The 57,509-nt window shown below is 44.2% G+C and carries 53 protein-coding genes, 10 tRNA genes and 1 pseudogene (1 of these 64 running past the window's edge); 60 read left to right on the top strand and 4 right to left on the bottom strand.

Features of this window, described 5'->3' with window-relative positions:
* The first annotated feature begins 51 nt into the window (after positions 1-51).
* From MK370_RS09150 to purH, 27 genes are all read left to right on the top strand, one after another.
* A tRNA-Arg gene (locus MK370_RS09150) sits at positions 52-125 on the top strand.
* A gap of 19 nt (positions 126-144) precedes the next feature.
* A tRNA-Pro gene (locus tag MK370_RS09155) sits at positions 145-218 on the top strand.
* 5 nt (positions 219-223) lie between these two features.
* Positions 224-297, top strand: a tRNA-Met gene (locus MK370_RS09160).
* 13 nt (positions 298-310) lie between these two features.
* Positions 311-384 (top strand) — tRNA-Ile (locus MK370_RS09165).
* A gap of 12 nt (positions 385-396) precedes the next feature.
* Positions 397-486 (top strand) — tRNA-Ser (locus MK370_RS09170).
* 19 nt (positions 487-505) lie between these two features.
* Positions 506-579: transfer RNA gene (locus MK370_RS09175), tRNA-Met, on the top strand.
* Between the two features lie 5 nt (positions 580-584).
* Positions 585-657: transfer RNA gene (locus tag MK370_RS09180), tRNA-Phe, on the top strand.
* Positions 658-677: 20 nt separating this feature from the next.
* Positions 678-748: transfer RNA gene (locus MK370_RS09185), tRNA-Gly, on the top strand.
* A gap of 33 nt (positions 749-781) precedes the next feature.
* Positions 782-855 (top strand) — tRNA-Ile (locus MK370_RS09190).
* A 9-nt stretch (positions 856-864) separates the two neighbouring features.
* Positions 865-952: transfer RNA gene (locus MK370_RS09195), tRNA-Ser, on the top strand.
* A 73-nt stretch (positions 953-1,025) separates the two neighbouring features.
* The gene (gene mreC / locus MK370_RS09200; RefSeq protein WP_268685022.1) at positions 1,026-1,841 is read left to right on the top strand and encodes a rod shape-determining protein MreC; all 816 of its coding nucleotides are present in this window, start codon (positions 1,026-1,028) and stop codon (positions 1,839-1,841) included.
* Between the two features lies 1 nt (position 1,842).
* Positions 1,843-2,343 (top strand): rod shape-determining protein MreD, encoded by a 501-nt coding sequence (mreD, locus tag MK370_RS09205; protein ID WP_268685023.1) that lies wholly within the window; start codon positions 1,843-1,845, stop codon positions 2,341-2,343.
* 96 nt (positions 2,344-2,439) lie between these two features.
* Positions 2,440-3,654: a peptidoglycan hydrolase PcsB gene (pcsB, locus tag MK370_RS09210; RefSeq protein WP_268685024.1), complete on the top strand. Its 1,215-nt coding sequence runs from the start codon at positions 2,440-2,442 to the stop codon at positions 3,652-3,654.
* Positions 3,655-3,778: 124 nt separating this feature from the next.
* Positions 3,779-4,744: a ribose-phosphate diphosphokinase gene (locus MK370_RS09215; RefSeq protein WP_002928639.1), complete on the top strand. Its 966-nt coding sequence runs from the start codon at positions 3,779-3,781 to the stop codon at positions 4,742-4,744.
* Positions 4,745-5,064: 320 nt separating this feature from the next.
* The gene (locus tag MK370_RS09220; protein ID WP_268685025.1) at positions 5,065-5,622 is read left to right on the top strand and encodes an LPKTxAVK-anchored surface protein; all 558 of its coding nucleotides are present in this window, start codon (positions 5,065-5,067) and stop codon (positions 5,620-5,622) included.
* Between the two features lie 94 nt (positions 5,623-5,716).
* The gene (gene srtB / locus MK370_RS09225) at positions 5,717-6,559 is read left to right on the top strand and encodes a class B sortase, LPKTxAVK-specific (protein ID WP_268685026.1); all 843 of its coding nucleotides are present in this window, start codon (positions 5,717-5,719) and stop codon (positions 6,557-6,559) included.
* Positions 6,560-6,737: 178 nt separating this feature from the next.
* Positions 6,738-7,910 carry a pyridoxal phosphate-dependent aminotransferase gene (locus MK370_RS09230; RefSeq protein ID WP_268685027.1) on the top strand — a complete coding sequence of 391 codons (1,173 nt, stop codon included), beginning with the start codon at positions 6,738-6,740 and terminating at the stop codon, positions 7,908-7,910.
* A complete protein-coding gene (gene recO, locus MK370_RS09235) occupies positions 7,903-8,676 on the top strand; it encodes a DNA repair protein RecO (protein ID WP_268685028.1) in 774 nt (257 codons plus the stop codon). The genes MK370_RS09230 and recO overlap by 8 nt, the downstream gene beginning before the upstream one ends.
* A 5-nt stretch (positions 8,677-8,681) precedes the next feature.
* Positions 8,682-9,680, top strand: coding sequence for a phosphate acyltransferase PlsX (plsX, locus tag MK370_RS09240; protein WP_268685029.1), 999 nt, complete (start codon positions 8,682-8,684; stop codon positions 9,678-9,680).
* A 2-nt stretch (positions 9,681-9,682) separates the two neighbouring features.
* On the top strand, positions 9,683-9,931 hold the full coding sequence (locus tag MK370_RS09245; RefSeq protein WP_002926485.1) for an acyl carrier protein: 249 nt from the start codon (positions 9,683-9,685) through the stop codon (positions 9,929-9,931).
* A gap of 154 nt (positions 9,932-10,085) precedes the next feature.
* Positions 10,086-10,793, top strand: a complete 708-nt coding sequence (purC, locus tag MK370_RS09250; protein WP_268685030.1) for a phosphoribosylaminoimidazolesuccinocarboxamide synthase — start codon at positions 10,086-10,088, stop codon at positions 10,791-10,793.
* A gap of 19 nt (positions 10,794-10,812) precedes the next feature.
* Positions 10,813-14,547 carry a phosphoribosylformylglycinamidine synthase gene (locus MK370_RS09255; RefSeq protein ID WP_268685031.1) on the top strand — a complete coding sequence of 1,245 codons (3,735 nt, stop codon included), beginning with the start codon at positions 10,813-10,815 and terminating at the stop codon, positions 14,545-14,547.
* Positions 14,548-14,645: 98 nt separating this feature from the next.
* A complete protein-coding gene (purF, locus tag MK370_RS09260; protein ID WP_268685032.1) occupies positions 14,646-16,085 on the top strand; it encodes an amidophosphoribosyltransferase in 1,440 nt (479 codons plus the stop codon).
* 59 nt (positions 16,086-16,144) lie between these two features.
* Positions 16,145-17,167 carry a phosphoribosylformylglycinamidine cyclo-ligase gene (gene purM, locus MK370_RS09265; RefSeq protein ID WP_268685033.1) on the top strand — a complete coding sequence of 341 codons (1,023 nt, stop codon included), beginning with the start codon at positions 16,145-16,147 and terminating at the stop codon, positions 17,165-17,167.
* Positions 17,164-17,730 carry a phosphoribosylglycinamide formyltransferase gene (gene purN, locus MK370_RS09270; protein WP_268685034.1) on the top strand — a complete coding sequence of 189 codons (567 nt, stop codon included), beginning with the start codon at positions 17,164-17,166 and terminating at the stop codon, positions 17,728-17,730. The genes purM and purN overlap by 4 nt, the downstream gene beginning before the upstream one ends.
* Positions 17,714-18,133: a hypothetical protein gene (locus MK370_RS09275; protein WP_268685035.1), complete on the top strand. Its 420-nt coding sequence runs from the start codon at positions 17,714-17,716 to the stop codon at positions 18,131-18,133. Before purN ends, MK370_RS09275 begins: the two co-directional genes overlap by 17 nt.
* Positions 18,134-18,153: 20 nt before the next feature.
* Positions 18,154-19,701: a bifunctional phosphoribosylaminoimidazolecarboxamide formyltransferase/IMP cyclohydrolase gene (gene purH, locus MK370_RS09280; RefSeq protein WP_268685036.1), complete on the top strand. Its 1,548-nt coding sequence runs from the start codon at positions 18,154-18,156 to the stop codon at positions 19,699-19,701.
* A gap of 122 nt (positions 19,702-19,823) precedes the next feature.
* On the opposite strand, the gene lytF is transcribed toward purH, so the two are convergent.
* A complete protein-coding gene (gene lytF, locus MK370_RS09285; RefSeq protein ID WP_268685037.1) occupies positions 19,824-21,773 on the bottom strand; it encodes a murein hydrolase LytF in 1,950 nt (649 codons plus the stop codon).
* A gap of 321 nt (positions 21,774-22,094) precedes the next feature.
* On the opposite strand from lytF, the gene purD reads away from it, so the two are divergent.
* The 8 genes from purD (at position 22,095) to purB (ending at position 29,539) form a co-directional block, all read left to right on the top strand.
* A complete protein-coding gene (purD, locus tag MK370_RS09290; RefSeq protein WP_268685038.1) occupies positions 22,095-23,360 on the top strand; it encodes a phosphoribosylamine--glycine ligase in 1,266 nt (421 codons plus the stop codon).
* Positions 23,361-23,588: 228 nt separating this feature from the next.
* Positions 23,589-24,077, top strand: coding sequence for a 5-(carboxyamino)imidazole ribonucleotide mutase (purE, locus tag MK370_RS09295; RefSeq protein WP_326845089.1), 489 nt, complete (start codon positions 23,589-23,591; stop codon positions 24,075-24,077).
* The gene (gene purK / locus MK370_RS09300) at positions 24,064-25,155 is read left to right on the top strand and encodes a 5-(carboxyamino)imidazole ribonucleotide synthase (protein ID WP_268685040.1); all 1,092 of its coding nucleotides are present in this window, start codon (positions 24,064-24,066) and stop codon (positions 25,153-25,155) included. Before purE ends, purK begins: the two co-directional genes overlap by 14 nt.
* A gap of 27 nt (positions 25,156-25,182) precedes the next feature.
* On the top strand, positions 25,183-25,818 hold the full coding sequence (locus tag MK370_RS09305) for a YdcF family protein (RefSeq protein ID WP_268685041.1): 636 nt from the start codon (positions 25,183-25,185) through the stop codon (positions 25,816-25,818).
* Between the two features lie 14 nt (positions 25,819-25,832).
* A complete protein-coding gene (locus tag MK370_RS09310; protein ID WP_268685042.1) occupies positions 25,833-26,060 on the top strand; it encodes a phosphoribosylaminoimidazole carboxylase in 228 nt (75 codons plus the stop codon).
* Between the two features lie 4 nt (positions 26,061-26,064).
* Positions 26,065-26,829 carry a hypothetical protein gene (locus tag MK370_RS09315; RefSeq protein ID WP_268685043.1) on the top strand — a complete coding sequence of 255 codons (765 nt, stop codon included), beginning with the start codon at positions 26,065-26,067 and terminating at the stop codon, positions 26,827-26,829.
* Between the two features lie 91 nt (positions 26,830-26,920).
* Positions 26,921-28,174 carry a DUF4041 domain-containing protein gene (locus MK370_RS09320; protein WP_268685044.1) on the top strand — a complete coding sequence of 418 codons (1,254 nt, stop codon included), beginning with the start codon at positions 26,921-26,923 and terminating at the stop codon, positions 28,172-28,174.
* Positions 28,175-28,243: 69 nt separating this feature from the next.
* Entirely contained in the window at positions 28,244-29,539 is a 1,296-nt protein-coding gene (gene purB / locus MK370_RS09325; RefSeq protein ID WP_268685045.1) for an adenylosuccinate lyase, read from the top strand.
* Positions 29,540-29,729: 190 nt separating this feature from the next.
* Here purB and MK370_RS09330 read toward each other — a convergent pair whose 3' ends face one another.
* Both MK370_RS09330 and MK370_RS09335 read right to left on the bottom strand, forming a co-directional pair.
* Positions 29,730-30,296 (bottom strand): NAD(P)H-dependent oxidoreductase, encoded by a 567-nt coding sequence (locus tag MK370_RS09330; protein ID WP_268685046.1) that lies wholly within the window; start codon positions 30,294-30,296, stop codon positions 29,730-29,732.
* Complete coding sequence (locus MK370_RS09335) at positions 30,293-30,889, bottom strand: TetR/AcrR family transcriptional regulator (RefSeq protein ID WP_268685047.1); 597 nt, start codon at positions 30,887-30,889, stop codon at positions 30,293-30,295. The genes MK370_RS09330 and MK370_RS09335 overlap by 4 nt, the downstream gene beginning before the upstream one ends.
* 216 nt (positions 30,890-31,105) lie before the next feature.
* Between MK370_RS09335 and dhaK the strand changes: the two genes are divergently transcribed.
* The 3 genes from dhaK to dhaM are packed head-to-tail and all read left to right on the top strand — an operon-like array spanning position 31,106 to position 33,058.
* A complete protein-coding gene (gene dhaK, locus MK370_RS09340) occupies positions 31,106-32,095 on the top strand; it encodes a dihydroxyacetone kinase subunit DhaK (protein ID WP_268685048.1) in 990 nt (329 codons plus the stop codon).
* 10 nt (positions 32,096-32,105) lie between these two features.
* Positions 32,106-32,684, top strand: coding sequence for a dihydroxyacetone kinase subunit DhaL (dhaL, locus tag MK370_RS09345; protein WP_268685049.1), 579 nt, complete (start codon positions 32,106-32,108; stop codon positions 32,682-32,684).
* On the top strand, positions 32,684-33,058 hold the full coding sequence (gene dhaM, locus MK370_RS09350) for a dihydroxyacetone kinase phosphoryl donor subunit DhaM (RefSeq protein ID WP_268685050.1): 375 nt from the start codon (positions 32,684-32,686) through the stop codon (positions 33,056-33,058). The genes dhaL and dhaM overlap by 1 nt, the downstream gene beginning before the upstream one ends.
* A gap of 329 nt (positions 33,059-33,387) precedes the next feature.
* Here the strand turns inward: dhaM and MK370_RS09355 are convergent, their stop codons facing one another.
* Positions 33,388-34,104 carry a GntR family transcriptional regulator gene (locus tag MK370_RS09355; protein WP_002907683.1) on the bottom strand — a complete coding sequence of 239 codons (717 nt, stop codon included), beginning with the start codon at positions 34,102-34,104 and terminating at the stop codon, positions 33,388-33,390.
* 105 nt (positions 34,105-34,209) lie between these two features.
* Between MK370_RS09355 and MK370_RS09360 the strand changes: the two genes are divergently transcribed.
* From MK370_RS09360 to MK370_RS09465, 22 genes and pseudogenes are all read left to right on the top strand, one after another.
* The gene (locus tag MK370_RS09360) at positions 34,210-36,030 is read left to right on the top strand and encodes a glycoside hydrolase family 35 protein (RefSeq protein WP_268685051.1); all 1,821 of its coding nucleotides are present in this window, start codon (positions 34,210-34,212) and stop codon (positions 36,028-36,030) included.
* Positions 36,027-36,503, top strand: a complete 477-nt coding sequence (locus MK370_RS09365) for a PTS system mannose/fructose/N-acetylgalactosamine-transporter subunit IIB (RefSeq protein ID WP_002898809.1) — start codon at positions 36,027-36,029, stop codon at positions 36,501-36,503. The genes MK370_RS09360 and MK370_RS09365 overlap by 4 nt, the downstream gene beginning before the upstream one ends.
* A gap of 25 nt (positions 36,504-36,528) precedes the next feature.
* Positions 36,529-37,434, top strand: coding sequence for a PTS mannose/fructose/sorbose/N-acetylgalactosamine transporter subunit IIC (locus MK370_RS09370; RefSeq protein WP_268685052.1), 906 nt, complete (start codon positions 36,529-36,531; stop codon positions 37,432-37,434).
* The gene (locus MK370_RS09375; RefSeq protein ID WP_011836304.1) at positions 37,421-38,245 is read left to right on the top strand and encodes a PTS system mannose/fructose/sorbose family transporter subunit IID; all 825 of its coding nucleotides are present in this window, start codon (positions 37,421-37,423) and stop codon (positions 38,243-38,245) included. Before MK370_RS09370 ends, MK370_RS09375 begins: the two co-directional genes overlap by 14 nt.
* 11 nt (positions 38,246-38,256) lie before the next feature.
* Positions 38,257-38,661: a PTS sugar transporter subunit IIA gene (locus tag MK370_RS09380; RefSeq protein ID WP_002894390.1), complete on the top strand. Its 405-nt coding sequence runs from the start codon at positions 38,257-38,259 to the stop codon at positions 38,659-38,661.
* Between the two features lie 310 nt (positions 38,662-38,971).
* Positions 38,972-40,150 carry an SIS domain-containing protein gene (locus MK370_RS09385; protein ID WP_268685053.1) on the top strand — a complete coding sequence of 393 codons (1,179 nt, stop codon included), beginning with the start codon at positions 38,972-38,974 and terminating at the stop codon, positions 40,148-40,150.
* Between the two features lie 14 nt (positions 40,151-40,164).
* The gene (gene lacD / locus MK370_RS09390; RefSeq protein WP_268685054.1) at positions 40,165-41,202 is read left to right on the top strand and encodes a tagatose-bisphosphate aldolase; all 1,038 of its coding nucleotides are present in this window, start codon (positions 40,165-40,167) and stop codon (positions 41,200-41,202) included.
* A gap of 24 nt (positions 41,203-41,226) precedes the next feature.
* A complete protein-coding gene (locus tag MK370_RS09395) occupies positions 41,227-42,273 on the top strand; it encodes an aldose epimerase family protein (RefSeq protein ID WP_268685055.1) in 1,047 nt (348 codons plus the stop codon).
* 560 nt (positions 42,274-42,833) lie between these two features.
* Positions 42,834-43,832, top strand: coding sequence for a Holliday junction branch migration DNA helicase RuvB (gene ruvB, locus MK370_RS09400; RefSeq protein ID WP_126434950.1), 999 nt, complete (start codon positions 42,834-42,836; stop codon positions 43,830-43,832).
* Positions 43,829-44,404 carry a nucleotidyltransferase family protein gene (locus MK370_RS09405; RefSeq protein WP_268685056.1) on the top strand — a complete coding sequence of 192 codons (576 nt, stop codon included), beginning with the start codon at positions 43,829-43,831 and terminating at the stop codon, positions 44,402-44,404. Before ruvB ends, MK370_RS09405 begins: the two co-directional genes overlap by 4 nt.
* Positions 44,405-44,675: 271 nt before the next feature.
* Entirely contained in the window at positions 44,676-45,098 is a 423-nt protein-coding gene (locus tag MK370_RS09410; RefSeq protein WP_268685057.1) for a low molecular weight protein-tyrosine-phosphatase, read from the top strand.
* A complete protein-coding gene (locus MK370_RS09415; RefSeq protein WP_268685058.1) occupies positions 45,091-45,516 on the top strand; it encodes an MORN repeat-containing protein in 426 nt (141 codons plus the stop codon). Before MK370_RS09410 ends, MK370_RS09415 begins: the two co-directional genes overlap by 8 nt.
* Positions 45,506-47,311, top strand: coding sequence for an acyltransferase family protein (locus MK370_RS09420; protein ID WP_326845091.1), 1,806 nt, complete (start codon positions 45,506-45,508; stop codon positions 47,309-47,311). Before MK370_RS09415 ends, MK370_RS09420 begins: the two co-directional genes overlap by 11 nt.
* 303 nt (positions 47,312-47,614) lie before the next feature.
* Positions 47,615-50,269 (top strand): bifunctional acetaldehyde-CoA/alcohol dehydrogenase, encoded by a 2,655-nt coding sequence (gene adhE / locus MK370_RS09425; protein WP_268685060.1) that lies wholly within the window; start codon positions 47,615-47,617, stop codon positions 50,267-50,269.
* Between the two features lie 208 nt (positions 50,270-50,477).
* Entirely contained in the window at positions 50,478-50,636 is a 159-nt protein-coding gene (locus MK370_RS09430; protein WP_268685123.1) for a shikimate dehydrogenase, read from the top strand.
* An 82-nt stretch (positions 50,637-50,718) separates the two neighbouring features.
* The gene (locus MK370_RS09435; RefSeq protein WP_268685061.1) at positions 50,719-51,399 is read left to right on the top strand and encodes a DUF6796 family protein; all 681 of its coding nucleotides are present in this window, start codon (positions 50,719-50,721) and stop codon (positions 51,397-51,399) included.
* Between the two features lie 117 nt (positions 51,400-51,516).
* Positions 51,517-52,518, top strand: a pseudogene (locus tag MK370_RS09440) (acetylxylan esterase).
* A 378-nt stretch (positions 52,519-52,896) separates the two neighbouring features.
* A complete protein-coding gene (locus MK370_RS09445) occupies positions 52,897-53,595 on the top strand; it encodes an N-acetylmannosamine-6-phosphate 2-epimerase (RefSeq protein WP_048773683.1) in 699 nt (232 codons plus the stop codon).
* A 13-nt stretch (positions 53,596-53,608) separates the two neighbouring features.
* Complete coding sequence (locus MK370_RS09450; RefSeq protein WP_268685062.1) at positions 53,609-54,742, top strand: ABC transporter ATP-binding protein; 1,134 nt, start codon at positions 53,609-53,611, stop codon at positions 54,740-54,742.
* A 23-nt stretch (positions 54,743-54,765) separates the two neighbouring features.
* Positions 54,766-55,218, top strand: coding sequence for a YhcH/YjgK/YiaL family protein (locus MK370_RS09455; protein ID WP_268685063.1), 453 nt, complete (start codon positions 54,766-54,768; stop codon positions 55,216-55,218).
* A 17-nt stretch (positions 55,219-55,235) separates the two neighbouring features.
* A complete protein-coding gene (locus MK370_RS09460; RefSeq protein ID WP_161543995.1) occupies positions 55,236-56,582 on the top strand; it encodes an ABC transporter substrate-binding protein in 1,347 nt (448 codons plus the stop codon).
* Positions 56,583-56,649: 67 nt separating this feature from the next.
* Positions 56,650-57,509: the 5' portion of a carbohydrate ABC transporter permease gene (locus tag MK370_RS09465; protein WP_002898777.1), read on the top strand. It continues 25 nt past the right edge of the window; 860 of the gene's 885 nt are visible here — the first part of the coding sequence; its start codon is at positions 56,650-56,652; its stop codon lies beyond the right edge, outside the window.

The raw sequence follows: 57,509 nt of genomic DNA on the forward strand, positions 1-57,509 counted from the left end.
TTCGATTCCGGTCCTCGGCATAGACTTGTGAGAGGCAGTAGAAGAAGATGAGCACCCTTAGCTCAACTGGATAGAGTACCTGACTACGAATCAGGCGGTTAGAGGTTCGACTCCTCTAGGGTGCATTAAGTAATAACTTAAGTTCGGGAAGTAGCTCAGCTTGGTAGAGTACTTGGTTTGGGACCAAGGTGTCGCAGGTTCGAATCCTGTCTTCCCGATAGATGGCGGTGTAGCTCAGCTGGCTAGAGCGTCCGGTTCATACCCGGGAGGTCGGGGGTTCGATCCCCTTCGCCGCTATAATGATCTTGTCGGACCTTTAGCTCAGCTGGTTAGAGCTCTCGGCTCATAACCGAGTGGTCGTAGGTTCAAGTCCTACAAGGTCCATAATGTTATCTTGGAGGATTACCCAAGTCCGGCTGAAGGGAACGGTCTTGAAAACCGTCAGGCGTGTAAAAGCGTGCGTGGGTTCGAATCCCACATCCTCCTTAGGGACGAATAGTAATAACGCGGGATGGAGCAGCTAGGTAGCTCGTCGGGCTCATAACCCGAAGGTCGTAGGTTCAAATCCTGCTCCCGCAATAGTTGGCTCGGTAGCTCAGTTGGTAGAGCAATGGATTGAAGCTCCATGTGTCGGCGGTTCGATTCCGTCTCGCGCCATACATCATCGTATTGGAAATGCGGGTGTAGTTTAGTGGTAAAACTACAGCCTTCCAAGCTGTTGTCGCGAGTTCGATTCTCGTCACCCGCTTTGAACGAAAGTTCATACCAAGTTTTCGAACTTGGGCGCGTAGCTCAGGTGGTTAGAGCGCACGCCTGATAAGCGTGAGGTCGGTGGTTCGAGTCCACTCGTGCCCATAAAATATTGGAGAATTACTCAAGAGGCTGAAGAGGACGGTTTGCTAAATCGTTAGGTCGGGTAACCGGCGCGGGGGTTCGAATCCCCCATTCTCCGTATGAATAAGGAGTTTAGCATTTGCTATCTCCTTTTCTTATACTTTCTTGTCCTGTTTAGTGAGGTTTTTTTGATGAATCGATTTAAAAAGTCTAAGTTCCTGATTTCTTTTTTTGTATTAGTTGTTGCAATGACGATACTTGTCTTATCTACTTCTTCTAGTTTGTTTGTATCAACTACTTCAAATATTATTTCATTGGTAGATAGACTTGTTGGCTCTCCTTTTGCTTTTGTAGCTGATAAAAAAGAAGCAATGTCAGATTTGATGTCTACTTATAGAGAGAATCAGCAGCTCAAGAAAAATCTTTATAAGGTTGAGGAAAAGGCTGGGAAGGCAGATTCCTTAGAAGATGAAAATGAGCAGTTGCGAAAACTTCTGGAATTTAAAGAAGCTGATAAAAATCAAATACAAATTGCCAGCGAAGTGATTGCCCGTACGCCAGCATCCTGGAAAAACGAGCTGACCATTGACAAAGGGACATCTGATAATGTGACAGATGCTATGTTGGTAGTCGCTAATGGTGGTCTAGTAGGAAGTGTTTCTGAAACCAGTAGTCAGTCTAGCTTAGTTTCTCTATTGACTAACGAGGAAAACTCAACTAAAATTTCTGTTAGGATTCAAACGAAGTCTGGTCCAATTTATGGGATTATTACGGGTTATGATGCAAAAAATTCTGCTTATATCATTAGTCAGTTAAATAGTGCTGAAGATATAAAAGAGGGAGATGAGGTGGCAACCAGTGGCTTGGGTGCTTATAATGCAGAAAATATTCCTGTCGGTAAGGTGCTTTCTGTATCTGAGGCTAAGGATCAGTTAAACAAGGTTGTCCTGGTTAAGCCGACTGCTGATTTGTCGGATATTCGTGCTGTAATGTTGGTAGGAAACTGATATGAGAGATATTAAAGAACATCTTTTGACTCCTATTATTTTATTTTTTGTTTTATTGATTGACGGGCAGATTTCGACTTTTCTGGCTGATATTCTGCCTCTACAATGGCATTTAGTCAGTCATTTTATCTTTATTTTCATGCTATTTGTTTCCATCAACCTCTCTAAAAACTACAATATTCTCTTATTTTGTTGTTTGGGGCTGATTTATGATGTTTACTATTTTCATACCATCGGTATTGCTCTTATTCTTTTTCCTCTTTTAAGTCTCTTGGTTTGTCAGTCTAGTTCGACTATGCTTTTAAATAAATTTACTCGCTTTCTATCTGTTCTGATTCTTGTATTTTTATTTGAATTAACTAGTTTTGCTTTTGCAGTATTTTTGAATCTTTCTAGTCTGAATTTACAAGATTTTGTCCTTAGCAGTTTAGTACCGACTATACTCCTCAATAGCTTTATATTCCTCATTTTTCAGCCTATTTTCGAAAAAATATATTTATGATAAACAAGAAATAAAAATGTAACAAATGCGTAATATATGATACGGTATTTTCTGGTATACTAGATAATGTCTTATAAGAAGGAGTGTATTATTTTTATGAAGAAAAAACTACTCACATCAATTTTATTGAGTACAGTTATCCTTTCACAAGGAGCTGCACTTGTGAGCGTTAAAGCGGAGACAACTGATGAAAAGATTGCTGCACAAGACAGCAAAATCAGTAGTTTGACAACACAACAACAAACTGCACAAACACAAGTCGACGAAATTCAAGGTCAAGTGTCTGCTATTCAAAAGCAACAAGAAGATCTTAAAGCAGAAAATGAAAAACTGTCTGCTGAATCTGCAAAACTGTCTACTGAGATTGACGAACTGTCTAAAAATATCGTAGCTCGTAATGAGTCTCTTGCTAATCAAGCACGTAGTGCCCAAACAAACGGAACTGCTACTAGCTACATCAATACAGTTGTAAATTCTAGTTCTATCACAGAAGCTATCTCTCGTGTAGCAGCTATGAGCGAAATTGTTTCAGCAAATAATAAAATGCTGGAACAACAAAAGAAAGATAAAGAAGTAATTGCTGAAAAGCAAGTTGCGAATAATGAAGCTATCAATACTGTAATTGCTAACCAAGAGAAGTTAGCTGATGATGAACAAACTTTGGCAACAAAACAAGCTGAACTGAAAGCAGCTCAGGCAAGTCTTGCAGCTGAAAAAGCGACTGCTGAAAACGAAAAGAATTCTCTTCTTGAAGAAAAAGCAGCAGCTGAAAAAGCAGCAGCAGAAGCAGCGGCTCGTGAAGCAGCTTATAAAGCAGAGCAAGAATCAAAACGCCAAGCAATTGAAGCTTCAGGTAATACTACTCTGCAAGCTCAGGTCCAAGCAGTTGTTAATTCACCTTCATCTGCTGAAGCACCAGCTGCGGCAGCACCTGCAGTGACTCAATCTGTTGCCCGTGCAAATAGACCAGTTTATAGCTCATCTGCCTCTTCTTATCCAGTAGGTCAATGTACTTGGGGAGCTAAGACATTAGCTCCTTGGGCTGGCGATTACTGGGGTAATGGTGGACAATGGTCAGCAAGCGCAGCAGCAGCAGGCTTCCGTGTTGGTTCACAGCCAGAAGTTGGCGCAATTGCATGTTGGACTGACGGTGGATACGGACACGTTGCAGTAGTAACAGCTGTTCAATCTACTACAAGCATCCAAGTATCAGAAGCGAACTACCTTGGACAACAATCAATCGGTAACTACCGTGGATGGTTTAACCCAACAACTGCACAAGGTACAGTTTCATATATCTATCCGAACTAATCAGTAAAAAGCGCCTCTGGCGTTTTTTATTTTTAATTGAAAAATCAACTGAAAAAAGTTACAATGGTAGTTGGGAAAAGTTGTAATTGGACAATGAAAGACGATTTAGAATCTGGAGGGAATCATGTCTTTTTCTGATTTAAAACTCTTTGCTCTTTCTTCTAATCAAGAATTAGCGCAGCGTGTTGCTCAAGAGATTGGATTGCCACTTGGGAAATCAACTGTCCGTCAGTTCTCTGATGGTGAGATTCAAGTGAATATTGAAGAATCTATTCGCGGGAAACACGTCTTTATTTTGCAGTCTACCAGTTCGCCAGTCAATGATAATTTGATGGAAATCTTGATTATGGTAGATGCTTTGAAACGGGCTAGTGCTGAATCAATCAATGTTGTCATGCCTTACTATGGCTATGCTCGACAGGATCGCAAGGCTAGAGCTCGTGAGCCAATTACATCTAAATTAGTTGCTAATATGTTGGAAATTGCTGGTGTGGATCGGATGCTGACTATTGACTTGCATGCAGCGCAAATCCAGGGCTTCTTTGACATTCCAGTGGATCATTTGATGGGTGCACCTTTGATTGCTGATTACTTTGAGCGCCGTAATATGACAGGGGGCGACTATGTGGTAGTCAGTCCTGACCATGGTGGTGTGAGTCGGGCCCGTAAGTTAGCAGAGTTTCTGAAAACCCCGATTGCCATTATTGATAAGCGTCGCAGTGTAGACAAGATGAATAGCAGCGAAGTCATGAACATCATTGGTAAGGTGGAAGGAAAAACTTGTATCCTAATTGATGATATGATTGATACAGCGGGAACTATCTGCCATGCAGCTGACGCTCTCGCTGAAGCAGGGGCTGTAGAAGTCTATGCTAGCTGTACGCATCCAGTCTTGTCTGGTCCGGCTATGGATAATATCCAAAAGTCGGCGATTAAAAAATTGGTTGTGTTGGATACGATTTATCTACCTCAAGAGCGCTTGATTGATAAGATTGATCAGATTTCTATTGCGCATCTTCTAGGGGAAGCCATTGTTCGTATTCATGAGAAACGGCCGCTGTCACCCTTATTTGAAATAGGGAAAAAATAATCTGATATATATATATATATATATGGCTGGGAAGTTTGATTCCTAGCTTCTTTTTATTTCATTCCTACTTTTTTTAAAAAAACTAACATCAACTTTAGAAGATGACTCAAACTACTTGATGTTTCAAATATAAATAAATGACCATTTAAATAGTTGGTAAATTGACAATTTGTCTTATCCCTTGGTATTCTTTGATTTTAGAAATTTTTATGTAGTAAAATTCTTGACTTTTTTTAGAGTTCGAACTATACTTAGTAGTAGGTAATATTAGGTAACGGGGAGTTACAATTATTTTTGAAAAGTAAAGAGGAGATGAGATAATGAAAAAGGTTTTGCTTTCAAGTGCTGTGGCCCTTTCACTTTTCGCGGCTGCTGCACCAGTATTTGCTGAGGGTACAGCCAGTCTTTGGGTTAATGACATTGATAATAATGAAGTTCCCCAAGGCAGTACGGACTCAGAATCTAATAAAGTTATGGATGAACTGCAGGCCTATAGAGATGCACAATCAGCTCTGGATCAGCAAGTTGCTGAAGCTAAGAAAGCTCCGGTTGGCAAAAGTGCTGTGATGGAGGATCAAGCTGGTAACAAAGTTCTTGTTATTGGTGAGGGAGAGTCGGCCAATGCTGATCAACCTTCAGTGGCGCCATCTACTACAGATCCATCTACACCGGCTTATTCGGCAGCACCTTTCTCCACAGCCTCTTCATCAGTTCCGACTTTTCCAGCACCGTCTCAATCTTCGGCAGCAGCAGGTAAAAAGAAGGCTAAAAAATCAGAAAATAAAGCAAAAAAAGCTCCGGAAGCAAAAGAAGAGAACAAGGAAAATGAGGAAAATTCTGAAGAAAAGTCACTTCCTAAGACAAGTGCAGTCAAATAATTTTGTCTTTAATTTGTGCTAACGCCTAAATATCACTGAGCCTTCGTTCGGTGATATTTTTTGTAAAAAATGAAAAATAAAGGATTTTTAGATTATGCAAGAAAAAGATAGGAGTCAAGCTTCGAATAAGAAACAGCTCCTTGTTGTTGGCATCTGCCTCCTGTTGATTGTTCTGGTTATTTTTTCTGTTTTTTATGCTTTCCGTTCTTCAGGAACAGCCAGTAAGCCTCGAGTTTCGCATCCTAGCAGGATTGAAACGTCAAGCTCATCTGCATATTCAAGTCAGACAGAAAAGGAATATTTAGCAGAGCGTTTTGCTAAACTGAAGGCTGTGAATTCAGAAACGATAGGCTATGTCTATGCTCCTGGTACGCAGCTGGATGAGCCAGTGGTGCAAACGAAAGATAATGAGACTTATCTGCTGAAGACTTTTGAAGGAAAGCAAGAGCCCTATATGGGAGCGGTCTTCATGGATAAGGACAATCATAAAGATTTCAGTGATCGACTTACCTGGCTTTTCGGGCATGCTCGGGGCAGCAAGGCAGGAGATCATCGTATGTTTAATGACGTCAACTACTATGATCGTCAGGATTATTTTGACAAACATAGATATGTCGTGATTGAGACTCCTGAGCGTAAGTATTATTATCAAGCTATGGGACTGGTCATTGTGCCGGAAGAGACTGCTTTTTATCGGACGGAGTTTAAGGATGACGAGGACTTTACAACCCAGCTCAGAAATATCTATGAAGCTGCTCGTACTAAGGATCCTAAGATAAAGATTAAGGCGAGCGACCGGTATTTGGTTCTTTCAACCTGCCGTGAGGAAGACGATACGATTCGTTCTAACCTTTATTTACGGCAGATTCCTGATTCAGAACTGCCAGATTTTCTGGCCAAGCATGGCAAGGAATTGACCTATACTCCGACTCGTTGACTGGCAGTCACGTGAGATGCAGCTATATCCACTATCTGCCAGAGAAGAATTTTAAGGCGAAAAAAAGGGACTGAGTACAAGCTTAGTCCTTTTTCTCTGTATGGAAAATCATGTAATAGCTTTTGCTATGCTTCTGCATTTATAGTATAATAGTTCTATTGAGCGGCTGGAGGTATGTATGGATTTAAGTAAGAAATTTAATAAAAACTTAGAAAAAATAGAAATTTCGCTGATTCGTCAGTTTGACCAATCAATTTCTGCTATTCCGGGAGTTCTTCGGCTGACCTTAGGGGAGCCGGATTTTACGACACCGGATCATATCAAAGTAGCAGCCAAGGCAGCGATTGATGCCAATCAAAGCCACTACACTGGCATGAGCGGTCTCTTGGAGCTGCGTCAGGCTGCTAGCAGCTTTGTGAAAGAAAAGTACAATCTGTACTATCGCCCAGAAGATGAGGTCTTAGTCACTATCGGAGCAACAGAGGCCTTGTCGGCTACACTGACAGCCATTCTAGAAGAAGGAGACAAGGTCTTGCTGCCAGCTCCTGCTTATCCAGGCTATGAGCCCATTGTCAATCTAGTGGGGGCGGAGATTGTCGAGATTGACACAACGGCCAATAACTTTGTCCTCACTCCAGAGATGCTGGAAGCAGCTATTTTAGAACAGGGCGAGCAACTAAAAGCGGTCATTCTCAATTATCCAGCCAATCCAACCGGCGTGACTTATTCGCGGGAGCAGATAAAAGCTCTGGCGGATGTCCTAGAAAAATACCAAGTCTTTGTGGTCTGCGATGAGGTCTATTCTGAGCTGACCTATACAGAGCATGGGCATGTCTCCATCGCGGAGTATCTGCCAGACCAAACTATCGTCATCAACGGCCTGTCTAAGTCTCATGCCATGACTGGCTGGCGGTTGGGCTTTATCTTTGCTCCAGAAGTTTTCACTGCTCAGCTGATTAAGAGCCACCAGTATCTCGTAACAGCGGCCAATACCATGGCTCAGTTTGCAGGCATTGAAGCCCTGACAGTTGGGAAAGATGATGCGGAGCCAATGAAGGCTGAGTATATCCAGCGTCGCGATTATATCATAGAGAAAATGGCTGAGCTAGGCTTTAAGATTATCAAACCAGACGGGGCTTTTTATATTTTTGCTAAGATACCAGACGGTTATAATCAAGATTCTTTCGCTTTTCTGCAGGATTTTGCGGAGAAGAAGGCTGTGGCCTTTATCCCGGGTGCAGCTTTTGGTCAATACGGGGAAGGCTATATCCGCCTGTCCTACGCGGCTAGTATGGAGACGATTCGAGAAGCTCTGAAGCGCCTCAAGGACTACATGGAGGACTATGCTTAAATCTCTAAAAAGTCAAGGTCTGGTTCTCTATAACCGTAATTTCCGTGAGGATGATAAGCTGGTCAAGATCTTTACGGAACAGGCTGGCAAGCGTATGTTTTTCGTCAAGCATGCTGGTAAATCTAAGCTAGCACCCGTCATTCAGCCTTTGACTGCGGCGAACTTACTGATGAAAATCAATGATGATGGTCTTAGCTATATCGAGGACTATCAGGATGTAGTCACCTACCATCAGATCAATGAGGACTTGTTCATCATGTCTTATGCCAGTTATGTGGCAGCCTTGGCAGATGCCAGTCTTCAGGACAATCAGCCGGATCCAGCTCTCTTTGCCTTTCTGCAGAAAACCCTGGAGCTGATGAACAATGGTCTGGACTATGAAGTGCTGACCAATATCTTTGAGATTCAGATTTTGTCACGTTTTGGAGTTTCGCTGAACTTCCATGACTGTGCCTTTTGTCATCGGACGGGTCTGCCTTTTGACTTCTCTTTCAAATATAGCGGAGTCCTTTGCCCTGATCATTACCATCAGGATGAACGGCGCTGCCATCTGAATCCTAATCTTCCTTTTCTGCTGGATCAATTTCAGGCGGTCCGTTTTAGCGAATTGGAGACCATTTCTTTGAAGCCAGATATTAAAAAGCAGCTGCGGGATTTTATCGACCTGCTCTATGATGAATATGTCGGCATCCATCTCAAATCCAAAAAATTTATAGATTCTCTGGGGGACTGGGGAAACATTTTAAAAGATAAGAACGAGGAATAAATCGAATGAAAAAAATAGCTGTTGATGCTATGGGGGGGGACAATGCCCCTCAGGCTCTGGTCGAAGGAGTCAATCGAGCGGTACAGGAGTTTTCGGATATTGAAATTCTCCTTTATGGCGATGAGACGAAAATCAAGCCTTATCTGACTGCTGGTGAGCGGGTCCGCATCATCCACACGGAGGAGAAGATTGACTCGGACGACGAGCCGACCAAGGCCATTCGTCAGAAGAAAGAGGCTAGTATGGTGCTGGCAGCCAAGGCTGTCAAGGCAGGGGAAGCAGATGCTATGCTGTCTGCTGGAAATACTGGAGCGCTTTTGGCGGCAGGTTTCTTTATCGTGGGGCGTATCAAGAATATTGACCGACCGGGGCTCTTATCTACTATGCCAACGGTTGGCGGTCAGGGATTTGATATGCTGGATCTAGGAGCCAATGCTGAAAACACAGCCCATCATTTACACCAGTATGCGACTTTGGGTTCTTTCTATGCTGAAAATGTCCGAGGAATCAAGAAGCCGAGGGTGGGTCTCTTGAATAACGGAACAGAAAGCAGCAAGGGCGACCCTCTGCGCAAGGAAGCCTACGAGCTTTTAGCTGGGGATTCGACACTTAACTTTATCGGCAATGTAGAGGCGCGTGATTTGATGGATGATGTGGCGGATGTTGTCGTTGCAGATGGCTTTACTGGTAATGCTGTTCTGAAATCAATTGAGGGAACTGCTATCAGTATCATGGGTCAGCTGAAGAAGTCTATTTTAGGCGGTGGTTTCAAGGCTAAATTGGGAGCTTGGCTGCTCAAGGATAGCCTGCGAGGGCTCAAAAATAGTCTGGACTATTCTAGTGCAGGCGGTGCAGTTCTATTCGGCTTGAAAGCACCTGTTGTCAAAACGCATGGCTCTAGTGATGCTAAGGCTGTTTATAGCACGATTCGTCAGATTCGGACCATGTTGGAAACAGATGTTGTTGGTAAATCGGTCATTGAATTTTCAGATGCAAAGGAGTAAACATGAGCGAAAAAGAAATTTATGCAAAAATTGTCGAAATCATTCAAGAACATGACAGCAGCAAGCTGCATATCACTCCAGAACTGAGCTTGAAAGAGGAGCTGGGAGTGGACTCTGTTGATTTGATGGAATTTATCATCAATCTGGAAGAAGCTTTTGATATTGAAATTCCTGATGAGGATATGGATAACTTCAAAACAATTTCCGATGTGGTGGCTTATATCCACGAAAAACTGAAGAAGCAACATTAAAAATCAAAGATCGGTATCTCCCGGTCTTTTTTTCGTATCTTGGAAAGGAAACGATTTCTTTAACTGGATACAGAAAGTTTATACGGAATTTCTTGTAAAATGTATTCAAAGATGATAAAATGAGGGTATAAAACCACGAAAGGCGAATATTAAAATGTCTAATAAGTTGTTATATTCGGGAAAAGCTAAGGATATTTTCTCTACAGATGATGAGCAAGTCATTCTGGCACGCTACAAGGACCAGGCAACGGCCTTTAATGGGGTCAAGAAGGAGCAGATTGCTGGTAAAGGAGTGCTCAACAACCAGATTTCATCTTTTATTTTTGAGAAACTCAATGCAGCTGGTGTGGCGACGCATTTCATTGAGAAGGTTTCGGATACGGACCAGCTAAATAAAAAAGTAGAGATTATTCTTTTGGAAGTGGTGCTGCGCAACTATACAGCAGGTTCTTTTTCCAAGCGTTTTGGAGTAGAAGAGGGCATCGCGCTTGAAACTCCGATTGTGGAATTTTACTACAAAAATGATGATTTGGACGATCCTTTCATCAATGACGAGCATGTGAAATTCTTGAAGATTGCTAGCGACGAAGAAATTGCCTTTTTGAAAGAGGAGACTCGCCGGATCAATGAATTCTTGTCAGATTGGTTCCGCCAAATCGGATTGAAATTGATTGATTTCAAGTTAGAGTTCGGCTTTGACAAAGATGGCAAGATTATTCTGGCGGACGAATTTTCACCAGATAACTGCCGTCTCTGGGATGCGGAAGGCCATCATATGGACAAGGACGTTTTCCGACGTGGCCTTGGTGAACTTACGGATGTTTATCAGGTTGTTTGGGAAAAATTGCAGGCGATTAAGTAAGGACAGGGTGTGAAAAATCATGGACAAGCGTATTTTTGTAGAGAAGAAGAGTAACTTCGGTGTCAAGTCACAGAGCTTGATGAGAGAGCTGACGCATAATCTTCAGTTAAAAACATTGTCAGCTCTTCGGATGATTCAAGTGTATGATGTCTTTCATCTAGCAGAAGATTTGGTCGCTCGGGCTGAAAAGCATATTTTCTCTGAGCAAGTGACAGATAGATTGTTGGCGGAGGAGGAAGTAGATGCTGCACTTGCAGAGACAGCGTCTTTTGCCATCGAAGCGCTACCGGGTCAGTTTGACCAGCGGGCAGCCAGCTCTCAGGAGGCCCTCTTTTTGCTTGGCGCTGGGACAGATGTTCTGGTGAGGACCGCTCAGCTTTATTTGGTCAATAAAGACATCTCAGACAGCGAGTTGGCAGCAATCAAGAAATACTTGCTGAATCCAGTTGATTCACGCTTTAAAGATATTGAGAAGCCGATCCAGCTGGAGCAGTTCTCTGAGTCTGACAAGACCATTCCGGTTCTGGACTTCTTTAAGGACTACACGGAAGCGGACTTTAAAGCCTACAAGCAGGAGCATGGTCTGGCTATGGAAGTGGCAGATTTGCTCTTTATTCAAGACTATTTCAAGTCGATTGGCCGTTTCCCGACGGAGACCGAGCTTAAGGTTTTAGATACTTACTGGTCCGACCACTGTCGACATACGACTTTTGAGACGGAGTTGAAGAAGATTGATTTTTCGGCTTCTAAGTTTGAAAAGCAGCTCCAGGCTACTTATGATAAATACTTGGCTATGCGCGATGAGCTGGGACGTGGTGACAAACCGCAGACCCTTATGGATATGGCGACTATTTTTGGGCGCTATGAGCGAGCTAATGGCCGTCTGGATGACATGGAAGTGTCTGATGAGATTAATGCCTGCTCAGTAGAGATTGAAGTGGATGTGGATGGTGTCAAGGAGCCTTGGCTGCTGATGTTTAAAAATGAAACTCACAACCATCCAACAGAAATTGAGCCTTTTGGTGGGGCTGCGACTTGTATCGGAGGAGCCATTCGTGATCCGCTTTCTGGCCGTTCTTATGTTTATCAGGCTATGCGGATTTCAGGTGCGGGCGATATTACCCAACCGATTGCTGAAACGCGGGCTGGCAAGCTCCCTCAGCAGGTTATTTCAAAAACTGCAGCGCATGGCTATTCTTCTTACGGGAATCAAATTGGTCTAGCAACGACCTATGTCCGTGAGTATTTCCATCCAGGCTTTGTTGCCAAGAGGATGGAGCTGGGTGCGGTTGTCGGTGCGGCTCCTAAGGAAAATGTTGTCCGTGAAAAACCAGCGGCAGGTGATGTGGTCATCTTGCTGGGAGGCAAGACGGGCCGTGATGGTGTTGGTGGAGCCACTGGCTCGTCCAAGGTACAGACAGCTGCGTCTGTGGAGACGGCTGGTGCGGAAGTTCAAAAAGGAAATGCTATTGAGGAGCGCAAGATTCAGCGCCTTTTCCGCGATGGCAATGTAACTCGCCTCATTAAGAAATCCAATGACTTTGGAGCTGGCGGTGTCTGCGTAGCTATTGGCGAATTGGCAGACGGGCTGGAAATTGACCTTGACAAGGTACCACTCAAATACCAAGGACTTAACGGAACAGAAATCGCGATTTCTGAGTCGCAGGAGCGAATGGCAGTAGTGGTCCGCCCAGAAGATGTGGAACAATTTATCGCTGCGGCAGCCAAGGAAAATCTGCTGGCAGTCGTTGTGGCTAAAGTTACAGAAAAGCCAAATCTGGTCATGCACTGGAACGGGGAAACCATCGTCGATATTGAGCGGAGTTTTCTGGATACCAATGGTGTGCGTGTGGTTGTGGATGCTAAGGTTGTGGATGCCCAAGAAGTACTGCCAGGGCAGGCTGTGACTTCTGAAGCGACTTTGGAGCAGGACCTTAAGAGCTTGCTCAGCGACCTCAATCATACCAGTCAAAAGGGACTGCAGACTATCTTTGACAGCTCTGTTGGCCGATCTACTGTCAATCATCCAATTGGCGGGCGCTACCAAATCACGCCGACTGAGGCTTCTGTGCAGAAACTGCCAGTTGAGCATGGCAAGACTGAGACGGTCTCTGTGATGGCGCAGGGCTACAATCCTTATGTGGCAGCTTGGTCACCTTATCATGGAGCAGCTTATGCAGTGATTGAAGCGACAGCTCGCTTGGTTGCTGTTGGTTCGGACTGGTCCAAGGCTCGCTTCTCTTATCAGGAATACTTCGAGCGGATGGACAAGCAGGCTGAGCGTTTTGGACAGCCAGTTTCTGCTCTGCTTGGTTCAATTGAAGCTCAGATTCAGCTCGGTTTGCCGTCTATCGGTGGCAAGGATTCCATGAGCGGAACTTTTGAAGAATTGACAGTACCGCCGACCTTGGTGGCTTTTGGAGTGACTACTTCTACTGCTGGGCGCATCCTGTCTCCAGAGTTTAAGGCGGCAGGCGAGTCCATCTACTATCTGCCAGGACAGGTCCTGTCTCAGGATATTGACTTTGACTTAATCAAGAATAACTTTGAAAATTTTGCGGCCATTCAGGACAAGTATCAGATTACAGCAGCCTCCGCTGTCAAATACGGCGGTCTAGCAGAGAGTCTGGCTTTAATGAGCTTTGGTAATCGTATTGGTGCCCAAGTGGATATTGCTGACCTGCCTTCCGGTTTGCAAGCGCAACTGGGCGGATTTGTCTTTACCAGTCCTGAGCAGGATATTCCAGGTGCAGTGAAGATCGGTCAGACCAAGCCAGACTTTACACTGATTGTCAATGGTGTCCAGCTTGAGGGAGCAGAGCTTTTGGCAAGCTTTGAAGGCCGACTAGAACCTATCTACCCGACAGAATTTAAACAGGAAACAGTTATTGAAGAAGTGCCGGCTCTTGTCGCTGATACAGTTATCAAAGCCAAAGAGACAGTAGCAGAGCCGCTGGTTTACATTCCAGTCTTCCCTGGAACCAACTCAGAATACGATTCAGCCAAAGCCTTTGAAGCAGCTGGAGCCAAGGTCAATCTAGTTCCATTCGTTACTTTGGATGAAGCAGCCATTGTCCAATCTGTTGACACCATGGTTGACAACATTGACAAGGCCAATATCATCTTCTTTGCAGGCGGCTTCTCTGCTGCAGATGAGCCAGATGGATCAGCTAAGTTTATCGTCAACATTCTTCTCAACGAAAAGGTCAAGAAAGCCATTGATGATTTCATCGCTCGAGGCGGTCTCATCATTGGTATCTGTAATGGATTCCAGGCTCTAGTCAAATCTGGACTTCTTCCTTACGGAGATTTCGAAGAAGCAGGTGCTAATAGCCCAACTCTCTTTTACAATGATGCCAACCAGCACGTGGCTAAGATGGTGGAAACTCGCATTGCCAATACTAACTCGCCTTGGCTGGCTGGTGTGCAAGTGGGAGATATCCATGCCATTCCGGTTTCACATGGTGAAGGGAAATTTGTCGTGACGGCTGAGGAGTTTGCTGAGCTGCGTGACAATGGTCAGATTTGGAGCCAGTACGTAGACTTTGACGGTCAGCCAAGCATGGATAGTAAGTATAATCCAAATGGCTCTCTCTACGCTATCGAAGGGATTACAAGCAAGAACGGTCAAATCATTGGTAAAATGGGTCACTCAGAACGTTATGAAGACGGCCTTTTCCAAAATATTCCAGGTCAGAAAGACCAGAAATTGTTTGAAAGCGCCGTTCGTTATTTCCAAGCGAGTCACGAATAAAGTTGGCTTGCAAGAGCGATCAATCAAAAAAGGAGTCTGCTTGGCCTGAAAGGCCAGGTTTTCTCCCTTTTATAAGACAAAAGAATTTAGGTAAAACAATGACATACGAAGTAAAGTCACTGAATGAAGAGTGCGGTATTTTTGGAATCTGGGGCCATCCACAGGCGGCTCAGGTCACCTATTTCGGACTCCATAGTCTGCAGCACCGCGGTCAGGAAGGAGCTGGGATCCTGTCAAACGACCATGGAAAGCTCAAACGCCACCGCGATTTGGGATTGGTTGCCGAGGTTTTTAAAAATCCAGCAGATTTGGACAATCTGACGGGCGAAGCAGCTATCGGCCATGTCCGCTATGCGACGTCTGGCGGGGCCTCCATCAATAATGTCCAGCCTTTCTTCTTCAGTTTCTATGATATGCAGATGGGCTTGGCGCATAATGGCAATCTGACCAATGCCCATTCACTGAGACGGGAGTTAGAAAAGAAGGGTTCTATCTTTGCCAGCTCGTCTGATACGGAAATTCTCATGCACTTGATTCGCCATAGTAAGCAGGAAAATTTCTTAGACAAGCTCAAGGAATCCTTGAGACGAGTTCAGGGCGGCTTTGCCTATCTCATCATGAGAGAGGACAAGCTCTACGCTGCGCTGGATCCTAACGGCTTTCGTCCTTTGTCCATCGGCCGCATGAAAAATGGGGCCTGGGTCGTTTCCAGTGAAACCTGTGCTTTTGAAGTGGTGGGTGCCGAATGGGTGCGTGACCTTGAGCCAGGGGAAATCGTGATTATCGATGATGAAGGCGTGACCTACGATAGCTATACGACAGATACCCAGCTGGCTATTTGCTCAATGGAATATGTCTATTTTGCTCGGCCGGACAGCGTCATTCACGGGGTCAATGTCCATGCAGCCCGCAAACGGATGGGCCGCAGGCTGGCTCAGGAATTCCAGCATGAGGCAGATATCGTTGTCGGTGTGCCTAATTCTTCCCTGTCAGCGGCCTCTGGCTTTTCCGAAGAGTCTGGCCTGCCAAATGAAATGGGTCTGATTAAAAATCAATACATCCAACGGACCTTTATCCAGCCAACACAGGAGCTGCGAGAGCAAGGAGTTCGTATGAAATTGTCTGCTGTTTCCAGCATTGTCAAGGGCAAGCGCGTGGTCATGGTAGATGACTCTATCGTGCGGGGAACAACCAGCCGACGCATCGTCCAGCTCCTACGAGATGCAGGTGCAGCTGAAGTCCATGTGGCTATCGGCAGTCCGGAACTTAAATATCCATGTTTCTATGGCATTGATATTCAGAATCGGCGCGAGCTCATCTCGGCCAATCATACAGTTGATGAGGTTTGTGAGATTATCGGAGCTGACAGCCTGACTTACCTGTCGCTAGAAGGTCTCATTGAATCAGTTGGTATTGAGACGAATGCTCCGAATGGCGGGCTTTGTGTGGCTTACTTTGACGGTCAGTACCCAACTCCGCTCTATGACTATGAAGAGCGCTATCTGGAAAGCCTGAAGGAGAAGACAAGTTTTTATTAAAACAAGGTCAGCGGTAGTTGTCGCAATCTTTTTCAAAAATAAGAGTAAGGAAGAAAGTTATGACAAATAAAAATGCATACGCTCAATCCGGTGTGGATGTTGAAGCAGGTTATGAAGTAGTTGAGCGAATTAAAAAACATGTAGCACGTACAGAGCGGGCTGGTGTCATGGGAGCACTGGGTGGTTTTGGCGGCATGTTTGACCTGTCTCAGACCGGGGTCAAGGAGCCAGTGCTGATTTCTGGTACGGATGGTGTCGGAACCAAGCTCATGCTGGCTATCAAGTACGACAAACACGATACCATTGGGCAGGACTGTGTGGCTATGTGTGTCAATGACATCATCGCTGCAGGTGCGGAGCCCCTCTATTTCCTCGACTATGTGGCGACAGGGAAGAATGAACCAGCTAAGCTAGAACAAGTCGTCGCTGGTGTGGCTGAAGGCTGCGTTCAGTCTGGAGCTGCCTTGATTGGCGGGGAAACCGCTGAAATGCCTGGCATGTACGGTGAAGATGATTATGACCTGGCTGGTTTTGCAGTCGGAGTTGCTGAGAAGTCAGAAATTATTGACGGCTCTAAAGTAGCTGAGGGCGATGTCCTTCTGGGGCTGGCTTCCAGTGGTATCCATTCAAATGGTTATTCGCTTGTCCGCCGTGTCTTTGCTGACTATACGGGTGAGGAAGAACTGCCAGAATTGGAAGGTAAGAAACTTAAGGAAGTCCTGCTTGAGCCGACTCGTATCTATGTTAAGGCTTTGCTGCCGCTGATTAAGGAAAAGCTGGTTCATGGGATTGCCCATATTACCGGTGGTGGTTTTATCGAAAATGTGCCCCGCATGTTTGCCGATGACTTGGCTGCTGAGATTGAAGAAGACAAGATTCCAGTCTTGCCCATTTTTAAGGCCCTAGAAAAATATGGTCATATCAAGCACCAAGAAATGTTTGAAATCTTCAATATGGGACTAGGGATGATTTTGGCAGTAGCTCCTGAAAATGTGGATCGTGTCAAAGAACTTCTTGATGAGCCTGTTTATGAAGTTGGCCGGATTGTCAAAAAAGAAAGTGAAAGTGTCCTTATCAAATGAAAAAAATTGCCGTTTTTGCTTCGGGAAATGGATCAAATTTCCAAGTGATTGCTGAGCAGTTTCCTGTTGAATTTGTCTTTTCAGACCATCGCGATGCCTATGTGCTAGAGCGGGCGGACAAGCTAGGCGTCAAAAGCTATGCCTTTGAGCTTAGAGAGTTTGACAGTAAGGAGGCTTACGAGAAAGCTATTGTAGACCTGCTAGAAGAGCACCAGATTGACTTGGTTTGCCTAGCAGGCTATATGAAGATTGTCGGGCCGACCTTGCTAAGTGCTTATGAAGGACGTATCATCAATATCCATCCAGCCTATCTGCCGGAATTCCCAGGTGCCCACGGCATTGAGGATGCTTGGAATGCTGGCGTGGACCAGTCTGGTGTGACCATTCACTGGGTGGACTCGGGCGTTGACACTGGTAAGATTATCCAGCAAGTGCGTGTGCCACGACTAGCTGATGATACGATTGAAAGTTTTGAAGCTAGGATTCATGAGGCGGAGTACAAGTTGTATCCAGAGGTTCTGGATGGATGGGAGTGGAGAGAAAGTAATGCGTCAAAGCAATAAGAAATCATGTAAATATATAATTTACTTTTTAATGATAATGTTAGTTGGTTTTTTATGGATTGGTTATCCTAGTGCGCCATTCAAAGACTTTGTATTAGAGAACATTTTATCTCTAGTATTTTCTGCTTTTATTGTTTTGTCGTGGACAAAAGTTAGGATTGGAAAGAATTATCGAGACAAATTTGACTATTTTGTAGTCATGATTTTAATGTTTTTTGTCCTAGTGTGTATGATTGGGCAGACGTACCAAAACTTAAATTTAAAAGAAGCATTTTGGAATGTAGATAAAATCATATTAAAAAATGTTGACAAGATACTGATTTTATTTCTTATTCCACTGGTGGTTGGTTTTTTTACTGATCGTTTTGTTTTTGAGTTAGAAAAATTAGAACATAGTAAATAAAATAGTAATAAGGAGAATACATGACTAAACGCGCCTTAATCAGTGTCTCAGACAAGACAGGCATTGTAGAATTTGCGAAAGAGCTGAAAGCTCTGGGCTGGGATATCATCTCAACCGGTGGTAGCAAGATAGCCCTTGATAGTGCTGGAGTGGGCACCATTGCCATTGATGATGTAACTGGTTTTCCAGAGATGATGGATGGCCGTGTCAAGACCCTCCACCCAAACATTCACGGCGGGCTTTTGGCTCGTCGGGACTTGGATAGCCACTTGCAAGCGGCCAAGGACAATCAGATTGAGCTCATTGACCTGGTCGTGGTCAACCTCTATCCTTTTAAGGAAACCATTCTCAAGCCAGGTGTGGAGTATGCGGATGCGGTGGAAAATATTGATATCGGTGGACCCTCTATGCTTCGCTCTGCAGCTAAAAATCATGCCAGCGTGACGGTTGTTGTAGATCCGGCTGATTATGCTCTTGTTCTGGAAGAGTTGGCAGCAAATGGCCAAACGAGCTATGAAACGCGGCAACGCTTAGCCGCCAAGGTTTTCCGTCACACAGCCGCTTACGATGCTTTAATTGCAGACTATTTCACGGATCAGGTAGGCGAAAGCAAGCCTGAAAAGCTGACCTTGACCTATGAACTCAAGCAGCCCATGCGCTACGGGGAAAATCCCCAGCAGGATGCGGATTTCTATCAGACCGCTTTGCCACTGGACTATTCCATAGCTTCCGCTAAGCAGCTGAATGGGAAAGAGTTGTCCTTCAATAACATTCGTGATGCGGATGCGGCCATTCGGATTATTCGAGATTTCAAGGAGTGGCCAACTGTTGTGGCGCTAAAACATATGAATCCTTGCGGCATTGGTCAGGCGGATGATATTGAGACCGCTTGGGACTATGCTTATGAGTCTGATCCGGTTTCTATTTTTGGTGGGATTGTTGTCTTAAACCGCGAAGTAGATGCTACGACAGCTGAGAAGATGCACGGTATTTTCCTGGAAATTATCATCGCACCGAGCTACTCGGCAGAAGCGCTAGCTATTTTGACCAATAAAAAGAAAAATCTGCGGATTTTGGAGTTGGCTTTTGATGCGCAGGCAGCCTCTGGAGTGGAGAAAGAAGTAACCGGTGTTCTGGGCGGTCTTCTTGTGCAAAACCAAGATGTTATCGAGGAAAATCCAGCTGATTGGCAGGTCGTGACCAAGCGCCGGCCAAGTGAGCAGGAGCGCGTAGCTTTGGAATTTGCCTGGAAGTCCGTCAAATATGTCAAATCCAACGGGATCATCATTACCAATGAACGTCAGGTGCTGGGAATCGGTCCCGGTCAGACCAATCGCGTGGCTTCTGTCAAGATTGCTATTGAGCAAGCCAAAGATCGCCTTGACGGTGCCGCTCTGGCTTCTGACGCTTTCTTCCCCTTTGCGGACAATATCGAAGAAATCGCAGCCGCTGGCATCAAAGCTATCATCCAACCAGGTGGATCTGTCCGTGATGAGGAGTCTATTATCGCAGCTGATAAGCATGGCTTGACTATGATTTTCACCGGTGTACGGCATTTTAGGCATTAAGAAATAGAAAAAATCCTCGGTTTCTCCGAGGATTTTTGAATAGTCTTGTACTCAATGAAAATCATGAACAAACTAAGCAGGAGCAGTCTGCTCAAAGTGGTTTTTAGGAGTGCGAAAGCGACTTATTTAGGGTAGATATAGGTCAGGCGGCCCCAGTAGGAAGCAGTTGGATCAAACCAGCCACGGAAGTTGCTGATGTATTGCTTGCCGAGATAGTTAGACTCTTGGATCTGGATGCGGGTATTGGATTCGACATGCGTGACGACACCTACGTGGCCGTAGCCGCCGTCATCCCAGCAGGCGATGGCGCCAACCTCAGGCCTACTGCCGGTACGGAATCCAGCTCTTCTAGCACTAGCTGCCCATTGACCGCCGTTGCCCCAGTAATTTCCTGCCCAAGGAGCTAGAGCTTTGGCCCCCCAAGTGCATTGGCCGACAGGATAGGTTGTCGCATTAGCAGCGGCATAGTTAGGCTGAATATTAGCTGATTGAACGCTTGATTTCTCAACCTGATAGCTAGTTCCAGTCAGACCAGTCAGTTGTCCCGCTTTTCTACGATAGACATGGGTGTTAAATAGGCCGCTCCCCTTGTGATTCTGAGTATCCACGGTAAATTTGTATGTTCCATTGCCGACCTTATTTGCAGTATACCATTTGATATCATCTTGCCCATTGACTTCTGACCAAGTTGGCAGAATAATATCGCCATCTCCGTAGGCGTCTGTCACTGTCACCTCATAGCGATTGACCTCAGTTTTCCTGACTGCAACCTTGGCTTGAATTTGGTCGGTAGACATTGAGACGGCATCTGCTGCGTAGCTACGCTCACTGCCGTCCTTATAGGTGACATACACATGGTTGTTATAGGTTCCAGACAAAGCCTGATGATTACGGATATCAAAGGTTGCGCTGAAGGAGCCGTCTCCGTTAGGAGTGGCTGCATACCATTTAAGATTGCTCTGATTGCTAGTGCTCCAAATGGGAACTTGGACAGACTTTATAGGTTTAGATAAAGCTGTTTCAGCGATTTTTACAGTATAGGTTCCTTGTTTGGGGTTGATATTTTCCACCGTAAAAAGAGGTTTCTGTTCCTCGTCCGAAGGTAATTTTCCGCTGTCAATTTGAACTGTCGTTCCTGTTATACCAGTTGATTCCGGTTGAACATAGCTTTGGCCGTAAAGGTGGATATTGTAAGTCCCAGTGTCGTAGTTATGCTTTCTGAGTTCCACCCGAGCGCTGTAGCTACCATCTGGATTTTTGCTTGCTTCGTACCATTGCAGATCATCTTGCCCTTTCTTATCAGACCAAGTTGGAAGAACAATTCGATGCATGGTATCGGGTACGTTTTTGACAGTAATTTCCATGATACCAGTCTGAGGGAAGCTGGTTTCGATTATCGGTTTCGGATTTTCAAGATGGAACGTAGTACCAGATAGGAAAATCATTTTTCCGTTTACATTTTCGTAAGTGTCAACGAAGTATCGTCCATAACCACGATGTTTGGAAAGATTAAATTCAGTTGATTCTTCTCCTGCGTCATACCACTGAAGGTCGTCGCTGCCTTTTTCCTCTGACCAGACAGCATGGACAATCTTTGAGTGAGTTTGGTCTTTGTTGCGGGAAAAACTAATGCGCCCTGTACCTCCTGAGACGGATGCATTCGTTTTACTAGCTGGTTTATCTACATGAAAGGTAGTGGCATTTAGAGCTACCAAGCGCTCTCCTATCCGTATGTAGGTATGAACATGAAACGTACCATATCCTGGATGGTTGCTTAAGTCAATGTCAGTGATGGGTGTTTGTGGTGTATCATACCATTTCAAATCATCTTGTCCGTTTTCTTCAGACCAAACAGCAAGAGCAATAAGATAAGGTTCTTGAGCTTGGGAACGGGTATAGCTAATAGAGGCTGTCCGATCGTTCACAGTAACATCGACATTGCTGGCACGATCAGTGGGGCCTAGAATTTTGACTTCAGATTCGGTTGATTCAACTGCCTGAGCTGTGGAGTTGCTCGCAAAGAGACCTAGGACAGCTCCGGATAATAAAAACAGTTTTTGATATTTCTTCATAAAACTCCTTTGTGAGAATGGTTTTGGATGGGCCCACCTGTATTATTCGGAAAACTTATTTGAAAATGATAGTAAATTTGACAAGCCCTGAATATTTTTTGTCTACAATGGGTACAATCCACTCAAAAAGGAGAAGGCTGAAGACAACAACAATTACGGCAATCAGATAGAAGAGACATTCTTTTTCTCATTAGAATGGAATAAAACGAACGATTATGGTATAATTTAGATAAATAATTCGTAAAAATGCGGTGATTTTTACGTAATGTGTTAACTTGGTGCGTAAGCGCCTGTGATATTGGATATTGAGGTATCTTGGCTATGAAGCTTTTAGTTGTTGGTTCAGGCGGTCGTGAGCATGCGATTGCCAAGAAGTTGTTGGAGTCTCGGGATGTGGAGCAGGTTTTTGTCGCTCCTGGAAATGATGGCATGACCTTGGATGGGTTGGATATAGTAAACATTGGAATTTCCGAACATTCTAAACTAATTGAATTTGCCAAGGAGAATGACATTGCTTGGTCCTTTATAGGTCCGGATGATGCCCTGGCAGCTGGAATTGTAGATGATTTTAACCAAGCTGGGCTCAAGGCTTTCGGTCCATCTCGTTTAGCAGCGGAGCTGGAGTGGTCCAAGGATTTTGCCAAGGAAATCATGGTTAAATATGGTGTTCCGACAGCAGCTTATGGCACATTTTCCGACTTTGAGGAAGCCAAAGCTTACATAGAAAAGCAGGGAGCGCCTATCGTGGTTAAGGCGGACGGCCTAGCTCTGGGCAAGGGCGTGGTCGTTGCTGAGACAGTCGAGCAAGCGGTCGAAGCGGCTCACGACATGCTCTTGGATAACAAATTTGGCGACAGCGGTGCGCGTGTGGTCATCGAAGAGTTCCTGGACGGCGAGGAGTACTCTCTCTTTGCCTTTGTCAATGGCGACAAGTTTTACGTCCTGCCGACTGCCCAGGACCATAAGCGGGCCTACGATGGGGACAAGGGTCCCAATACAGGCGGCATGGGAGCTTATGCGCCAGTGCCTCACCTGCCACAAAGCGTGGTGGACCAGTCAGTTGAGACGATTATCAAGCCGGTTCTCAAAGGCATGATAGCTGAGGACCGACCTTATCTGGGCGTGCTCTATGCTGGGCTGATTCTGACAGCCGATGGTTCCAAAGTCATCGAGTTCAACTCGCGCTTTGGCGACCCAGAGACCCAGATTATATTGCCGCGCCTGACGTCTGACTTTGCGCAGAACATCACGGACATTTTGGACAAGAAGGAGCCTGCTATCACTTGGCTGGATGAGGGCGTTACTCTTGGCGTGGTTGTCGCTTTAGAGGGCTACCCGCTGGACTATGAGAAAGGCCTGCCTCTGCCGGAGAAGACAGCCGGCGACATCATCACCTACTATGCTGGGGCTAAGTTTGCGGAAAATAGCAGAGCACTGCTGTCAAATGGCGGTCGAGTATATATGCTGGTTACTACAGCAGATACCGTCTCAGCTGCGCAGGAAAAAATCTATGACCAACTAAAAAAACAAGATACTAAAGGCCTCTTCTATCGCCATGATATCGGAAGCAAGGCGGTTAAAAATTAAAAGCTACTGATATTAAATTTGAAAATGGCAAGCGAAAGCGAGCCACTGTAGGATAATGGTCGCAATAAAAAAACTGTATGAAAGGAGTATTCAGTTAGTTTTCCTAACTGAACACGGGACTAAATCCCTAGGAAAAAAGATAAAACTGCCTAGACGTAACCGTCGTCGTTAGTTTTCCTATTTTTCTACGGGATTTTTCGCAAGCGAATCGTCCCTTTGTATCTTAATATGAAACCAATTATTTCCATCATCATGGGCTCCAAATCTGACTGGGCTACCATGCAAAAAACAGCCGAAGTCCTAGATCGCTTCGGTGTAACCTACGAAAAAAAGGTTGTCTCTGCCCACCGCACACCTGACCTTATGTTCAAGCATGCCGAAGAAGCACGTAGCCGTGGTATCAAGGTCATCATCGCAGGTGCTGGTGGTGCCGCGCATTTGCCAGGAATGGTAGCGGCCAAAACCACTCTGCCTGTCATCGGTGTACCGGTCAAATCACGTGCTCTCAGTGGTCTGGACTCACTTTATTCGATTGTGCAGATGCCGGGCGGTGTACCTGTGGCAACTATGGCTATCGGAGAAGCAGGTGCGACAAACGCTGCCCTGACTGCCCTTCGGATCTTGGCGATTGAAGATCAAGACCTAGCAGCAGCGCTAGCAGATTTTGCAGAAGAACAAGGAAAAATCGCAGAGGAGTCAACAAATGAGCTCATCTAAAACAATCGGAATTATCGGTGGTGGTCAGCTGGGTCAGATGATGGCCATTTCTGCTATCTACATGGGACACAAGGTTATCGCGCTGGATCCTGCGGCGGATTGCCCGGCCTCTCGTGTGGCAGAAATTATCGTGGCACCTTATAACGATGTGGACGCCCTCCGTCAGTTGGCTGAGCGTTGCGATGTCCTGACATATGAGTTTGAGAATGTTGATGCTGACGGGCTGGATGCTGTTATCAAGGATGGACAGCTCCCTCAAGGAACAGACCTGCTCCGCATTTCTCAAAATCGGATTTTTGAAAAGGATTTTCTCGCAAACAAGGCCCAAGTCACCGTGGCACCCTACAAGGTCGTGACTTCTAGCCAAGACTTGGCGGATATCGACCTGTCGAAAAACTATGTCCTCAAGACAGCGACTGGTGGCTATGATGGGCATGGACAAAAGGTTATTCATTTAGAAGCAGACTTGGAAGAAGCCTATGCGCTAGCTGACTCAGCAGCTTGTGTATTGGAAGAATTTGTCAATTTTGATCTTGAAATTTCCGTCATCGTGTCAGGAAATGGCAAGGACGTCACGGTTTTCCCGATTCAGGAAAATATCCACCGCAACAATATCCTGTCTAAGACCATCGTGCCAGCCCGCATTTCAGCTAGTCTGGCAGACAAAGCTCAAGCAATGGCGGTTCGAATTGCAGAACAGCTCAAGCTGTCTGGAACGCTCTGCGTGGAAATGTTTGCGACTGCTGATGACATCATTGTCAACGAGATTGCCCCACGGCCACACAACTCTGGGCACTACTCTATCGAAGCCTGCGACTTCTCGCAGTTTGACACCCATATTCTCGGTGTTCTCGGAGCACCATTGCCAGCCATCAAACTGCATTCACCAGCCGTCATGCTTAACGTACTCGGCCAACATGTCGAGGCTGCTGAAAAATATGTCACAGAAAATCCAAGCGCCCACCTTCATATGTATGGTAAAATAGAAGCGAAGCACAACCGCAAAATGGGACATGTGACTTTGTTTAGTGATGCGCCGGATAGCGTGGTTGAATTTGGGGAAGGGATTGATTTTTAAGAAAATTCTGCGGAGAAAATGTTATAGATGAAACCAATTATCCCGAAAAGTCCAGAAGTTCCGAAAGAGTTCTCTGATAAAGAAATTTCCTTTTTAACTAAGAGTGTTTTCGGAGAAATAATCGAACCTCAGTCGTGTGATGCTTTGTTTGTTTTCAGTGGGACTCACCCAGGTCATTGGGAAAAAGCTATTGAGGCTTATCAAAAAGGCTATGTAAGACGAATTATTGTGACTGGCGGCCGAAGTTTGACAGGAACGCCTCATCCAGATTGGAATGGACATACAGAGGCAGAGGTTATTATCCAGCATCTGATGGCTGGGGGCATTTCTGAAGAAGTGATTAAATTTGAGAACTCCTCTAGCAATACTTTAGAAAACGTACTATTTGCCAAAGAAATTTTTGATTTTAATACTGTTGAGACCGTTATGTTCATTTGCAAAAGCCACGCGACTGGTAGGCAATGGCGGACCTTGGCTCAGCACTTACCAAAGCATCTTTACTACATCCCATATACTTTCAATGCCTTTTACAAGGATGTTGAGATTGGTCGGGATAGCTGGATGAATACAGACATTGGCAAGTCCAGAGTTTGGGGAGAATATCTGCGGCTTCTCCATTATGGAGAAAAGGGAGATATTTTAAAATTAGATGTTGAATTGTGATATAGGAGGTTTCTATGATTCAAATCATCGTCAATGCTTTTGTGGAAGAAGGCAAAGAAACTGCTGTTGTGGAAGTGCTCTTTGCCAGCGCCGACCATGAAAAAGTAAAAGCTAAATATAAGGAATTAAAGATTCAATATCCAGACAATTATCTGGCTATCTATGATTTGCCATTGGATACAGATCTTAGTATCTTGCCGCACTATCCGTCGGTAGCGATAAGCAAGGAGGAGTTTGATTAGATAAATGAGAAAGTATTTTAAAGAGAATGTAAGATTGTTAATATTTTTACTTGCTTTAGTATTCTTGTCAGGTCCTTTTTTCTCTTTTGTCCTATCTAGTATGTCAAAATATCTAAATTTTGATTTAGGCGATTGGCTAAGCTTTTATGGGACAGTATCAGGTATAGTTATATCGTTACTTGCAATACATTTTCAATTATCTTTAGAAAAAGTTAAAGAACTTAAAAAGTATAGACCGGAAATAATTCTAAACAATGATTATCAGCTTATAAAGCCGAATTGCAAAATTTATTTTAATGATAAATATTGGTATCACCTTGTAAAGAATCATCAACAGAATAAATTTGTTGAATCAAATGATTTTGAAAGCGTCTATTGTTCTTCCAATAAAAGAGACAAGGCGTTAGCAATTGAAATTTTAAATAATCAGCCTATTTATAATCTTCACATCTTTTTTGGTGATGATATGGATTGTGACATTATACCAAAATTAAATGCAAATCAGAGGATATATGTGATTTCAAGAGCTCATCAGCGAGAAATTTATTCTCATCTTTTTGATAAGAAATCAGATTTCAGACATGTACCAAGACGAATTAAAATTTATTATACAACTTTGGCTGGAGAAGTTAATGAGTGTATATATGATGTTGATTCTAAAGGATATTGTAATGTGGCAAAAAAACATCATGGAGTAAAGTATCCAACACTTCCCCAAGGAAGCCGCTTATGCGATTATTTTTTCAATAATATTACGGAAAATATATAAGGAACTAAGCCCATCTACGAGACAGTATATGTGACTTCATTTGTTGAAGTGTCAGATGTAGTTGAGGAGTTTGAGAAATAGGGAGAATTTTATGGGATTATTTAATTTTGGAAAACCAAAAGATGAGGTTTTAGAGGCTAAGTTAAAGAAGCTTACTTCTGATATTGAAGCAAAAAAGTCAGATTTAGCAAATTTAAAGCAAGAAATAAGGACAAGTAAAGAAATTATTTCATTAGATGCTGAACTTATTCTCAAGAAAGAAGAGCTAGCACATTTGAACGAGGAAATAGCTGTTGCTAATGACAACCTAAATTTACAAGAATTCGGTTTCTTTGAAAGGCAATATAATTTTTCTGATAGCACAAAGTATAAAGATAGACTAGATACTTTAAGAATGGAACAAAAATCCATGACTAAAAATGGGACTGCTGGAAGAATAATTTCTCCGATGCTTTTAGATAATAGTAAAAGTAAGGGGAGGGCCATGCAAAACCAACTGATTAAGGCGGCTTTAAGAGGATTTAATGGAGAATCTGATGCTTTGTTAGTTAAGGTTTCAGTGGTAAATGTTGATAAAAAAGTTAAGGCTCTAAGAAAAGCATTTGAACAACTGAATAAAATGTATTCAAGAAATTTAATTGAAATTACTTATCAATATCTGGAATTAAAAATTGAGGAGTTACGTTTAGCAGCGGAGTATGAACTTCAAAAACAAGAAGAAAAAGAATTACTTCGTGAACAACGGGAAAAAGAACGTGAGGACAAAAAACTTCAAGCTGAGATTAAAGCTCGTCGCAAACAGTTGGAAAAAGATAGGGCACACTTTAAGAATATGGTTCAAAAAGTGGAAGAATTGTTAAAAAATGCTAGGGATGAAGAAATTGAAGAGTTAAAACTTCAGTTAGCTGAGTATCAAGACAAACTTTCAGAATTAGATGAAATTGAAGAAGATATAGATTATCGTGAAGGTCATGCTACGGCTGGATATGTTTATGTTATCTCTAATATTGGCTCTTTTGGAGAAAATGTTTATAAAATTGGTGTTACTCGCCGTTTGGAACCTTTAGAGCGTATTAGGGAATTGAGCAGTGCATCGGTACCGTTCCAATTTGACATACATGCTTTGATTTTTAGTGAAGAGGCATTTGCTTTAGAAACAGAATTACATAACCAGCTTTCTCAATATAAAGTTAACAAAGTAAATGGTCGCAAAGAATATTTCAAAGTTCCTTTTGCAATCATTAAAGATATTTTAGATATTCACAAAGAGCTAACAGTAGAGCTGACAGAAAATGCAGAAGCATTTGAATATAGACAAACTAAAGCTATTGAAGAACAACGCTAGGATTGGAACTGAAGTTTCCCTAATGTTTATTCTAGCTAAGTGAAACCTCAAACGAAAGGAAAATAAAACATGATTGAAAGATATAGCCGCCCTGAAATGGCGAACATTTGGACTGAGGAAAATAAGTACAAGGCTTGGCTGGAGGTAGAGATTCTGGCTGATGAGGCCTGGGCTGAGCTGGGTGAGATTCCCAAGGAAGATGTGGTCTTGATTCGTGAAAAGGCAGGCTTTGACATCGACCGTATTTTGGAGATTGAGCAGGAGACTCGCCACGATGTGGTGGCTTTTACGCGGGCAGTTTCTGAGACACTTGGTGAAGAGCGCAAGTGGGTGCACTATGGCTTGACCTCGACTGATGTGGTGGATACGGCCTACGGCTACCTCTACAAGCAGGCTAATGACATTATTCGTGAGGATCTGCGTTGCTTCACTGACATCATTGCAGAGCGGGCGCGGGAGCATAAGTTCACCATCATGATGGGACGGACTCACGGGGTGCATGCGGAGCCGACGACTTTCGGACTTAAGCTCGCGACTTGGTACAGCGAAATGAAGCGCAACATCGAGCGTTTCGAGATTGCGGCTGCGGGTGTGGAAGCCGGGAAAATCTCTGGTGCGGTTGGGAACTTCGCCAACATTCCGCCATTCGTGGAAAGCTATGTCTGTGAGAAATTAGGCATCCGTCCGCAGGAGATTTCGACTCAAGTCTTGCCACGTGACCTCCACGCTGAATATTTCTCAGCCTTAGCCTTGATTGCGACGTCTATCGAGCGCATGGCGACTGAGATTCGTGGTCTGCAAAAGTCTGAGCAGCGCGAGGTGGAAGAGTTCTTTGCCAAGGGTCAAAAAGGCAGTTCAGCTATGCCTCACAAACGCAATCCAATCGGATCTGAAAACATGACTGGTCTGGCGCGTGTCATTCGTGGTCACATGGTGACAGCCTTTGAGAATGTCTCTCTCTGGCATGAGCGCGATATTTCCCACTCATCAGCTGAGCGGATTATCGCACCGGACACGACCATTCTCATCGACTACATGCTCAACCGCTTTGGTAATATCGTTAAGAATTTGACCGTCTTCCCTGAAAATATGAAGCGCAACATGAACTCAACCTTTGGTCTTATCTTCAGCCAGCGGGCTATGTTGACCTTGATTGAAAAAGGCATGACGCGGGAGCAAGCTTATGACTTGGTGCAGCCAAAGACTGCCCAGTCTTGGGACAATCAAGTGGACTTCAAGCCTCTGCTCGAAGCGGATCCAAAAGTCACTTCCCGTCTGACTCAGGAAGAGATTGATGAAATCTTCAACCCAGTTTACTATACAAAACGCGTGGATGAAATCTTCAAGCGTTTGGGGTTGGATTAGACATAAAAACAAGCCTGGACAAAAAGTCTAGGCTTTTGAATCTAAATTAGAAAAAATAGATGACGCAGTGGTTAATTGGCATCTTCCTTCGCTTTTTAAGCTCCAAAGATGACCTAATCAACTGCGCGGGGGTGGGAAGACGAACTTTTTAACTTGTTTGAAGTTCTTTCCCGCTCCCGTTTTCTTTATCTTAAATTTGACTGGCCAGTTGCCCGATTTTCTTGAGCATTTCTTGGCGTTGTTGATCTGTTTTGCGTTCTACTCCATTGAGCTCTGTCAGTTTGACAGGAGAAATACCACAAAGTTTCAGGATTTGATTTTTAAGTACCTTGCCGTAGTCTTGGACAAAAGGCAGGGCAAAACCTGGTGTGTTGTGGCTGGTGATAATCCAGCCGGATTTCCCTTGCAGGTGGCCTTGGAGTCCGACTTTCTTATAAGAGTAGGCAAAGTCAGCAGCAAAGACACGATCGATAAAGCCTTTGAGAATGGCTGGCATACCGCTCCACCAGATCGGGAAAATGAAAATCAGGTGGTCTGCCCAAGTAATCAAATCCCGGTATTTGGTCATTTCAGGGTCTTTGTGCAGGTCACGGCGTCTATGTTCTTGGTCAAAGCGCAAGATTGGGTCAAAATTTTCAGCATACAAGTCCAAGGTTTTCACCTCGTGCTTCTTAGAAAGGTTGCTTTGAACTTCTTTGAGAATAGCGGCATTGAAGCCAGTTGGGCTGGGGTGGGTGTAAATAATCAAGGTTTTCATGATCGTTCTCCTTTGATATAAATGTCAAGCATGTGCTCTATCGTGCTTTGGATGGCTTGAGGATCAAGGTCCTGTCCGATAGGACTGTTAGCCAGAACGGCTAGGCCTGTGATAAAGCTCCAAAAGTGAAAAAGGCTTTCTGCTTCGCTATTGCTAAAATTTTCCTCCTCGCGAAGCTTTAAAACAAGCTCCTTAAATTTATCAAATCCAGGCAGGTCAGACTCCAAGAGAATGGTGTCCCGAGTCACCTTCATATATTTAAAAGGGAATTTGATAAAGAGAGCCTCGAAAAAATGAGGGTAGGTCTTGGCGAAAAGAATGAAATTTAGACCAAGCTGGGTCAGCTGTTCACGCGCAGAACCTGTCGCATCAATATTTTCATTGATTTCCTGATTGAGAAAGAGCGAAAGCTGGGTCAAAACCACCTTGAGGTAGCCTTCCTTGCTCTCAAAATGGCGGTAAGGGCTGCCGTGAGTCACACCGCAGGCTCTGGCAACAGTCCTGAGCGAAAGCTGTTCAATTCCATGTTTTCCGATTTCGTCAATCCCTGTTTGGATGAGCTGTTCTTTCAGCTGGGCAGTATTGCGTTTCATTCATTTTCTCCTAAAGTATACACTGTCTACTTATCTATTTTTAGTATACACTGTCTACTTTTTATTGTCAACTAATTTGATGCTTTCTTCTATTCTAGGATGTGGAAGAATTTGCTTTCGGTAAGATAAAATGTTAAAATAATATCAAAATGATAGCGCTTTCTTTTTAGGGCGAATTGCTCATTTTAGAGAAGCGCCGAGAAATGGAGGACATCTATGAAGAAAATTATCAACGACCCAACAGAGGTTGTGGACGAGATGCTGGACGGCTTAGCCTATATTCACAGCGATTTGGTTTATCGGGTGGAGGGTTTTGATATCATTGCCCGCAAGAGTGAGAAGACAGGCAAGGTTGGCCTGATTTCTGGCGGTGGCAGTGGTCATGAGCCTTCCCATGCTGGCTTTGTCGGTGAGGGGATGTTGTCGGCTGCTATTTGCGGAGCAGTCTTTACTTCACCAACACCTGATCAAGTCTTGCAGGCTATCAAGGAAGCAGATGAGGGAGCCGGGGTCTTCATGGTAATCAAGAATTACTCCGGTGACATCATGAACTTTGAAATGGCTCAGGAAATGGCTGAGATGGAAGGGATTGAGGTGGCTAGTGTCGTCGTAGATGACGATATCGCAGTGGAAGACAGCCTCTATACTCAAGGTCGCCGTGGAGTGGCAGGTACCATTCTTGTCCATAAGATTCTAGGGGATGCGGCGCGTGCAGGCAAATCTCTGACTGAAATCAAGTCTCTGGCTGATGAGCTGGTCAAACATATTCACACGGTTGGCTTGGCTCTGAGCGGAGCAACCGTTCCGGAAGTCGGCAAGCCTGGTTTTGTTTTGGCTGATGATGAGATAGAGTTCGGCATTGGCATCCATGGTGAGCCCGGCTATCGCAAGGAAAAGATGCAGCCGTCTAAGGACTTAGCCAAAGAATTAGTCGAAAAGCTCAGTCAGTCCTTTGAATTCAAATCTGGTAAGAAAATTGGTATCCTCGTCAATGGTATGGGTGCAACACCGCTCATGGAGCAGTATGTCTTTGCGGCCGATGTAGCAAATCTCTTGGCAGATGCTGGAGTTGAAGTTGTCTATAAAAAGCTGGGTAATTACATGACCTCCATTGACATGGCAGGGATTTCTCTGACCTTTATCCAGCTGGACCAGCCAGACTGGCTGACAGCTCTCAATAGTCCTGTCACGACAGCCGCTTGGTAAGGAGGTGCTTATGGACGCAGCAAGAGCAAAAAAATGGATGCAGTTGTTCAACGAGAAGATCCAGGACCAGAAAGCCTATCTGTCTGATCTCGACACTCCCATCGGCGACGGAGATCACGGTGGCAATATGGCCAGGGGAATGGCGGCAGCAGTGGAGAGTCTAGCTGCTAAGGACTTTGCCAGTGCGGCTGAGGTTTTTCAGGCTGTTTCTATGCAGCTGATTAGCAAGGTTGGCGGTGCTTCAGGCCCTCTTTATGGCTCGGCCTTCATGGGCATGGCCAAAGCTGAAAAAGACGGCAAAGACTTGTCAGAAGTCATCCAAGCTGGGCTGGACATGATTCAGAAGCGGGGCAAGGCTGTGCCGGGTGAGAAAACCATGGTAGATGTCTGGTCGGGGATTCCTGTTTCTCTGCAGTCTGGAGACTTGACACATGAAAAAATTGGCTCCCTAGTGGAAGCGACCAAGGATTTGAAGGCGACCAAGGGGCGGGCTTCCTATGTCGGTGAGCGCTCTATTGGTCATATCGATCCTGGTTCGGCTTCATCTGGTCTCCTCTTTGAGGCTCTTCTAGAAACGGAGGCAGGCTGATGGCAGATACTGGCATTCTTATCGTTTCCCATTCCAAAAACCTGGCCCAAGGCTTGTTTGACCTTGTTTCGCAGGTAGCTGCAGATGTGGCCATCAGCTATGTAGGCGGGTTGGAAGACGGCAGCATCGGGACGAGCTTTGAAGGGATTCAGGCAGCTTTAGATGCCAATGACAAGGACACTATTTTGGCCTTTTTCGATCTGGGCTCAGCTCGGATGAATCTGGAAATGGTTGCAGACTTTTCTGACAAGGAAATCATTATCAATAATGTTCCTTTGGTAGAGGGAGCCTATACGGCTGCTGCTCTTCTTCAGGCTGGGGCAGATTTACCTAATGTTTTGCTTCAGGTCCGTGAATTAGAAATAAAGAAATAGCAGGTTTTCTAGAGACTTAATAAACGACTTCATTTGCAAAATAAGGAACATTTTATATCAAAAAGCTGGGATATGAATCTCAGCTTTTTTGCTTTATCATTGTACTAATTTTCAGGAGAACAGCCTGTGTTTCTTATTTTTTCTTCTTTAGAATAATTAAAAAATAGAACAAAACAATAAACTGTGCTTACTTTTTGACAGAATTCGCTTTTTAATGAACAAAAGTTCTTAGAATGGATTGCAAATTGGTATAGATAGACTTATTATAGATATAAGCACACAAGATGAAACAAAAAACGACAGCCGATTAGAAGCCATCGTTTTCAATCTTAGTGGTCCCGATTGCAGGAAATGAACTTGATCTTGAAGAAATCGCCGCGTTTGTAAGTTTCGCTGTACTCTAAGATCTGTCCAGTGCTTTCCAGCTGGGTAATCTTCACCTGATGAACGGTCGGGAAGTTGGTATCAACTTCCAGTACTTTCGCAACATCTTTTGGTGTTGGGAAGACAATTTCATTGGTCTCTTCAAAATGCTCATCATTCATGTGAATGTGGTAGTCAGTTTTGAAGCGGTTGTAGATAGAGCTGTAGTAGTCCATATCTGGATAGTTAGGATTGATGTACTGCTCAGGGATATAGGTTTGGTGATAGATATAGACTTTATCGCCAGTCCGTCTGATACGGTCAATCTTATAGTAGAACTGCGTTGGTGCTAGTTCTAGCTTATCCAAGATTTTCAGGTCATTCCCGCGCTTAATGGAGAGAACAGTCACCTTATCTTTTTGGATAGGGAAGGTCTCAACGTCAGAAAATTCCACCAGCTTGTGCTTTCTTGCACGTGAAACGAAGGTCCCCTTGCCTTGCTGGCGGATGATGTAACCATCATTGGCCAGTTCATTCAAAGCGCGGACAACAGTAATGGAGCTGACATTAAACATCTGAATCAGCTCAGCCTCTGTGTAAAACTTATCGCCATTTTCAAATTTGCCAGAAATGATTTGCTGCTTGAGCTCATCTTTGATTTGTTGGTATTTTGGAATAGCCATTTTGTTCACCTCTCTTTTTTACTTCTCTTACTTAAGATTTTAACATATTTTTTTAAAAAATGTTGACATTTATGCAAAAATTTATTATATTAATGTTAATAAGAGATGAAAGCGGTTTTAAACCAAAGGGAACATCAGATGGCAAGATTCAAAATTGGTCATTCCTTCTATTTGGATGATCGGGAGTTTAAGATTTTATCGGGAGCCATTCACTATTTTCGGGTACAGCCTGAGGATTGGTATCATTCCCTTTATAATCTCAAAGCTCTGGGCTTTAATACAGTGGAGACCTATCTTCCCTGGAATATGCACGAACCTCAAAAAGGTGTCTTTGACTTCCAAGGGATTTTAGATATTGAGGCATTTTTACAGACGGCTCAGGATTTGGGGCTTTATGCCATTATCCGGCCTTCGCCTTTTATCTGCGCGGAGTGGGAGTTCGGTGGTCTGCCGGCCTGGCTGCTCAATGAAAATATGCGCATCCGCTCATCAGACGAGGCCTTTCTGCAGTCCGTGGCTAGCTATTATGACGAGCTGCTGCCGAGATTGACTCCAAGGCTTCTGGACAATGGGGGCAATATCCTCATGATGCAGGTGGAAAATGAGTACGGTTCTTATGGGGAAGATAAGGCTTACCTGAGAGCAATCAGACAGCTCATGGAAGAACGAGGTGTAACCTGTCCGCTCTTTACTTCAGACGGACCTTGGCGGGCTACGCTTCAAGCTGGTACGCTAATTGATGATGATGTCTTTGTGACAGGAAATTTCGGCTCCAAGGCAGATTATAATTTTGCTCAGATGCAGGAATTCTTTGACGAGCATGGCAAAAAGTGGCCGCTCATGTGTATGGAGTTCTGGGACGGCTGGTTCAATCGCTGGAAAGAACCTGTCATCAAGCGAGATCCAGACGAGTTAGCTCAAGCTGTTGACGAAGTGCTCCAGCAGGGCTCAATCAATCTCTATATGTTTCATGGCGGTACCAATTTTGGCTTTATGAACGGCTGTTCGGCCAGAGGTGTCATTGACCTGCCACAGGTAACTTCCTATGACTATGATGCTTTACTCGATGAGCGTGGCAATCCAACGGATAAGTACTATGCAGTCCAGAGGATGCTGAAAAAGTATTATCCAGAGTATTCGCAGATGGAGCCCTTGGTGAAAGAGTCTTTTGAGCTTAGGAATATCCAGCTCAGTCAGAAAGTTAGTCTCTTTGAGACACTGCCAGACTTGGCTCAGCCTATCGAAAGTCTCTATCCGATGAAGATGGAGGAGCTGGGGCAAAATGTCGGCTACCTGCTTTATCGGACTTGGGCTAGTTGGGATGCTGATCAGGAAAGGCTCCGTGTCATTGACGGCCGCGACCGTATGGAGCTCTATGTGGACGGTCAGCACATAGCAACCCAGTACCAGACAGAAATCGGCCAGGATATCATGGTGGACGGCCAGAAAAAGGCAGAGCACCAGCTTGACATTCTGATGGAGAATATGGGCCGGGTCAATTATGGGCACAAACTCTTGGCAGATACCCAGCAGAAGGGCATTCGTACGGGTGTCTGTAAGGACCTGCACTTCCTGCTTGACTGGCAGCATTATCCATTGCCGCTGGACCATCCAGAAAAGATTGACTTTTCAAAAGGGTGGCAGGAAAAGCAACCAGCTTTCTACGCTTTTGACTTTAAAATGAAAGCGCTTAAAGATACTTATCTGGATCTGTCTGACTTTGGCAAGGGCGTCGTCTTTGTCAACGGTGTCAGCATTGGCCGTTTCTGGAATGTCGGACCGACCTTATCGCTCTATATCCCGCACAGCCTGCTCAGAGAAGGCGACAATCGCATCATTATCTTTGAGACAGAAGGGATCTATAGCGAAACCATTCACTTAGTTAACCAACCTACATTTAAAACAATAAAGGGGGAAAATCTATGACAATAGTAGGTGCACGTATCGATGGACGTTTGATCCATGGACAGGTAGCCAATCTTTGGACTACCAAGCTCAACATTTCACGCATTATGGTGATTGACGATGAGGTAGCTGAAAATGCTATCGAAAAGAGCGGACTCAAGCTCGCAACGCCAGCTGGTGTGAAACTCAGTGTCTTGCCGATTGCTAAGGCAGCAGAAAATATCTTGGCCGGCAAGTATGATTCACAGCGACTCTTGATTGTTGCTCGCAAGCCGGATCGCTTCCTGCGGTTGGTCGAAGCTGGTGTTCCGCTGGAAACGCTGAACGTCGGCAATATGTCTCAGTCAGACGAAACTCGCTCCATTACCCGCTCTATCAACGTGGTAGATGCAGATGTTGAAGCCTTTCACAAGCTGCACGAAAAAGGAGTCAAGCTGACAGCGCAAATGGTTCCCAACGATCCGGTTGAGGATTTCATGAAGTTATTAAAATAAGACAAAATTTTAGGAGGACATTGTTATGATACAATGGTGGCAAATTTTACTACTCACTTTGTACTCAGCTTATCAAATCTGTGATGAGTTGACCATCGTTTCTTCAGCAGGATCCCCTGTATTTGCTGGTTTCATTACTGGTTTGATTATGGGTGATTTGACAACCGGTTTGTTTATCGGTGGTAGCCTGCAATTATTCGTTCTTGGTGTGGGGACATTTGGTGGAGCTTCTCGTATTGATGCGACATCAGGTGCTGTTTTGGCGACAGCCTTTTCCGTAGCGCAAGGCATTAAGCCAGAGTTGGCTATTGCAACAATCGCAGTACCGGTAGCAACTTTGTTGACCTACTTCGATATCTTAGGCCGTATGACAACGACTTATTTCGCGCACCGTGTGGATGCAGCAATTGAGCGCTTCGATTATAAAGGTATTGAACGCAACTATCTCTTGGGAGCACTTCCTTGGGCTCTGTCTCGTGCTCTCCCAGTCTTTCTGGCTCTGGCATTTGGTGGAACATTTGTTCAAGCGATAGTAGATGGTGTTGCTGGTGTGAAATGGTTGGCTGCAGGTTTGACGCTGGCTGGTCGTATGCTTCCAGGGCTCGGGTTTGCTATCTTGCTTCGTTACCTTCCAGTTAAACGTAATCTTCACTACTTAGCTCTTGGTTTTGGCTTGACTGCTATGCTGACTGTTCTTTACTCAAACATTCAAACTTTGGGTGGGGCTGTATCTAGTATTGTTGGAACTCTTCCAAAAGATGCTGCGATCACATTTGCCAATAACTTCAAAAGCTTGTCTATGATTGGTGTAGCTATCTTTGGTATCTTCCTTGCAGTACAGCATTTCAAATACAGCCAAAGAACAGTAGCTGCTGCTCCAGCTGCTAGCACAAAATCAGAAAGTGAGGAAATCGAAGATGACGAACTCTAATTATAAATTAACAAAAGAAGATTTTAAACAGATCAATAAACGCAGCTTGTTCACTTTCCAATTAGGCTGGAACTACGAGCGGATGCAAGGTTCTGGTTACCTCTACATGCTCTTGCCTCAGCTGCGCAAAATGTACGGAGACGGCACTCCAGAATTGAAAGAAATGATGAAATTGCATACGCAATTCTTCAATACATCACCTTTCTTCCACACTATTATTGCAGGTTTTGACCTAGCTATGGAAGAAAAAGACGGCGTTAAATCAAAAGATGCGGTCAATGGTATCAAGACAGGTCTTATGGGGCCGTTCGCTCCTCTTGGAGACTCCATCTTTGGCTCACTTGTACCAGCTATCATGGGATCTATCGCTGCTACCATGGCTATCGCAGGCCAGCCTTGGGGAATTTTCCTTTGGATTGCTGTAGCAGTTGCTTATGACATTTTCCGTTGGAAACAGTTAGAATTTGCCTACAAAGAAGGGGTCAATCTCATCACCAACATGCAAAGCACTTTGACAGCTCTTGTTGAAGCGGCTTCTGTATTGGGTATCTTTATGGTGGGTGGTTTGATTGCTACTATGATCAACTTTGAAGTATCCTGGGTATGGAACATCGGTGAAAAAGCTATTGATTTCCAAGACATGATGAATCTGATTTTCCCACGTTTGATTCCAGCAGTCTTTACAGGCTTTATCTTCTGGCTCTTGGGCAAGAAAGGAATGAACTCTACCAAGGCTATCTTCATTATCATTATCATGGCAGTAAGCTTCTCTGCTATCGGCTACTTCTTGCTGGGACAAGTACCAGAGTAATGGAGTAATTTATGAGTAAGAAATTAGTTTTAGTCAGCCACGGCCGCTTTTGTGAAGAACTGAAAACCACTACGGAAATGATTATGGGGCCTCAGGAAGACATCCATGCAGTAGCCCTGCTTCCGGAGGAAGGTCCAGAAGATTTCGCAGCTAAATTCTTAGAGACGGTCAAAGATTTTGAGGATTACTTGGTTTTTGCGGATCTCTTGGGGGGCACTCCTTGTAATGTAGTCAGCCGCTTCATTATGGAAGGACAGGATATCGAGCTTTATGCGGGGGTCAATCTGCCCATGGTCATTGAGTTTATTAACGCTTCTTTGACAGGAGCAGAAGTCAGCTATCCATCCAAGGCAGCAGAGAATATTGTTAAGGTTAATGATGTTCTAGCTGGTCTAATGGATGATGAAGATGAATAAAGCTTGAACAACCACTTCTAGTTGGGTCAAGTCCTTGCGCTGTCAGCAGATGGGAGACTGCTGATAGGTAAGGCCAAGCCACAGTGGATGATTCAAGCATACTGGTTTAAGAGGAATTTGGGAGATGCCTCTTGGCCTAGGGAAATGGATGGTTCAGCATTGCAAAATGCAGTCGCTGTCTGGTTTGAAAAAGCTTGTTAAAAGCATAGTTCAAGTCTGGCCATCGTTGCGGGGGTGGGACAGCGAGCCGAAAATCTTTGATTTTCTGGATTTCTGTCTCGCTCCCCCTTTTTTCAAATGATGGAAAGGAATGAGAAAGAGAATGTTAGATTATTCACAGGAAGAATTGCAGCGTCTGGGGGCTGACATCACAACGAGAGAAATCTATCAGCAGCCTGAGGTCTGGCAGGAAGCCTTTGAACATTACAAGGCTCAGGCCGCAGACATCGCTGCTTTTCTGAAAAAAATTGAGGACAAACATAACTACATTAAGGTCATTTTTGCCGGAGCAGGCTCATCAGCCTATGTCGGAGATACTTTGACGCCTTATTTTAGGAAGATTTATGATGAGCGCAAATGGAATTTCAACGCTATTGCGACGACAGATATCGTGGCCAATCCTTTGGTGCATCTGAAGAGAGAAGTGCCGACAGTGCTGGTTTCCTTTGCCCGCAGCGGTAATTCTCCAGAAAGTGTAGCGACTGTGGACTTGGCCAAGCAGCTGGTAGATGACTTGTATCAGATTACCATTACCTGTGCTGCCCAAGGCAAGCTGGCTCAGCAGGCCCAAGGTGATGAAAAGAATCTTTTGCTCCTGCAGCCAGAAGCTTCTAACGATGCTGGCTTTGCTATGACTTCTAGCTTCAGCTCTATGATGCTGACAGCCCTTTTGGTCTTTGACCGGGCTGAACTAGACCAGAAGGAAGCTAAGGTTGCGGCTTTGATTCAGCTCAGTCAGGATGTTTTAGAACGCGTTGCAGATGTGCAGCAGCTGGTTGATTTGGATTTCAGTCGGGTCATTTATCTGGGAGCAGGGTCTTTCTTTGGTCTGGCGCATGAAGCCCAGCTTAAGATTTTGGAGCTGACAGCCGGCCAAATTGCGACCATGTACGAAAGCCCAGTCGGCTTCCGGCATGGACCTAAGTCGTTGATTAACCAAGACACAGTCGTTCTAGTCTTTGGTTCGGCAGATGCCTATACCAAGGCTTATGATTTGGACTTGGTGCGGGAAGTGGCTGGTGACGGGATTGTCCGCAGACTGGTCTTGCTGACTGACCGGGAGGAGCAGTTGGAAGGAGTCGAGCAAGTAGTGCTAAGTACCCAAGAGCCTCTGGGAGATAGCTATCGCATCTTCCCTTACATCGTTTACGCTCAGCTCTTTGCTCTCCTGTCCTCGCTCAAGGTCAAGAACCGTCCAGATACACCGTCTCCGACAGGAACGGTCAATCGTGTAGTACAGGGAGTTATCATTCACTCTCTTGGACAGTAAGAAAAGGAAAAGTTATGGAGAAATTACAAATCAGCCACAAAAAAGTGAGCCATTTGAAAAAACTATCAGACGAGCAGGGAATTATCGGGGCTTTGGCTATTGATCAGCGTGGATCGCTCAAGAAAATGCTGGCCAGCGGAGAAGATACACCTTCTGGTGATCAAGCCCTAGTTCAGTTTAAAGAATTAATCTCTAGTCAGCTGACGCCCTATGCCAGCTCTATCCTACTGGATCCAGAGTTCGGTCTGCCGGCAGCCAAGCTGCGGGATGCGTCCTGCGGGCTGATAGTGGCCTATGAGAAGACTGGCTATGAAGTGACAGCCGAGGGCCGCCTGCCGGACTTGCTTCCTAACTGGTCAGCTAGTCGCATCCGAGACATGGGCGCAGATGCCGTCAAGGTCTTGATTTACTATGATGTGGACGACAAGCCAGAAATCAACGACATCAAGCAGGCCTGGGTTGAGCGCGTGGGCAGTGAATGTTTGGCTGAGGACATTCCCTATTTTCTGGAGATTCTGACCTATGATGCTAAGAGTGACAGTGTCTTGGACGCTAACTATGCCAAGCTTAAGCCGCATAAAGTCAATGAGGCAGTCAAGCTTTTTTCAGATTCCCGTTATCATGTAGATGTCTTAAAGGTTGAAGTGCCGGTCAATATGAACTTTGTCGAGGGCTTCACTAAAGAAGGAGTTGAGCCAGTCTACAGCGTGACGGAAGCCCGAGCTTTCTTTAAAGAACAGTCAGATGCGACGCACTTGCCTTTCATCTTCCTCAGCGCTGGTGTCAGTGCCGAGCTTTTCCAAGAAACGCTGCGGCTAGCCCATGAAGCGGGCTCACAGTTTAACGGTGTCCTGTGCGGACGGGCTACCTGGAAGGATGCAGTTTCTGTCTTTGCCCAAGAGGGAGCTGCAGCAGCTCAAGCTTGGCTGGACGAGACGGGTCGTCAGAATATCGAGGATCTTAATCAAGTCTTGCGCCAAACAGCGGTGTCTTGGGTGGACAAGCTTGACCTGCCTTTTGAAGACAGGACTTGGCAAGTTCGTGATTTTTAACAGGATAGATAAAAGAGGTTTGGTATGAAATCTTACCGAGAATCCATTTTTGGCAAGCTGGGAAGTCAGGAGATTCTAGCTTATACTTTTGAAAACGATCGAGGCTATCGTCTGACAGTCATGAACTACGGAGCAACTGTCGTCCAGTATGTTACTCCTGATAAGGACAATCACTTTGACAATATTGTTGTCGGGTTTAACCAGTTTGAGGATTATATTGGAAATAGTCCTAAGCACGGAGCCAGTATTGGTCCGGTTGCTGGACGTATTGCCGGAGCAACTTTTGAGCTGAATGGCCAGACCTTTCAGCTAGAGGCCAATAATGGCCTAAACTGCAACCATAGTGGATCAAGCGGCTGGGATAGTGCGGTTTTTGAAGTAGAGGAAGTCAGCAATGACGGGCTCACCTTTTATACAGAGCGGACTGACGGAACTGGCGGCTTCCCAGGCAATCTGAAAATCTGGGTTTCCTATACCCTGACAGAGAAGGGCGAGCTGGAAATCTCTTATCAAATTCAGACAGATCAGGATACCTTGGTCAATCCGACCAACCACAGCTATTTCAACCTGTCTGGTTGTTTCAATCAACCGATAGATGATCATATCCTGCAGCTCAATACTGATGGTGTCTATCCTATCGCAGCTGACGGCCTTCCTGAAAAAAAGGCTGATGCAGAGCGTGACTTTGTCAAGAAGCTGATCAAGGGCGCTTCCCTTAAAGAAATTTTCGATGCGCCTGATGAGCAAATCCAGCTGGTATCTGGCTTGGATCATCCTTTTGCTCTAAACTCAAGCCGAGACCAGGCAGGGACGCTCTATCATCCAGCATCTGGCCGCCGTCTGACTATTGAGACTCAGGCGCCCTGCTTAGTGATTTATTCAGCGAATTGCGTAGATGATTCGGTTCAATTTGACGGCCAGCCTATGATTCAGCATAATGGCTTGGCTCTGGAAGCCCAGGCACTACCGGATGCCATTCACAGCAGCCAGCAGTCGGATGTCATTCTCAAGGCCGGTCAGATTTTCACCAGCAGGACGGTGTATTTTGCTGACGTAACAGCAACATTATAAAGAAACAATCGCGAAAGAGCACAGAAAACGGCAGTACCTCCTTCTGCCGTTTTTCTTTGTCCAGTTTTCAGAGACTATGTTTTCATAAGTAGCTAATCTTAAGCAAGGAAAAAGCCTCCACTATCAAAAGCAAAATCTTTTTTGCTAACTGAATTTTACTTTAAGTTTTTCTTAAGGTAAGGCTGCTATACTTATTTTTATCAAATGAAGCCCCCTAACTTTGTTTGATAATCCTAAACTTTTTCATAATAATCTCCCATAAAGGCCACCCAATCCGGTGGTCTTTTTTTGCTCAAATTTTAGAATAAGACAGGAAGTTTATCGGATTGTAACTGAAATGTTAAATTTTAAAGGATACGTTATACTAAGTTAAGGTTTCTTTAAGTTAGGGGCAGTATACTATGAGTATCAAATGAAGACCTCCTAACTTTATTTGATAGAAATCCTAAACTTTTTCATAATAATCTCCCATAAAGGCCACCCAATCTGGTGGTCTTTTTTTGTGTTCAGACGTAGATTAGATTTGCTTCCTCTGCTTTATTTTCTGCTATAATAGTTCTATGAGTAGAATTTTAGATAATGAATTAATGGGTGATGAGGAATTAGTGGAGCGCACCTTGCGACCCCAGTATTTACAGGAGTATATCGGTCAGGACAAGGTCAAGAACCAGCTGAAGATTTTTATTGAAGCGGCTAAGCTGAGGGATGAGGCGCTGGATCATACCCTGCTTTTTGGTCCTCCAGGTCTGGGGAAGACGACCATGGCCTTTGTCATTGCCAATGAACTAGGCGTAAATCTCAAGCAAACTTCAGGTCCGGTGATTGAAAAGTCCGGTGATTTGGTTGCGATCTTAAATGACCTTGAGCCGGGCGATGTCCTCTTTATAGATGAGATTCACCGCTTGCCAATGGCAGTAGAGGAAGTGCTGTACAGTGCCATGGAAGACTTTTACATCGACATTATGATTGGCTCGGGTGAGACCAGCCGCAGCGTCCATCTGGATCTGCCACCGTTCACTTTGATTGGGGCGACCACTCGGGCAGGCATGCTGTCCAATCCTCTGCGGGCTCGCTTTGGGATTACTGGTCACATGGAGTATTATGAAGCTGGCGACCTGACAGAAATTGTCGAGCGGACGGCAGAGATTTTTGAGATGGATATTACCCACGAGGCTGCTAAGGAGCTGGCTCTGCGTAGCCGAGGCACACCGCGGATTGCCAACCGTTTGCTCAAGCGAGTCCGGGACTACGCGCAGATTATGGGCAATGGCCTGATTGATGATAAGATAACCGACCAGGCCCTCTCCATGCTGGATGTGGACCAGGAAGGGCTGGACTATGTGGACCAGAAGATTTTGAAGACCATGATTGAGGTCTACGGTGGCGGTCCAGTGGGGCTGGGAACCCTCTCGGTCAATATTGCTGAGGAGCGTGAAACAGTGGAGGACATGTATGAGCCTTACCTGATTCAGAAAGGGTTTGTCATGCGGACACGGACTGGGCGCGTGGCTACCCGCAAAGCCTATGAACATTTAGGATATGAGTATATGAAGGAATGATGACTAACGAGGAGATTTTAGACCGGCTGGGACAGGATTCGGACATTCGAGCAATTTTAGAAATTATTCGTAGTTTGCAGCTTAAGGATTCTTGGCTGGCAGCTGGCTGTGTGAGAAATTTTATTTGGAATATACTATCGGAGCGGCCGGGTTTTGACTTTAATACAGATGTAGATGTGATTTTCTTTGATCCGAGTTGCTCTGAGGCAGAGACGATAGAGCTTGAGGCAAAACTGAAGTCTGACTGGCCTAAGTATCGTTGGGAACTGAGAAATCAAGTCTATATGCACCGGCACAGTCCTGGAACGGCTCCTTATAACAATGCTTGTGAAGCCATGAGTAAGTATCCTGAGCGCTGCACTGCTATCGGACTGCGCTTGCTGGCAAATGACAAACTGGAACTTTTTGCTCCCTATGGTTTGGAGGATATCTTAAACTTTCAGGTTAGACCGACTCCTCATTTTCTTGAAAATAAGGAGCGCCAGCGTGTCTATGCTGAGCGCTTGGCTAAGAAGAATTGGCAGAAACGCTGGTCGCAGCTGGAATATCACTATCCTGATAAACAGGTATAAGATAAGAGTAAAATGTTTAAGTTATTTTAAGGAAGTTTTAAGGAATGGATATTATACTATAACCAAGTTAAGAAATTAACTTAACTCCTAAAACTTTTTTCTTTTTAAAAAATAATCTCCCTACAAAAAGCCACCAAATGGGTGGTTTTTTTGCTATTTTTAGACATGAGAGGGGCAGGGCTTGTCAGTTTTCAACGAGAATCAGGAAACTGTAAACGATTCAGGGCTAGTTTTTGCCATTATTTTGTTATAATAGATAGCGAGGTATTGTATGAAGAAAATTGTATTTGTATGTTTGGGCAATATCTGCCGTAGTCCGATGGCAGAGTTTGTCATGAAGAGTTTAACAGACCAACTGAAAATCGAGAGCCGGGCAACTTCAAGCTGGGAGCACGGCAATCCCATTCATCGGGGGACACAGGCTATTTTTAAGAAATATGCCATTTCTTATGATAGGAACAAGACTTCTCAGCAGATTTCGGCAGCGGATTTTGCGGATTTTGACTACATCATTGGTATGGATGAAAGCAATGTCCGAGATTTGAAGCGGATGGCGCCTGAGGATTTTCAGCATAAAATTTATCAGTTTGAAGAAGAAAGTGTGCCGGATCCTTGGTACACAGGAGATTTTGACCAAACCTATGATTTGGTCTTGGCTGGCTGCAAGAAGTGGCTAGAGCGTTTGGATGGATAGGAATATGGATAAAGTAAAAGAATTTTACGATAAATACAAGGTCTATCTGACCCGGCAGAATTTAGAACTTTTGGCTGTAACGGTCATTGTGCTGTCAGCTATTCTGGTCTTTACCTCGGGGATTCCTGGTAAGGGCGTTTTAACGCTGGATCAGGGAAAGATCAAGTATGACGGGACCTTGGTTCGCGGGAAGATGAACGGTCAGGGGACTATGACTTTTCAAAATGGGGATAGTTATAGCGGTCAATTTCGCAATGGCATCTTTGACGGCAAAGGAATCTTTACCTCGCAGTCTGGCTGGAAATATGAAGGGGACTTTAGCAAAGGTCAGGCTGATGGACAAGGAAAGCTAACGACAGAAGGCAATGTCGTTTATGAAGGAACGTTTAAACAAGGAATTTATCAAAATGCGCATTAAATGGTTTTCGCTCGTCAGAATCACGGGGCTGCTTCTAGTTCTGCTTTATCATTACTTCCAGGGCGTTTTCCCTGGCGGTTTTATTGGCGTGGATATCTTCTTTACCTTTTCTGGCTTCTTGATTACCGCTCTGCTTATTGACGAGTTTGCCAAGAAGAAAGAAATCGATATCCAAGGCTTTTTCAAACGGCGTTTTTATCGGATTGTACCGCCTCTGGTCTTTATGATTTTGGTCGTTATGCCCTTTACCCTCTTGATTCGTAAGGATTTTGTAGCTGGGATTGGGACACAGATTGCGGCTGCTTTGGGCTTTGTGACCAACTTTTATGAAATGCTATCTGGCGGCAATTATGAGAGTCAGTTTGTGCCGCACATACTGATTCATACTTGGAGTCTGGCTTTAGAAGTGCACTATTATGTTCTTTGGGGCTTGGCTGCTTGGGGCTTGGGCAAGGTTGCTAAGTCAACGGCCCGCTATCGCGGTATGATTGCGCTGGTTTCTGCAGGTCTCTTTTTGGTCAGCTTTGTATCAATGTTTGCTGGAGCTTTGACCACTAAGAATTACTCTGATATTTATTTCTCAAGTTTGACCCATGTCTTTCCTTTCTTTGCAGGAAGCATCCTGGCTACCTTGTCTGGTGTCGGCCATGTCAGCAGTCGCTTTAAGCTGCTGGAGCAAAAGCTGGCTCTCAAGCAAGTGCTTGGAATTATGGGGGGCAGTGTAGCTGTTTTGCTTTTGCTCAGCTTCCTACTCAAGTTTGATAACCTTTGGACCTACCTGGTAGGATTCTTGATTTCGACTATTTTGGCCTGTCTGATGATTTTGGCAGCTAGGATGTTGCATGACAAGCTCCCTGATGTGAAGGAGCCTGGCATTGTCAACTTTATCGCAGATACCAGCTATGGTGTTTATCTCTTCCACTGGCCATTCTATATTATCTTTACCCAGCTGATGAGTAACGGCTTGGCTGTTCTCTTGACCACGTTGCTGTCTCTTACTTTTGCAGCCTTGTCTTTCTATATCTTGGAGCCAACTCTTGCTGGTCGCCAACCGGTTATCATGGGAACCAAGATGGATCTGTCATCTCTCACTAGACCAATCTTTTACAGTATGATTCCGCTGACTTTGATCATGTTCTTTATCTCGGTGACAGCACCAAAGGTCGGAGCTTTTGAGGAAAGTTTGATTGTCAACGCTCTGAATCAAGCAGACACTAAGATGCAGACAACTAGAAGTCAGGTTGATCAGTCCAAGGCGACTGAGTACAATGTGGCGGACGGGATTACCATGATTGGTGACTCGGTTGCTCTCCGCTCTAGCGATCAATTGCAACAGATATTGCCAGGAATTGAGCTCGATACCGTCGTTAGCCGCAGTCTGAGCACAGGCTTGGAGGTCTACAAGACAGATATTGCTAATAGAGTGCTGAAGAAGCAGGTTGTTCTGGCTCTTGGAACCAATTCGTCCGGTTACTCGAATGAGCTTTTGGATGAGTATGTTTCCAGCCTGCCTAAGGGGCATCAACTGATCCTCGTGACTCCTTATGACGGTCGCTCAGAGGGCGGTGTTTTAGCCCAGCAGCGGGAGTATGAGCTGGAATTAGCCAAGAAGTACGACTATGTCTTTGTGGCTGACTGGCATCAAACTGCTATCGAAAATCCGCAGATTTGGGAAGGGACAGACTATGTCCACTTTGGCTCGAATTCAGAGTCCATCATTGAAGGGGGAACTCTCTATGCCAATACCATTAAACAAGCCATAGATGAAGCCAATTCAGGTAATGTGAAACCATAAATAATCAGCTCGGTTCGTCCGAGCTTTTTATATCTAAACCAAGAAAGCGCTTTCATATATTATGTGAAAGTAAAAGTATGTGAAATCTCTAAAAAATAAAAAAATTTTTCACAAAAACTAAAAGAATAGACTGTAAAATCAGCGAATTTGTTATGTGTTTTACAAATAAATAGATAAAAGTTTGTGAATGTTGAGTGAAAGTGTTTACAAAAGGTATTAAATAAGTTATAATTGTATTGTGAAATAATTAACAAAGGTTAGTGTTCTTCGTCTAACCTAAGGCAAAACCATTGGAGGAATAGAATGGCTGAAAAGAAGAAAACGGTAGAACAAGAAGACAAGGCTTTGGCAGCGCAAAAGCATGTCGATGAACTGGTGCAAAAAGGTCTGGCTGCACTAGAGGAAATGAGAAAGCTGAATCAGGAACAGGTGGACTACATCGTAGCCAAGGCCTCTGTAGCAGCTTTGGATGCTCACGGTGAGTTGGCCCTGCACGCTTATGAAGAAACAGGTCGCGGAGTTTTTGAAGACAAGGCAACGAAAAACCTTTTCGCCTGTGAACACGTTGTGAATAATATGCGCCATACGAAGACTGTTGGCGTTATTGAAGAAGATGATGTGACTGGATTGACCTTGATTGCGGAGCCAGTGGGTGTTGTCTGCGGTATCACACCGACTACCAACCCGACTTCAACAGCGATTTTCAAATCTTTGATTTCCTTGAAGACTCGTAATCCGATCATCTTTGCTTTCCACCCATCAGCTCAAGAATCTTCTGCTCATGCAGCACAAATCGTGCGTGATGCAGCGATTGCAGCAGGTGCGCCTGAAAACTGTGTACAGTGGATTACAGCGCCATCGATGGAAGCAACTTCTGCGCTTATGAACCACGAAGGGATTGCGACTATCCTTGCGACAGGTGGTAACGCAATGGTAAAGGCAGCTTACTCATGTGGTAAGCCAGCTCTTGGGGTTGGTGCCGGAAACGTACCAGCTTATGTGGAAAAATCCGCTAATATACGTCAAGCAGCGCACGATATCGTGATGTCTAAGTCCTTTGACAATGGTATGGTCTGTGCCTCTGAGCAAGCCGTTATCATTGATAAGGAAGTTTATGATGAATTTGTAGAAGAGTTCAAATCTTATCATACATACTTTGTGAATAAGAAAGAAAAAGCTCTGTTGGAAGAATTCTGCTTCGGTGCTAAGGCAAACAGCAAGAACTGTGCCGGTGCTAAGCTCAATCCGGATATCGTTGGTAAGCCAGCTACTTGGATTGCAGAGCAGGCAGGCTTCAGTGTGCCAGAAGATACGAATATCTTGGCTGCAGAGTGTAAAGAAGTTGGTGAAAAAGAGCCATTGACACGTGAAAAACTGTCACCTGTCATCGCTGTTCTCAAGTCTGAATCTCGTGAAGACGGTGTTGAAAAGGCCCGTCAAATGGTAGAATTCCATGGTCTTGGTCACTCAGCTGCTATCCATACAGCGGACGAAGAGTTGACTAAGGAATTTGGTAAAGCTGTTCGTGCCATCCGTGTTATTTGCAACTCACCTTCTACTTTCGGCGGTATCGGGGATGTTTATAATGCCTTCCTGCCATCACTGACTTTGGGCTGTGGATCTTATGGCCGCAACTCAGTAGGTGATAACGTTAGTGCTGTGAATCTCTTGAACATCAAAAAAGTAGGAAGACGTAGAAATAATATGCAATGGATGAAACTCCCTTCAAAAACTTACTTCGAGCGTGACTCTATCCAATATCTGCAAAAGTGTCGTGATGTGGAACGTGTCATGATCGTAACAGACCATGCGATGGTAGAGCTTGGTTTCCTAGATCGTATCATCGAACAACTCGATCTTCGTCGGAATAAGGTTGTTTACCAAATCTTTGCAGACGTAGAACCAGATCCAGATATTACTACAGTTGAACGTGGTACAGAGATTATGCGTACCTTCAAACCTGATACAATCATCGCGCTTGGTGGTGGTTCACCAATGGACGCAGCTAAAGTAATGTGGCTCTTCTATGAGCAACCTGAAGTGGACTTCCGTGACCTTGTGCAAAAATTCATGGATATCCGTAAACGTGCCTTCAAATTCCCATTGCTTGGTAAGAAGACTAAGTTTATTGCAATCCCTACAACATCTGGTACAGGTTCAGAAGTAACACCGTTTGCCGTTATCTCTGACAAGGCTAACAACCGTAAATACCCAATTGCTGACTACTCTCTGACTCCAACTGTAGCCATCGTAGACCCAGCTCTGGTACTGACTGTTCCAGGATTTGTCGCAGCAGACACTGGTATGGACGTGCTGACTCACGCAACAGAAGCTTATGTATCTCAGATGGCAAGCGACTTTACGGATGGTTTGGCTCTCCAAGCTATCAAACTCGTCTTTGAAAACCTGGAAAGCTCTGTTAAGAACGCAGACTTCCACTCTCGCGAAAAGATGCACAATGCCTCTACTATCGCTGGTATGGCCTTTGCCAATGCCTTTCTGGGAATTTCCCACTCTATGGCCCATAAGATTGGTGCTCAGTTCCATACGATTCACGGTCGTACCAATGCGATCTTACTGCCATACGTAATCCATTACAACGGTACACGTCCAACTAAGACAGCGACATGGCCTAAGTACAACTACTACCGTGCGGATGAGAAATACCAAGATATCGCACGCATGCTTGGACTCCCAGCTTCTACTCCGGAAGAAGGGGTTGAATCTTACGCAAAAGCTGTTTATGAACTGGGAGAACGTGTCGGTATCGAAATGAACTTCAAGGCTCAAGGTATTGACGAAAAAGAATGGAAAGAACATTCACGCGAATTGGCCTTCCTTGCCTATGAAGACCAATGTTCTCCGGCTAACCCACGCCTTCCAATGGTTGACCACATGCAGGAAATCATCGAAGACGCCTACTATGGCTACAAGGAACGCCCAGGACGCCGCAAATAAGCGAGCAGCTTCCTTAATTAAAAATAAGACAGTTTGTCGGTCATCCCCTACCCTTTGGTGGGGGATATTTCTATGTATCTTAGCGAGGCAAGACCGTCGGTCGAAGCCGAGCTTAGAGACATGGATGCTGAGGAGCGGAGCGACATGAGCGCTATGTGTCTTAATGAAACGCGTCCTTAGGACAAGGACAAAATTGAGTCATAGAGCAGTGGATGCAGTTTTGTCCCTTGGGACAAAAGCTGTACACCTTGAAGAAACACATAGCCAGGCAAGACCTCTGGTCGAAGCCGGGCATAGAGACATGAATGCTGAGGTGAGGAGCGACGTGAGTGCTAAGTCTCTTAACGAAAGGAGCTTGCTGGGGTAAAAAGACGTAAACCTTCTGACTACTTGTGATTGAGTGAGCTTTTGTGCTAAGATAAGGAGACGATGGAAAAAAGGAGAGTAATGTGATTTTTTTATCTTTATGGGCTGGGCTGTTGAGTGGTCTTTGCTGGTTATTGGGGGATGTTCTGCTGGTTGGTTTTGAGGTAGACAAGGAAAGTTATGCCTCTTTTACGGAGCAGAGTCGGATTGGCAATAAGAATCTGGCTATGCTGATGCTTTCTGGCTCTGTTGGTCGGCTGCGCCTGGGCGCTTTGGTGGCTAACTTCTCAATCCCTCTTATGTTAGTTTCGCTTTATGCTCTCTTTGGTTTGACAAATAAGGGCTTGTGGGCCTATCTGTCAATAGCCTTCTTAGGAATTGGATTTGCCCTATCGCCAGTGGCACATGTGGCCTTTTACTACGTTGGGATCATCAGCAAAAAGGCCTATAAACGAAGCGGCGTACAGGTCTGCTCAGACGAAGATAGCGAGCTTATCAATGAAGCAGTGCTCTTTCTAGATATAACTTGGCGGACAGCTATCGCCCTGACCGGTCTAGGCTGGCTCGTTTACTCACTGCTAATAGTTACCGGTCAGACAATATTGCCTGCTTATCTGGGGTTGCTGACCCCTTTACCGCTCAGTCTGTTGACTATCTTACTGTTAGAAAAGCTGAGAATCGGACGTCCCTACCTTAACGGAGCTGGCCTAAACATAGGATTTAGTTTGTTCTATTTACTGCTCCTGCTTCATATGGGTTCTTAGGCGGCGAATCGGTAAAATTTCAGAAAAAACAGAAAAATCTATATATTAACTTATTAAAAACTTCCTCTTTCTATGGTATGATGAAAGAGGTTTCAAGAATCGTTGGGAGGATAAGACATGAAAAACCCTACTTTACTTAAAGAAATGTTAGATTATCGCGGAAGAGATGAAATGCCCGACGATTTTGATACCTTTTGGAATAAACAAGTGGCGGAGGTGGAAGTGTCTCAGGACTACCAGTTGCTGGAAAAAGATTTTCAAATTGCATATGCGACTTGTTACGAGCTAACCTTCAAGTCTGGAAACGGTGGGCAAATCTATGCTAAGCTAGTTGTGCCTAAGTTATCAGAAAAAGTTCCGGTATTGTTTCATTTTCATGGTTATATGGGACAGGGCTGAGATTGGGCTGATATGCTGGCCTATACGGCAGCGGGCTGGGGTGTGGTGTCGATGGATGTTCGTGGTCAGTCAGGCTATTCACTGGATGGTGATAGAGAAGTCCGCGGCAATACTGTTAAAGGACATATTATCCGCGGGGCTCTGGATGGACCGAATCAGCTTTTTTTCAAGGATGTCTATCTGGATGTTTACACCTTGGTCGAGCTAGTGGCTGGTTTGGACTTCGTGGATGAAAACCGTTTGTCTAGTTTTGGAGGCTCACAGGGCGGAGCCTTGGCTTTGGTAGCAGCTGCATTAAATTCTCGGATCAAGCAGACTGTAGCCATCTATCCCTTCCTTGCTGACTTTAGACGAGTTTTGGAGATTGGCAATACCAGTGAAGCCTATGATGAGCTCTTTCGTTATTTCAAATTCCATGATCCTTTTCATGAGACAGAAGAGCAGTTGTTGCGGACACTTGCTTATATTGACGTGAAAAATCTGGCCCATCGTATTAGCTGTCCAGTGCAGATGATTATTGGCCTAGAGGATGATGTTTGCTATCCTATCACGCAGTTTGCCATCTATAACAGCTTGGCTGGAGAAAAAGAGTATCATCTCCTGCCTGAGTATGGGCATGAGGCTATGAATGTCCGTGTCAGCGATACTGTCTTTAACTGGCTCTGCGGAACCAAAATAAAAAGACTTTCTCTCGTTTCGGACTTGAAATCCGAGAGATAATATTCGTCCCCCCTTTGGGGCTAGGTAAAGGCCTAGCCCTTTTTACTTGCCTGAGGGAGTATAGAAAGTGAGAATCTTTTTAGAAGTTTGCTTGCTCTTTCATTGACTTTTCTACAAAACGGATTTCTGAAAGTACTTTCAGGAATTTCTGCTTTTCTGGAAAATTCGGAAACTAAAATCTAAATCTCAAACAATATTGAAAGCGCTTTAAAAATTATTTATAATAACATTATGAAATACTCGAGTTAAAAAACGGAGTCCAGGATAAGGAAGTAAAAATATTTGTTTGCGGCCTTCTTCTCTACTCCACCTGAGGTCCTAGGTAGTTTTTAGACTATCTGATCAGACCGACGTCTTACGAAAGGAGATTGTATATTCATGTCACAGATTTTAAAAGATGACTTGATAGCCAAGATTAAAGACGGCATCATTGTTTCCTGTCAAGCCTTGCCCCAGGAGCCGCTTTATACGGAAGCTGGAGGAGTCATTCCTCTCTTGGTTAAGGCTGCTGAGCAGGGCGGTGCTGTTGGTATTCGAGCTAATAGTGTTCGCGATATTCGGGAGATCAAGGAAGTAACTTCCCTGCCCATCATCGGAATTATCAAACGCGACTATCCGCCACAAGAGCCTTTTATCACGGCTACCATGCGGGAAGTGGATGAGTTGGCTGCTCTGGATATTGAAGTCATTGCTCTGGACTGTACCAAGCGGGAACGCCATGATGGCCTGACAATTGCGGATTTCATCAAGCAGGTTAAGGCCAAGTATCCTCATCAGCTATTGATGGCAGATATTAGTACCTATGAGGAAGCTGCTGCTGCTGTAGAAGCTGGTGTAGACTTTGTCGGCACTACCTTATCGGGCTACACTTCTTACAGTCCCAAGGTTGACGGACCAGACATTGAGCTTATCCGCCGCTTGTGCCAAGCAGGCTTTGATGTCATCGCTGAAGGAAAGATTCACTATCCAAGTCAAGCCAAGCAGATACATGATTTGGGTGTAAGAGGTATCGTTGTCGGCGGAGCCATTACTCGGCCTAAAGAAATTACAGAGCGCTTTGTTGCAGGATTAAAATAAGTGAGGTAGATGAATGACAACCTTAACACTAAATAAACTATATAAAAAATATCCTAATAGTGATTTTTACTCTGTTGAAAATTTTGATTTGGATATTAAGGATAAGGAGTTTATCGTTTTTGTAGGACCTTCCGGTTGTGGAAAATCAACAACCTTGCGGATGATTGCAGGCCTTGAGGATATCACAGAAGGGGAGCTCTATATTGATCAAAATCTTGTCAATGACATTGCTCCTAAAGATCGGGATATCGCCATGGTTTTCCAAAATTATGCCCTTTATCCTCACATGACTGTTTATGACAATATGGCATTCGGACTCAAGCTTCGCAAGTATGACAAGGCTGATATTGACAAAAGAGTCCAGGAAGCGGCGGAAATCCTTGGGCTGAAAGAGCTTCTGGATCGTAAACCAGCCGACCTGTCTGGTGGTCAGCGCCAGCGGGTAGCTATGGGGCGGGCGATTGTCCGTGATGCCAAAGTCTTCCTTATGGATGAACCCTTGTCTAACTTGGATGCCAAACTGCGCGTGTCCATGCGGGCAGAAATTGCAAAAATTCACCGCCGTATCGGAGCGACGACTATCTATGTAACCCACGACCAGACCGAGGCCATGACCTTGGCTGACCGCATCGTTATCATGTCAGCTACTAAGAACGAAGCAGGAACAGGTACTATCGGCCGAATCGAACAAATCGGTACGCCTCAGGAACTTTATAACGAACCAGCTAATAAATTTGTGGCAGGTTTTATCGGCAGTCCAGCCATGAATTTCTTTGAAGTGAACTTAGAAGGTAACCAGCTTACAGATGGACAAGGCTTTGCTGTTGGACTTCCAGACGGTCAGCGTAAAATCCTAGAAGAAAAAGGCTATCAAGGAAAGAAAGTGATACTGGGCATTCGACCAGAGGATATCTCGGCTGAGTTGATAGCTGCTGATGCTTTCCCAGATTCTGTTGTTGAAGCAGAGATTATAGTTTCTGAACTTTTAGGAAGCGATTCTATCCTTTATTGTAAAGTAGGAGTTCAGGAATTTTCTGCACGTGTTGCTGTTCATAATTACCATGAAGCAGGGCAGAAAATAGACTTGGTATTCAATATTGCAAAAGCACACTTCTTTGAATTAGAGAACGGTTCACGTATTAAATAAAATTTTATAAGGAAATTTTAATTATGATTGTAACGGAAATTAATAATCTATCAACTTATGTAGGAGTAAATCCATATTTTGAAAGATTAATAAATTTTTTAAAAACAGTTGATTTGGACAGTCTCCCAGAAGGGAAGATAGATATTGAAGGTGATAAATTATTTGGCAATTGTTTTAGTTATGTAGCAGATGGTCAACCAGGAGATTTCTTTGAATCTCATAGGAAATATCTTGATATCCATCTGGTGTTAGAAAATACAGAAGATATGGCAGTTTCTTCTGTTAAAAACACAACAGTTAGTCAACCTTATAATGAGGAAAAGGATATTGAGTTATATGAAGGAAAAATGGAGCAGCTTATTCACTTGAAATCTGGAGAATGTTTAATAACATTCCCTGAGGATTTGCATCAGCCCAAAGTTCGTGTAAATGATCTACCCTTAAAAAAAGTAGTATTTAAAGTAGCTATTTCTTAAATAGAAAGAGGTAAACTATGAAAAATCTAAAGAAATTTTTATTCGTTCTTCTAACAGGACTTGTCGCACTGATAATCAGTGGTTGTTCTCCAAGTGGGGAAAATAGTAAAGGAAATGATTCAGGTGAATTATCTGGGGAAATCGTTATGTGGCACTCATTTACACAGGGACCTCGTTTAGAAAGTATCCAGAAATCTGCAGATGAATTTATGAAGAAGCATCCAAAAGTTAAGATTAAAATTGAAACTTTTTCTTGGAATGACTTTTACACCAAATGGACAACAGGCCTTGCTAACGGAAATGTACCCGATGTCAGTACAGCTTTGCCGAATCAAGTAATGGAAATGATTAACTCAGATGCTATTGTTCCATTGAATGATACAATTGATAAAATTGGAAAAGATCGTTTCAATAAAACAGCTCTGAATGAAGCAAAAATTGGCAGTGATTACTATTCTGTTCCTCTTTATTCCCATGCACAAGTGATGTGGGTACGCACAGATTTATTAAAACAACACAATATTGAAGTGCCTAAAACCTGGGATGAACTTTATGAAGCATCTAAGAAACTAACAGCTGATGGAGTTTATGGTATGTCAGTGCCGCTTGGTACGAATGACTTTATGGCTACTCGTTTCCTGAATTTCTATGTTCGTAGTGCAGGAGGAAGCCTATTAACAAAGGATAAGAAGGTTGATTTAACTAGCGATTTGGCTCAAGAAGGAATTAAATACTGGGTGAAAATGTACAAAGAAGTTTCTCCTAAAGATTCACTCAATTATAATGTATTACAACAAGCTACCCTATTCTACCAAGGTAAGACAGCCTTTGACTTTAACTCAGGTTTCCACATTGGAGGGGTTGAAGCGAACAGTCCGCAATTATTAGAATCGATTGATGCCTATCCTATTCCGAAGGTCAAAGCATCTGATAAAGATCAAGGGATTGAAACTTCAAATGTTCCAATGGTTGTATGGAAAAATTCTAAACATCCAGAAGTTGCAAAAGCATTTTTAGAATATCTGTATGAACAAGACAACTATGTTGGTTTCTTAGATTCCACACCAGTTGGTATGTTGCCAACGATTAGCGGTATTTCTGATTTACCAGCTTATAAGGAAAATGAAACACGTCAAAAATTCCAACATGCTGAACAAGTAATCAACGAGGCTGTTCAAAAAGGTACTGCTATTGGTTATGAAAATGGCCCAAGTGTTGAGGCTGGTATGTTGACAAACCAACACATTATTGAACAGATGTTCCAAGATATTATCACAAATGGGAAAGACCCTATGGCTGCAGCAAAAGATGCTGAAAAGCAATTAAACGATTTATTTGAAACGGTTGCAGTTGATGTGAAATAATACCTGGATTATTAGGGCTATGGTGCAGTAGCGCTATAGCCTCTTATTTTAAAGAAAGGGGTAAGAGATGGTCAGAGATCGTAATTTGACGCGTTGGATATTTGTACTGCCAGCGGTGATTATCGTAGGATTACTCTTTGTTTATCCATTTTTTTCAAGCATCTTTTATAGCTTTACCAATAAGAATTTAATTATGCCCAACTATCGTTTTGTTGGTTTGGATAATTATAAAGCAGTATTGTCAGACCCTAATTTTTTTAGTGCATTTTTTAATTCAATAAAATGGACTGTCCTTTCCTTAGCTGGACAAGTTATCATTGGATTTGTTCTGGCTCTTGCTTTGCATAGAGTGCGACGATTTAAAAAACTTTATCGGACGTTGTTAATCGTACCGTGGGCCTTTCCTACAATTGTTATTGCTTTTTCATGGCAATGGATTCTAAATGGTGTCTATGGGTATCTGCCAAATATCATTGTTAAGCTTGGTTTAATGGAGCATGCTCCAGCTTTTCTGACTGATAGCACGTGGGCCTTTATTTGCTTAGTGTTTATCAATATCTGGTTTGGAGCTCCAATGATTATGGTTAATGTTTTATCTGCACTTCAAACAGTTCCTCAGGAGCAGTTTGAGGCAGCTAAAATTGATGGTGCGACAAGTTGGCAAGTGTTCAGACATATTACTTTTCCGCATATTAAGGTCGTTGTAGGGTTACTAGTTGTACTGAGAACGGTTTGGATCTTTAACAATTTTGATATTATCTACCTCATTACTGGTGGTGGTCCATCTAATGCGACTATGACCTTGCCGATTTTCGCTTACAACTTAGGTTGGGGAACGAAGTTATTAGGACGAGCTTCAGCAGTCACAGTATTGCTCTTTATCTTCTTATTGACAGTTTGCTTCATTTACTTCTCTGTAATTAGTAA

This window comes from Streptococcus sanguinis (genome assembly GCF_026781265.1).
GTDB classification, from domain to species: Bacteria; Bacillota; Bacilli; order Lactobacillales; family Streptococcaceae; genus Streptococcus; species Streptococcus sanguinis_T.

Coding starts and splice junctions, on each gene's coding strand:
- MK370_RS09420 (WP_326845091.1), top strand. CDS start 45,506: ATGCGCATTAAATGGTTTTCGCTCGTCAGAATCACGGGGCTGCTTCTA.
- purD (WP_268685038.1), top strand. CDS start 22,095: ATGAAGCTTTTAGTTGTTGGTTCAGGCGGTCGTGAGCATGCGATTGCC.
- MK370_RS09315 (WP_268685043.1), top strand. CDS start 26,065: ATGAGAAAGTATTTTAAAGAGAATGTAAGATTGTTAATATTTTTACTT.
- purF (WP_268685032.1), top strand. CDS start 14,646: ATGACATACGAAGTAAAGTCACTGAATGAAGAGTGCGGTATTTTTGGA.
- mreC (WP_268685022.1), top strand. CDS start 1,026: ATGAATCGATTTAAAAAGTCTAAGTTCCTGATTTCTTTTTTTGTATTA.
- MK370_RS09305 (WP_268685041.1), top strand. CDS start 25,183: ATGAAACCAATTATCCCGAAAAGTCCAGAAGTTCCGAAAGAGTTCTCT.
- MK370_RS09365 (WP_002898809.1), top strand. CDS start 36,027: ATGACAATAGTAGGTGCACGTATCGATGGACGTTTGATCCATGGACAG.
- MK370_RS09385 (WP_268685053.1), top strand. CDS start 38,972: ATGAGAAAGAGAATGTTAGATTATTCACAGGAAGAATTGCAGCGTCTG.
- purH (WP_268685036.1), top strand. CDS start 18,154: ATGACTAAACGCGCCTTAATCAGTGTCTCAGACAAGACAGGCATTGTA.
- MK370_RS09380 (WP_002894390.1), top strand. CDS start 38,257: ATGAGTAAGAAATTAGTTTTAGTCAGCCACGGCCGCTTTTGTGAAGAA.
- MK370_RS09460 (WP_161543995.1), top strand. CDS start 55,236: ATGAAAAATCTAAAGAAATTTTTATTCGTTCTTCTAACAGGACTTGTC.
- MK370_RS09310 (WP_268685042.1), top strand. CDS start 25,833: ATGATTCAAATCATCGTCAATGCTTTTGTGGAAGAAGGCAAAGAAACT.
- plsX (WP_268685029.1), top strand. CDS start 8,682: ATGAAAAAAATAGCTGTTGATGCTATGGGGGGGGACAATGCCCCTCAG.
- dhaL (WP_268685049.1), top strand. CDS start 32,106: ATGGACGCAGCAAGAGCAAAAAAATGGATGCAGTTGTTCAACGAGAAG.
- purN (WP_268685034.1), top strand. CDS start 17,164: ATGAAAAAAATTGCCGTTTTTGCTTCGGGAAATGGATCAAATTTCCAA.
- MK370_RS09455 (WP_268685063.1), top strand. CDS start 54,766: ATGATTGTAACGGAAATTAATAATCTATCAACTTATGTAGGAGTAAAT.
- MK370_RS09415 (WP_268685058.1), top strand. CDS start 45,091: ATGGATAGGAATATGGATAAAGTAAAAGAATTTTACGATAAATACAAG.
- dhaM (WP_268685050.1), top strand. CDS start 32,684: ATGGCAGATACTGGCATTCTTATCGTTTCCCATTCCAAAAACCTGGCC.
- lacD (WP_268685054.1), top strand. CDS start 40,165: ATGGAGAAATTACAAATCAGCCACAAAAAAGTGAGCCATTTGAAAAAA.
- mreD (WP_268685023.1), top strand. CDS start 1,843: ATGAGAGATATTAAAGAACATCTTTTGACTCCTATTATTTTATTTTTT.
- adhE (WP_268685060.1), top strand. CDS start 47,615: ATGGCTGAAAAGAAGAAAACGGTAGAACAAGAAGACAAGGCTTTGGCA.
- MK370_RS09375 (WP_011836304.1), top strand. CDS start 37,421: ATGACGAACTCTAATTATAAATTAACAAAAGAAGATTTTAAACAGATC.
- dhaK (WP_268685048.1), top strand. CDS start 31,106: ATGAAGAAAATTATCAACGACCCAACAGAGGTTGTGGACGAGATGCTG.
- MK370_RS09445 (WP_048773683.1), top strand. CDS start 52,897: ATGTCACAGATTTTAAAAGATGACTTGATAGCCAAGATTAAAGACGGC.
- MK370_RS09395 (WP_268685055.1), top strand. CDS start 41,227: ATGAAATCTTACCGAGAATCCATTTTTGGCAAGCTGGGAAGTCAGGAG.
- purC (WP_268685030.1), top strand. CDS start 10,086: ATGTCTAATAAGTTGTTATATTCGGGAAAAGCTAAGGATATTTTCTCT.
- MK370_RS09360 (WP_268685051.1), top strand. CDS start 34,210: ATGAAAGCGGTTTTAAACCAAAGGGAACATCAGATGGCAAGATTCAAA.
- MK370_RS09215 (WP_002928639.1), top strand. CDS start 3,779: ATGTCTTTTTCTGATTTAAAACTCTTTGCTCTTTCTTCTAATCAAGAA.
- MK370_RS09405 (WP_268685056.1), top strand. CDS start 43,829: ATGATGACTAACGAGGAGATTTTAGACCGGCTGGGACAGGATTCGGAC.
- MK370_RS09230 (WP_268685027.1), top strand. CDS start 6,738: ATGGATTTAAGTAAGAAATTTAATAAAAACTTAGAAAAAATAGAAATT.
- MK370_RS09245 (WP_002926485.1), top strand. CDS start 9,683: ATGAGCGAAAAAGAAATTTATGCAAAAATTGTCGAAATCATTCAAGAA.
- purB (WP_268685045.1), top strand. CDS start 28,244: ATGATTGAAAGATATAGCCGCCCTGAAATGGCGAACATTTGGACTGAG.
- srtB (WP_268685026.1), top strand. CDS start 5,717: ATGCAAGAAAAAGATAGGAGTCAAGCTTCGAATAAGAAACAGCTCCTT.
- purM (WP_268685033.1), top strand. CDS start 16,145: ATGACAAATAAAAATGCATACGCTCAATCCGGTGTGGATGTTGAAGCA.
- recO (WP_268685028.1), top strand. CDS start 7,903: ATGCTTAAATCTCTAAAAAGTCAAGGTCTGGTTCTCTATAACCGTAAT.
- purK (WP_268685040.1), top strand. CDS start 24,064: ATGAGCTCATCTAAAACAATCGGAATTATCGGTGGTGGTCAGCTGGGT.
- pcsB (WP_268685024.1), top strand. CDS start 2,440: ATGAAGAAAAAACTACTCACATCAATTTTATTGAGTACAGTTATCCTT.
- MK370_RS09335 (WP_268685047.1), bottom strand. CDS start 30,889: ATGAAACGCAATACTGCCCAGCTGAAAGAACAGCTCATCCAAACAGGG.
- MK370_RS09255 (WP_268685031.1), top strand. CDS start 10,813: ATGGACAAGCGTATTTTTGTAGAGAAGAAGAGTAACTTCGGTGTCAAG.
- MK370_RS09220 (WP_268685025.1), top strand. CDS start 5,065: ATGAAAAAGGTTTTGCTTTCAAGTGCTGTGGCCCTTTCACTTTTCGCG.
- purE (WP_326845089.1), top strand. CDS start 23,589: ATGAAACCAATTATTTCCATCATCATGGGCTCCAAATCTGACTGGGCT.
- lytF (WP_268685037.1), bottom strand. CDS start 21,773: ATGAAGAAATATCAAAAACTGTTTTTATTATCCGGAGCTGTCCTAGGT.
- MK370_RS09275 (WP_268685035.1), top strand. CDS start 17,714: ATGCGTCAAAGCAATAAGAAATCATGTAAATATATAATTTACTTTTTA.
- MK370_RS09370 (WP_268685052.1), top strand. CDS start 36,529: ATGATACAATGGTGGCAAATTTTACTACTCACTTTGTACTCAGCTTAT.
- MK370_RS09355 (WP_002907683.1), bottom strand. CDS start 34,104: ATGGCTATTCCAAAATACCAACAAATCAAAGATGAGCTCAAGCAGCAA.
- MK370_RS09410 (WP_268685057.1), top strand. CDS start 44,676: ATGAAGAAAATTGTATTTGTATGTTTGGGCAATATCTGCCGTAGTCCG.
- ruvB (WP_126434950.1), top strand. CDS start 42,834: ATGAGTAGAATTTTAGATAATGAATTAATGGGTGATGAGGAATTAGTG.
- MK370_RS09320 (WP_268685044.1), top strand. CDS start 26,921: ATGGGATTATTTAATTTTGGAAAACCAAAAGATGAGGTTTTAGAGGCT.
- MK370_RS09330 (WP_268685046.1), bottom strand. CDS start 30,296: ATGAAAACCTTGATTATTTACACCCACCCCAGCCCAACTGGCTTCAAT.
- MK370_RS09450 (WP_268685062.1), top strand. CDS start 53,609: ATGACAACCTTAACACTAAATAAACTATATAAAAAATATCCTAATAGT.